Source organism: Okibacterium sp. HSC-33S16 (genome assembly GCF_024171565.1).
In the GTDB taxonomy this organism is placed as follows: domain Bacteria; phylum Actinomycetota; class Actinomycetes; order Actinomycetales; family Microbacteriaceae; genus Mycetocola_A.
Map to the genome: position 1 here is coordinate 230,078 of NZ_JALJZZ010000004.1, position 56,111 is coordinate 286,188.

Below are 56,111 nucleotides of genomic sequence, written 5' to 3' on the forward strand. Positions count from 1 at the left end.
TCACCGGCCGGCGTCGCCTTCGCGGGTAAGCACGCCGAAGTGCTCTTCACCGGCGGGCGAACGGTGGCCGATTTCCAGCGCAACGTCGCCAGTGTGCGTGACGCCGCCGAAGCCAATGGCCGCTCGCGCAATGATGTGCGCTTTATCGTGCAGGCGGCGGTCATCGTCGGTCGAACGGATGCTGAAGCGCACGCCAAACAGGATCTCTACCGTCAGAACACCAGCATTGATGGAATCCTCGCGCACTCGAGCCTGCCGTTTGACCCGACGGCGTACCCGCCCGAGACCACGATCCGACAGATTCTGGAGGCGGAGGGGCTGCTCGACGAGCCGTTCGTAAAGTTCCTCTCGCTCGACACGACTGCCGGTGACTTCCTCGCCGAGCGGCGCGAAAGCTGGAATGACCGGTTCTCGGTGGTCGGCACGCCCGCCGTCGTGGCCGACGAGATCGAGAAGTGGCTCGATGAGGACGGCATCGACGGCATCAACTTGCGCCAGTACCACTCCTACGACACCGCGCGCGATTTCATCGAGCTTGTCGTGCCCGAGCTGCGCAAGCGCGGGCGGCTGCGCGAGGAGTACACGCCTGGCGAGACGCTCCGCGAGCGGCTGTTCGGGGCGGGCCCGCGGCTGCCCGAGCAGCACTTCGCCACGCGGTACCGCGGGGGAGCGAACCTCGACGCCGAGCTGGAGCCGGTGCCCGTCGCCTGACCGACACCCGGCCCATGGTGCACGCGGCACCCGGTGACCGTCGCCTGACCGACACGCGGCCCAAGGTGCGCGCGGTACCCGGCGTGCCGCGCGAACGCGGGCTGAAGTACCAGTTGTGACGGGTGCGGGCACCGCCGACCGACGAGAACTGGCACTTTCGTGGAGCGTACTGGGACCATGCGGGTGCGAACACGGGCCGAAGTGCCAGTTGTGACGGGTGCGGGCACCGCCGACCCACGAGAACTGGCACTTTCTTGGAGTGTTGTGGGAACGCGACGGGCACTTCTGCGAGGCCGCGACGAGGGCAGGGAGCCCATCTTTCCACGGGTTTGGATCGGGCTCTATCCCTGTCGTCCCGCGCCTGTCAAGCGCCGCCTGCGCCACTGCCCGATATGGCTATGGTGAGGTCATGAGCACTCCTGCCCGTCGCGCTCTCACCGCCGTCGCCCTTGTTGTGACGCTCGGCCTCACCGGGTGCGCATCCAGCTTCCCCGCAGACCCTGACGGAACCCTCGACCGTGTTACCGGCGGCGCCCTGAGGGTGGGAATTTCGCCGAACGGCGACTGGACCGATATGACCGACGGTGGCGAAGCATCCGGAATCGAAGTCTCCCTCGTCGAAGACTTCGCCGAGGGCATCGACGCCGAGATCGAATGGATCGAGGGCGGCGAGGAGAAACTCTTCACCGACCTCGCAGCCGGGCGACTCGACATGGTCATCGGCGGGCTCACCGACACCACGCCGTGGACGGACAAGGCCGCGATCACCCAGCCGTTCGACCAGGTGATGACCGCCGACGGGAAGACGGTCAAGCACGTCATGGCCGCCGCGATGGGGGAGAACGCGTTCCTCGTCGAGTTGGAGCAGTTCCTGCTCACACAGGAGAGTGCACCGTGACGATCAGTTTTGGCCACACGCCGCTTCCCGAGAAGCAGAAGGACATCCTCAAGAAAGCCATCCGGCTCGAGTGGATCACGATCGGCTTCCTCGTCATCACCGTCACTCTCGTGTTTCTCGTGCTCGGCAACTCGCAGGCCATGAAGGCCGCGTGGATCGAGGACCTGCTCTCCTTCATTCCGCCGCTCGTCTTCCTCGTGGCCGTGCGCATTGCCCGGCGCACGCCCAACCCGAAGCACCCATACGGCTATCACCGCTCGGTCGGCGTCGGCCACCTCGTCGCCGCCGTTGCGCTCGTGACGATGGGCACGTTCCTCATCATCGACTCCAGTTCGGGGCTGCTCGCGGCCGAGCATCCCAGCATCGGCTCGGTGCACCTGTTCGGCCAAGTGTTCTGGCTCGGCTGGCTGATGATGGGAGTGATGGCGCTCATCGCGTTGCCGCCGGTCTTCATCGGGCGCGCCAAGATGAAGCTCGCCCGCGAGCTGCACGACAAGGTGCTCTATGCCGACGCCGACATGAATAAGGCCGACTGGATGACCGCGGTCGGCTCGATCGTCGGAGTCGGCGGCATCGGCCTTGGGCTCTGGTGGGCTGACGCCGCCGCAGCGCTTTTCATCGCCGGCAGCATTCTCTGGGACGGCATCAAGAACACCCGCGCGGCCATCGAAGACCTCATGGACATGCGCGCGATGACCTTCGACGACGCCAAGCCGCACCCGATTGTCCACCAGGTCGACGACTATCTCCGCTCGCTGGACTGGATAGCGGATGCTGGTTCACGCGTTCGTGACCAGGGTCACGTTTTTCACATCGAAGCGTTTGTCGTTCCCCGGCAGCCTCGAGAGATTTCAGTGGCTCAGCTGGATGAGGCACGCCAGGCCTGCGTCGACCTGGACTGGAAGGTGCAGGACATCGTGCTCGTCCCGGTGACGGAACTTCCCGACGTTGTGACCCAGCGGCGTACGCCGAGCTCTCGCTAGACCGCGGGTTCAGGCGCGGGTCGCGCGGCCGTTGCCGGCGGCTCCGGCACAATTTCGAGTCCGGCCACCGAGTTCGATGAGCGAACCAGGGCCTGGATCCAGGCCGAGTTGATCAGCGGGCTCTTGCCGCCGTAGTACTGGAAGGTCAGAGAGATCGCCGAGTGGATCCAAATGGTGGTGCGACCCAGTCCGTTGGACTTCTCGCTCCAGGTGAAAGCAAAGGACTCACCACGCCGCAGCTTCGCCATCATGACGATCTGGAGGTGGGCGAGGATTCGATCGTCGATCGATGCTGTCACTTTTGAGTCGTAAGTGAGCGTTCCCACTGAGTAAACCTCCGTCATACACATGAAAGCCCCTCCGGCAAACACCGAACGGACCTATCGATTCTAGGGGAGCGCCCCGCCGTCGGCGGTACGCGGCACGGGCTGAACGGCAGGTTGACAGCAACCGGTCAGACGAGAACGACCGTGACCCGGTCCTTGCCTGCATTCTTCGACTGGTACATCGCCGCGTCGGCAAGGCCGAGCATGCCGTCTGTCGTCACCGAGGGGTTCGCTTCTGGGACGAGGAGGGCGACGCCGATGGACGCCGACACCGGATACTCGTCGGGCACATCAACGAGCGGCTCCTTCACGGCCGCGAGGATTCTGTCGGCGACGTGACTGACGGCATCCGCATCGCTGTCTTCGCAAATGACGACGAACTCGTCCCCACCGTATCGACCGATCGTATCTGCGCTGCGTACCGAGGCCCGCAGACGGTCGGCCACCTGCTGGAGGACAGAGTCCCCGACCGCGTGGCCGCAGCTGTCGTTGACGACCTTGAAACCGTCGAGGTCGAGGAAGATCACAGCAAGCGGACGGCCGCTGCGTTCGGCAGCCGCAATTGCCTGGTCGAGTCGAGCCTGGAGCAACTGGCGGTTGGCGAGCCCGGTCAGCAGGTCGTGCAGCGCCATCCGTGCGAGCTGAGACTGCAGCCGAATGCGCGCGAGCACATGCGACGCCTGCTGGGTCAGGGTGGCCAAGAGCTCGAGCAGCGCGGGGTCGAAGTCGCGTTTGCGGCGGAAGAACGACGAGATAACGCCGACGGCCTTGCCCTTGTCGGTGAGCGGCGAGGCGATGCAGGCTTCGAGTTGGTTGGCCCGGTACACCGGTGCCAGCTTCGGGAACTCCTTCTCTGCCTCTTCCAGGCTGCCGACGATGACGACGTCGTTGCGGTCAACGGCCCGCGTGGATGGAGTGTCCCAGCCCGCCTGGATGTACTCGAGCAGCGGGTGAGTACCCGTCGCCAGTTGGAGAACACCGTGGTCGTCGTAGAGCAGGATGGCCGTGAAGCTTGCCGCAAAGGCCTCGCGAACGCTTTCGGCGAGGGCCGCGGTGAGCGCTGCTTCCGTGTCGGCCAGGGTGAAAGCGGTCGACGCGCGCTGGAGGATACCGACCTGTGCTTCGGAGATTTCGGCGGCGCGGCGGGCCGCGAGAAGCTCCTGCTCGTAATCCGTGCGCTCGGTGGAGTCAAAGAGTGCAATGCGCACTTCTCCCGACACACCCGACTGCACGCCATTGACGAGGGTCGGGAGCGTGCTGTCGTCGGCGCAGCGCAGCTTGAGTGCGATCTCATCAACACGTTTGCGCAGATGGAGCACGGGAAGAAACCGGGTCTCGTGGAACAACTGGCTGCCCACGGTAAGGAGCGACTGGAAATTCCGACCGATGAGGTCGGAACGGGAGTAGCCGACCATGCGTGTGAACGTTTCGTTGACCGACGTGATCGTGCCGTCGAACGAGGTCACGACGTACCCGCAGGGTGCGTTCTCGTAGAGGTCGACATAGTCTGACGGAGGATCCACCGGTACGGGGTCCGCGTGACCGTCGTCGGTCACCGCGGTCATCGGAGGAACGCCTGGATTTCAGCGGTCAGCTCATCGGGAGCCGACAGGTTGGGGCAGTGCCCCGTGGCGTCGAGCACGACGAGCGTGCTGTTCGGAATCGACTCGTGCACGTACTGCCCCACCGGGAGCGGGGCGATGACATCTTCCTTGCACTGCACAACCAACGTCGGAGTGGTGACGAGCGGAAGATCCCGGCGGTTGTCGGACAAGAACGTCACCCGCGCAAAGTGGCGAGCGATGGTCGGGTCTGTGCTGCAGAAACTCGCGGTGAGCGACTCCCCGAGCTGCGGCTGCGTGGGGTTGCCCATAATGACCGGCGCCATGGCTTCGGACCAGCCGAGGTAGTTCGCATCGAGCGCGTCGAGCAGGGAATCGATGTCGTCCTGCTCAAAGCCGCCGGTGTAGGCATCCGTGTTGACGTATCGAGGTGACGGGCCAACGAGCACGAGCGCTCCAAAGCGCCCCGGCTGCCGCGTGGCGGCCAGAACGCCCATCATGGCGCTCACCGAGTGTCCGACGAACACGACATCGGTGAGGTCGAGGTCGTCGAGGATCTCGAGGATGTCATCGGCGTAGCCGTGCAGGGAATCGTACTTGCCCCTGTCGTACGCGTCGAGGTCGCTGGCTCCGGCCCCGACATGGTCGAACGTGACGACGAGGTAGTCCTCCTCGAAACGGGGGGCAACAAGGTGCCACATTTCCGAGCTGCAGCCGAAACCGTGGGCGAAGACCAGGGGGCGTCCAGCGGGGTTTCCCGACACGGTGACGTTGTTCCTCTGGCGGACGGCGCTCAATTGGCCTGTACTCACTGCGACTCCTGCTGATAACGACCGAATGGCCGCGCAATGTCGGCTCTTGACAGAGTAGTGGAGTAGATGAAAGTGAGCAAAGCAGCATGTCGCCCCGTTGCTTCCGAAGTGCAGGAAACTGGGCCGTCGCACGGGTGCTTCAGGCGGTCGGCGGATTATACGCACAAACCACCCTCGGACGGGAGGATAGAATTTTTTCTTTCGCGCGATGCACCATGAACCATGCTCTTTTGCTCCGCATCGCCGACAGTTCACCGAATGTTCTCATCGGTGACACTAAGGAGATCGTCGTGAACATTGAGGCTGAGCTGGTTGGCGCTGTCGAGCGCCACGAGATCGAGGCCTACTTCCAGCCTCAAATCGATGTAGCCACCGGAACAATCATCGGTGTGGAAGCCCTCGCACGGTGGCGGCACCCGGTCGAAGGGCTCATTGCTCCCAACGACTTCATTCCCGTTGCCGAAAGCACCGGCCTGATCCACGAGATCGGTGCTTTCATGCTGGAAGAAGGATGCCGGAACGCGGCCCGGTGGCATCGAGACGGCCTGGCGGTTCACGTGTCGGTGAATGTGTCGGCGCTCCAGCTGGCGACGCCCGACGTGTTTGACACGCTTCACCGGCTCATGGCCGAGTATAAATTGCCCGCAGGAACGCTGACGATCGAGATCACGGAGTCCCAGGTCATTTCCGACCTGGCCGGTGTTGCTGAGCGACTCGAGCGGTTACGAGCCATCGGCCTCGGCGTGTCCCTCGACGACTTTGGCACCGGGCATTCTTCGCTGTCGCAACTGCGCGACCTACCGATCACCGAGCTCAAGATCGACAAGTCCCTCATTCAGCAGAACGAGACCAACGGAGCTCTCATCTCGGTTGCTGTCGCGCTGCTTCAGGAGCGCGGGGTGCGGGTCGTTGCTGAGGGCGTGGAAACACTCGAGCAGCTTGAGCTCGTGCAGAGGATCCGTGCGGATCGAGCCCAGGGCTACCTTTTCGGTAAGCCGTTGCCCGTCGACGAACTCGACGGGGTCCTGACGGGAACGAAGTGATGACGCTCCCGCCAGGATGCGGAAAGCCGTTACAGTCCGCTGAAGGAATCGTCCTCGATCGTCACCGGGTGTTCGCCAGCGTCGGCTCCCGAGTCGGTGTCGCCGCCGACGTCGATCTGGGTCCAGGAGACGGGCATGCCGGGCGAGAAGAGAATGTCGAGGCCGGGTCCGCCACGTAGCGGTGGGATGGTGACGTACCCTCCGCCGGCTTTGATCGCCTCGAGGATCTGTCCTCGAAGTTCGGTCACCGGGTCTGGGAGAAAGTAGTCGCGTCCGTCAACGGTCAGCCTGTGAACAATCACGTATGAATTCCTGTCTGTGCATGGCGGGCCGGGGCTCCCGCGTTCTCAATAACGTTAGCGTCTGCACGTTTGCCGACCGGACATCCGGGCGGGGCTTGCGCATTTTCTCTGCCGTGGTAGAGCGGGTGCTCAGCTGCGGACGAGTCCCGGCTGTGGAGCAGGTGGCGCACCTGGGATGAGACCGAGCGCTGCGAGCCGCTCGTCCGGGCCTTCCTGAACTTCGGCGTAGCAATACCATGAGGGACCTTCCGGTCCGACGAACTCGAATCGAGCCGTCGACCCGGTGGCGTACGGCGCGTCGCGAACGACGACGATCCTGCAGCTAACATCGGCGGTGTGGGTCGCCGTCGAGATCGTGACGAGGATGCCCGGCAGGATCAGGGCGATCACCCCGATGATGACGAGGAACCGCATCGGCTTGAGCATGCGCTGCGACGGCAACGGTCGGCCGTCGCTGGGCTCGTATCCGTCGAGTTCGGGGTAGTTACTCGTCACTCTGCCATTTTCGCATCGTCGGGCGTTCCCATCGTCACTGCCGGGCAGCTTGCCAGCCGATGGCCGGGCCGATGTGGGTGGCGATTGACTCGAGCAGCCGGGTGTTGTACTCGACGCCCAACTGGTTCGGCACTGTGACGAGGACCGTGTCGGCCGCCTGCACGGCCGCATCGTTCGCCAGGTCTGCCGCAATGGCATCCGGTTCACCGATATAGCTCTTACCGAAGCGTGCGAGTCCGCCGTCAAGGTAGCCGACCTGGTCTTCACGGTCGCGCGCTGAGCCGCCGAAGTAGGCGCGGTCGGCGTCACTGACGAGGGGCAGGATGCTTCGGCTGACCGACACGCGCGGCTCACGCTGCCAGCCCGCACGCTTCCACGCAGCGCGGTAGAGCTCGATCTGCTCAGCCTGCAGGTCACCGAATGGCACACCGGTGTCTTCGGTGAGCAGGGTCGAGCTCATGAGGTTCATGCCCTGCTCAGCGGTCCACTCGGCGGTCTTGCGGGTTCCGGAGCCCCACCAGATGCGGTCGCTGAGCCCGGGGGACTGCGGCTGGATGGCGAGGGCGCCCGTGGTTCCGGTCATCTGCGGGTTGGCCTCGGCAACGGCCGCTCCCTCGATGGCCGCGCGGAACAGTTCGGTGTGGGCGCGAGCGAGGTCGGCGTCAGTGGTGCCTTCCTCAGGCACGAACCCGAACGACTCGGACCCGCGAAGGGCGGTTTCGGGTGACCCGCGGCTCACGCCGAGCTGCAGCCGGCCGCCACTGATGAGGTCGGTGGCTGCGGCTTCCTCGGCCATGTACAACGGGTTTTCGTACCGCATGTCAATGACACCCGTGCCGATCTCGATTCGGCTGGTTCGGGCGGCGATGGCGGCAAGCAGAGGGAACGGTGACGCCAGCTGGCGGGCGAAGTGATGCACGCGGAAGTAGGCGCCGTCGATGCCGAGCTCCTCAGCGGCGACCGCGAGGTCGATCGACTGCAGCAGGGCGTCGCGGGCCGTGCGGGTCTCCGAACCGGGGATCGGTTGCCAGTGGCCGAAGGAGAGGAATCCGATGCGGGTCATGTCGAAGTCCAGCGCATCGGTGGCGGAAAGTATTCCGCCGCGCTCAGGCCAGCGGCTCGGCGATATCTGACCGGCGGCGGGCATGGGCGGCTGCCGAGCGCACGGCACCCGCGCTCGCCACCACGACAAGGGCGATGGCGATCCAGCCGACAAGGGTCAGCTGCTGGTGCAGCACGACGGCGCCGACGATCGCCGCCATCGCCGGGGCGAGGCTCATCAGGATGGAGAACGCCGACGCGGGTAGCCGCCGCAGCGCAAACAGCTCAAGGGCGTAGGGGATCGCCGACGACAGCACCGCGACCGCGGCGCCGAGCGCGAGAATGCCGGGGGAGAAGAGGGCGGGGCCGGCGCCGGCGATGCCGAACGGCAGGGTGACGATGGCACCGAGCGTCATGGCGATGGCGAGTCCGTCGAGCTTGGGAAACCGTGCCCCGGTACGCGCTGACAGCAGGATGTACGCCACCCAGCCGGCTCCGGCGCCAGCGGCGAACAGCACACCGATCGGGTCGAGTGACTCCACGCCGCCCCAGCCGAGCACCGCTACACCCACGAACGCGAGCAACGCCCAGAGCCAGCTCGACGCACGCCGGCTGACCATGACCGAGAGGATGAGCGGGCCGAGCACCTCGATGGTCACGGTGGGCCCCAGCGGCAGCCGAGCGAGCGCCTCGTAGAACAGGGCATTCATGCCGGCCAGCGCAGCGGCGAAACCGCCCACCGTGAGCCAGTCCGCGTGGCTGTAGCCCCGCAGCCGCGGTCGCGCGATCGCCATCAGCAGGATCGCCGAGAACGCCAGTCGCAGAGCGACCATGCCGAGCGCCCCCACCGTCGGGAACAGCAGCACCGCGAAGGATGCCCCGAACTCCTGGCAGAGCAACCCGACCAGAACGAGGCCGACCGCCGATATCGACGCGCCCGATGCAGGGCGGGGCGCGGCCAAGGTCATGATGTCGAGCGTACGGCTCGGCGGTCGCCGACCGTGAATTGAGGCGAGCGGATGCGTCCCCGCACCGCTCTCGCGCCCGCTATTTTTCCGGCGTTGTCCGTCGTGATCGTCGGTGAAGCACCAGGCCCAGAACGAGTGCGCCGACCACGAGCAGAACGAGCGGGCTCGACCACCAGCCGCGGTCCTCGGCGGACAGAACTCCGGCGAGGGGCAGGTGATACGCGACGCGGCCGATGACCTGGTCCGCTGAGATGCGGTACTCGGGCGTGACCTCGTCGCCCGTGATGACAATGTCGGTGGCGCTCGGCGCGGTGGGCTGCTCCACGGCAATCACCGTGCGGGTGAGTGACGGAGCGCCGCCCGGCGGCCGGAAGGTGATGATGTCGCCGGGCTGCAACTGGCTGACGTCCACGGGTTCGCTGACGACGAGGTCGCCTTGCGAGATCTCCGGCTCCAGGGCGTCGGTGCGCATGGGCTGGGTCGCTGCTCCGAGCAGGTATGGGGCAAGACCGGCCACGCCGATGAGCACCGTCAGAACGAAGAGAGTGGCCCAGGCAACGCTCTTGCCGAGCAGCGCGCCAAACGGCGGCCGGTCGTTTGCGTCGGAACTGTAGAGGGACGACATAACTCATTCCATGAAGTTGAATGGAAATTCTGACGCATGTGCCAGCATCCGTCGACTTTCCCGTGAATCCCCCAGCGAATTTCGTGCTTTCCCACCGTCGAGGTGGTGGGCTCCCACAAAAGATGACGCGTCGGATGCGGGGCATACGCCCGCCTCGGAACGTCACGGGATGCGCCCACGCACTAGACGACATCCGCCCGGGGGCATATCGTCGCGGTAACCGCGAAGGTCAGCTGGGATCGAACGGAGAAGTGATGACCGGGAAGAGTGTGCTCACCGACGCCGAGTTGGCCGAGATCGAACGCGCCAATGACTCGGGTCGCATGCCCGTCGTCTTTGTGCACGGGTTGTGGTTGTTGTCGTCGAGCTGGGATCGCTGGCGTGCGCTGTTCGAGGAGGCCGGCTACGCGACTCTCGCGCCGATTTGGCCCGACGACCCCGACACCGTCGAGGCGGCTCGGCAGGACCCCGGTGTGTTCGCGAACAAGATGGTGCGCCAGGTCACCGACCACTTCCTCGATGCCATCGGCAACCTGACCGCGAAGCCCGCGGTGATCGGGCACTCCTTCGGTGGGCTCATCGCCCAGGAGATCGCCGGCACCGGCGAGGCCGCGGTGACCGTTGCGGTCTCGCCCGCTCCCTTTCGCGGGGTCCTGCCGTTGCCGTTGTCATCGCTCAAGGCGGCGCTGCCGGTGCTCGGGAACCCCGCGAACGCGGGCCGGGCGGTCTCGCTCACCTACGAGCAGTTTCGATATGGCTGGGTCAATGCGCTCGACGAGGAGGAGGGCCGGGCGCTGTTCGAGGAGTTCCACGTTGCGGCGGCCGGGATCCCGATCTTCGAGGCCGCTACCGCCAACCTCAACCCGTTTAGCCAGGTCACCGTCGACACCGAGAATCCCGACCGCGGGCCGTTGCTCATCATCTCGGGGCAGAAGGACCACACGGTGCCGTGGGCCATCGCGCAGGCCGCGTTCAAGCTGCAGCAGGCGAACCCCGCGCTCACCGAGATTGTCGAGCTGCCGAACCGCGGGCACTCGTTGACCATCGACTCCGGCTGGCGGGAGGTCGCCGAGCTGTCACTCGACTTCGTGCGGCGACACGGCTGAGGTCCGCGGCTCAACGCTCGCCGCTCGGGCTAGGCTCGAGAGTTCGAGAACAGGAGTCGCCACATGGGGCACCGCACGACGCCCCGGGCGTCCACTCTGGGTGGAGCTATGCTCGCGCTCGCCGCTCTTCTCGCCCTGGCCGTGTCGATGCTGTGGCCGACCGACGGTGGCGCCACCGCCCCGTCCCCGCTACCGAGCGCCTCATCGTCCGCGGAGCCCGGGAGTGAGGCGACAACCGGCGCCGACGCATCCGCTCCCTCACTGGATCCCGCGATCGGCACCGCGACCGACCTGCTGGCAACCCTCGCGACGAAGGGGCGGGCGCCGAAGACGGGGTACGACCGCACCGGACACTTTGGCCGTGCCTGGATCGACATCGACGCCAACGGCTGTGACACCCGCAACGACATCCTGGCGCGTGACCTCACCGACATCACCCGCGACGACACCTGCCGGGTGCTCACCGGGCACCTCGACAACGTCTACGGCGGCATCGACGTCGCGTTCACCCGCGGCCAGGAGACCTCAACGGCCGTGCAGATCGACCACGTTGTCGCCCTGATGAACGCGTGGGAGACCGGTGCGCAGCAGCTGAGCCAGGCTGAGCGGGAGGCGTTGGCGAACGATCCGCTCAATCTTCAAGCAACGGATGCCTCCAGCAACGCCCGCAAACAGGCCGGCGATGCAGCCACGTGGCTGCCACCTGCGAAGGGGTATCGGTGTGAGTATGTCGCGCGGCAGGTGTCGGTGAAGGCGGCGTACGGGCTCTGGGTGACGGCGGCGGAGCGGTCGGCGATGGAGGGCGTTCTGGTCGGCTGCCCGGGCCAGCCCGCGTACGCGTCGGCGCTCGTGCCGTAGGGGCGGCCACGGTCTCAGCGTAACGAACTTGCGCCCACATCCTCGCGCTCGCACTCCGGCGCAAGGAACTCGCGCCCAGGCACGGACGCAGTTGCTCGGCGCTTCCGTGCCTGGGCGCGATTTCCTTACCCGGTGGTGAGGTCCGCGAGCCCGCCTACCCGGCGGTGAACGAGGGGGCGGGAGTGCGACGCACTCGCCGCGCGGCGCGGGCACGGCTGATCGCGAGGAGAACGCTGAGGAGCAGGGCGCCGATCAAGCCACCCGCCGTGTTCGCCACGAGGTCAGTGACGTCGCCGAGTCGCCCGGCGGCGAGGACCACTTGCCCGAACTCGATGCCGACCGAGACCAGGAAACACAGCACGGGGGAGAGCCAGCGCAGGCCGGGGCGCAGCAGCACCGCGAGCACGAAGCCCACAGGGACGAAAAGCGCGATGTTCGCGGCGAACTCGACCGCGCCGTAGCGGAGAAACTCTGGTCCGCCCGACGCCTGCGCCTGGGCCAGCCAGGCACGCAGGGTGTCGGCGATGCCCGCGTCGATCGGGGTGGGCCAGAATGCGATGACGAGTACGGCGAGCCCGCCGAGCGCAAGGAACCAGGCCGCGATGCGGCGATGGCGCTCTGTCACCATGCTGCGCCTCCCTGACTGGCCCCTGTTTGGGCGCGATGTGCACCCGACGAGTGCAGCCTATGCTGAAACTGAGCTTTCGTCATGTTGTTTCGTGCGCGGGAGCGTCACTCGTCTGAAGGAAGCCATGTCTGAACGCACGCCGCGCGCACCGATTCGCACGGTCCTGCTCTGGACCCTGCTCGCGGTCGGCGTGCTCACCGTGGCCGCGGTCGCGTGGATTGGGCTGCGCGGTGGTGCCGCAGCCGACGAGCTGCGCTCGGCTAAGGCCGTTGCCTACACGCTAAGAGACCAGTTGCTGGCCGGGGACACCGCCGGAGCAACCGCATCGAACGCCGAGTTGATCGCCACAACCGAGCGTGCTGCCGAGCTCACGTCGGATGTGATCTGGCGGGCGGCCGAACACGTGCCATTCATTGGTCCGAATCTCTCGGTTGTCGGGGAGAGTGCGGCCGTCGTCAACGCCCTGGCCGCAGACGTGGCGCGGCCTCTGCTGCCGCTCGCCGAGACCATCGACTTTGCCTCCGTGACCGGGTCAGCCGTCGACCTGGCGCCACTCGCCGCAGCGGCGCCTGCACTCTCTGAGGCCCGGGAGGTCGTCGAGCCGCTGCGCTCCCGGATGCGGTCACTCGACACCGGTGCCGTGCTCCCGTTTATCCGCGACGCCGTGAGCGAGTTGGACGGGCTCGTCGAGACGACGGCAGACACGGTGGCGTCGCTCGACCGTGCCGCAACCCTGCTCCCGGCCATGCTCGGCGGGAGTGAGCCCCGCAGCTACCTCATGCTTGTGCAGAACAGTGCCGAACTGCGTGCCTCAGGTGGTCTGGTGGGAGCGACGGCGGTGCTGACGGCATCCGCTGGGCAGATTAGTGTTTCAGATCAGAAATCGAGCGCAGATTACCCGGTGCTGGCCACGCCGGTGCTGCCGGTCACGCCGGCCGAGGCGAACCTCTACGGTGACAAGCTCGGTCGGTATGTGATGGATGTGAACCTGACGCCCGAGTTCGCGCGATCGGCCGAGCTTGCACTCGCCATGGCGGAGCCGGTGTATGGGCGCACCTTCGATGGTGTTGTGGCGATCGACCCGTACGTGCTCGGCCGGGTGCTCGCGGCGACCGGGCCGGTGTCGGTGACGCCGGATCTCGTGCTCACCGATGCCAACGTGGTGCAGGTGCTGCTCAGTGATGTGTACAGGGACGTTGCGGATCCGCTGGCGCAGGACGCGTTCTTTGCCGCAGCGACGGATGCTGTGTTCGCGGCCGTGACGGCAGACGGCGTCGACCCGCGCGCCCTGCTCGGGGCGCTGATTGACGGGGCTTCAGCTGGGCGGATCCTGCTCTGGAGTGCCCACGACGACGAGCAGGAGGCGCTCGCCGAAACGACGCTGGCCGGAAGCCTGCCGGCCGCGACAGAGAACGCCGTCGGGTTCTATCTCAATGATGCCACCGGCGGGAAGATGGGCGTCTATCTCGACGCGTCGGCCAACATGGGCTGCGCGCCCGCCGACACGGGCGCTACGCACCGCGCGGAGATCACCCTGACCAGCACGGCGCCGGCAGACGCTGGCGCCGCCCTTCCCGAATACGTCACGGGCAACGGCATCTTCGGGGTGCTCGCCGGGGAGATCCGTACGCAGGTGCTCGTGGTGCTTCCGCCCGGCGCGCAGGTGCTGACGGCGACACGTGGCGACGACAAACTCGCCACCATTGGTCGGGACGACGCCGGCCGCACCGTGGTCTCGATCTTTGTCCAGGTGGCGCCAGGGGAGTCGGTGACGGTCACCGTCGACGTCGTGGCAGACACGGTCGAGACGGTGGTGTCGACACCCGGTGTGGAGCTCTCCCACCCCGAACGGGGATATGTGCAATGCCCAACCAAGGAATAACCTGAGAATCACTCACATTTGGTTGGGGCGGGTCGATCCCGATTCAGCCGCCTCACCATTGTGTGCCGAGCGAAGGAGCGTGTGAGGTGTTTTCTCGAGCAATCGTCGTGGCCGCCGTGGCCGTGGCCGCAGCACTGTCCCTGCCAACGGCCGCGGCGGCAGAGCAGTATCCTCCGCGAGGCGGTGCCGCCGTTGCGATCGTCGGCTGCAAGGCACAGTTCGTCGCTGAGCCGGGCTACTTCGAACCCGGCGAAACCGTCACCTTCGTGATCACCGGCGCCAACGACCGGGAGATCACGGTGACCCCCGCTGCCCTGCGGGCAAAGACCTTCCCGGGCTTCACGGCAGCGAGCGACGGCAGCCTCGTGGTCAACGTGAACTCGCCGGCGCGCACGAGCGGCGAATACGAGCTCACCACCACCGGCACGCAAAGCCCGACCCGCGGTCCGATCGTGTTCACTCCGACGTCGAGCTGTAACCCGAGCGAGAACACCGCGCTGCCCAACACCGGCGCGAACCTCACCCCGGTGTGGCTCGGTGGCGGCATGCTCCTCGTCGGCGGCTTCGCCCTCGGCGGCGCCTGGGTCGTCCGTCGGAAGCGCGTGTGACGCACCCCCTGCCCGCCTCGCGAACCGCACATTCTGTGTGCGGGGAGCGGCAGCATCCGTTCGTGTCCTCCGCGCCCCGATTTATCGGCTATTCTTATTGAGGCCCTCGGGCCATCGGGGTGTGGCGCAGCTTGGTAGCGCGCTTCGTTCGGGACGAAGAGGTCGTGGGTTCGAATCCCGCCACCCCGACAGATCAGCCGTTCGGTTCTATGAACCGGGCGGTTTTTTTGTTTCCCTCGCGGCTGCGTCGGCAGAAGGATAAAGCGCCGAGGAACGGATGCCGGTGGCCCGGTTGATCCAGTTCTCGGCGCGATGTCCGTGTGCGGCGTCGCGGCCGACCTACGTGCGCGCCACCAGGGTGAGCAGTGTCGCTTCAGGGCGGCAGGCGAACCGCACAGGGGCGTAGATCGAGGTGCCGAGCCCGGCGCTGACGTGCAGGAACGCGGAGCGCAGGGCGTGGCGCCAGAGGCTCAGGCCCTTCACTTGCGCGCGCGGGATGTCGCAGTTGGTGACGAGCGCCCCGAACCCTGGCACGCAGACCTGGCCGCCGTGGGTGTGGCCGGCGAGGATGAGGTCGGCGCCGTGGTTGACGAACGAGTTGAGTACGCGCTGGTACGGCGCGTGAGCGACTCCGATGTGCACGACGTCACCAGGGGAGGTGGACGCGAGGCTGTCGTCGTCCTGCTGGGCGTCGAGCAGACCGGTGAGAAGGTCGAGGCGGTCAGCGCCGATGTGCGGGTCGTCGACCCCGAAGACCTTGAACGTCGTGCCGTGGAGAGTCACGGTGCCGACGGCGTTGTTGAGTGCCTGCCAGCCGAGCGCATCCTGGAAGAACGACTCGAGCCGAGCCGTGTCGAGGTTGCGAACCCGCTTCTTCGGCGCCGAGCCGCTCGACGATGGGCCGGCGAAGTAGCGCAACCAGTTCTTGCGCTGCGGCCCGTAGTAGTCGTTCGAGCCATTGACGTAGAGGCCAGGCACGCCGCCGAACTCGGCAAAGGCGCGTTCAATACCCGGGATGCCGTCTTCGTGTCCCAGGTTATCGCCGGTGTCAACGATGAGGTCGGGCTTCAACTCGGCGAGCTGCCGCACCCAGGCTTGTTTGTCACGCTGCCACGGCGCCATGTGCAGGTCGGAGAGGTGAAGAATGGTGACGGATGCTGCGCCTTTCGGCAACACAGGAACCGTCTCTTCTCGCAGTGTGAACTGCTTCCGCTCGACCAGCGAGCCCCACGCGAATGCGGCGCTACCGGCGAGGGCCAGGGCGCCAAAGGCTACCCCGACCCTCCCTGTCACGCGCGATGCGGATTCGCTCACTCGCAGGCTTGTCTCTTGACGGTGATCGTCACGGTCTGGCCGGCGGCGAGCTGGGTGTCCGCAGCGGGGTTCTGCTTGGACACCACACCCTTGCCTGGGCCAGCTTCCGGGTCGACCTCACATTCGCCGGCGACGCCGTAGCCAACCCCTTCAAGGGTCTTCTTGGCCGCTTCCGGGTCAGCGCCGACGACGTTCGGCACGGTCACCGGGGCGACGCCGCTCGACGGGCGCAGGGTGATTGTCGAACCTGTGGCGACTTCGCTGCCCGCACCCGGATCCGTGGCGGCCACGAGGCCAGCGCCGATGCTTGAGTCAACCGGAGCTCCGACCTGGACGCCGAAGCCGGACTTCTCGAGAATCGAGGTCGCCGCTTCAACGGACTGTCCGGCAACCTCAGGAACCGCGACGCGCTTCGCCTTGATCAGCGACTCGCTCGGGTCGGGGAACGCGTCTCCGCCGTACTTCGCGATCGACGACTTGAGGATCCCGCTGAACACGGCGAACTTCGCGCTGAAGCCCGTCACGCCCCTTTTCACGTTGACGTCGTACATGCTCGAGGATCCTGAGACGTTTCCGATCCAGAGCGAGGTGATGGCGTTGCTCGTACCACCGGTGATCCAGGAGTGCACCGCGTCATCCGCGGTTCCGGTCTTACCCATGAGGGGAGCGCCGGACACTGCGGCGCGAGACGCCGTGCCGCCGCCCTTGAAGACCGTCTCCATGGCAAACGTTGCGGCATGAGCGACCTCGGGGGTCACGGCTTGCGTGCAGGTGCTCTTCGGCGCGGCGATCTCGGCCCCGTCCGGGCCGATCACCTTGTCGATGGCGATCGGCGTGCAGGTGAGGCCGCTGTGTGCGATACCGGCAATAGCGGTTGCGAGCGACAGCGGAGCGATTTCGTTGGCACCAAGCAGGGTTGCCGGGAAGCGCTCGAGTGGCTTTCCGTCAGCGCGGTGAACTCCCATGTCTTCTGCACCCTGGAAGATCGAGCACATGTCGAGCTTCTGCGCCATGGCGATGAACGCGGTGTTCACCGAGCGGCGGGTGGCGTCGATCGGGGTGATCGAGCCGGGGCTCGTGCCGTCGTAGTTCTTCGGGGTGTACGACTGGGTGTAATTCCCTGAACAGCTGTCTGTCCACTTGGAGAAGGTGCGCTTGGCCCCGTTCACCGACTCGTTGAGCGAGTGCCCCTCTTTGAGCCAGTCAAGGAGGATGAATGCCTTGAACGTTGAGCCGACCTGGAAGCCGGACGATCCGCCGTAGCCCTTGTCAGTGTTGTAGTTCACCGAGGTGTACTCGTTGCTCGTCGCAGTGACCGCGGGGTCATTGCTGAAGATCTTGTTCTGCGCCATCGCGAGCACGCGGCCGGTTCCGGGCTGGACGGTCGAGGCCGCCGCACCGATATTGGTTCGCGCCATCGAGTGAGGGATCTGTGCATCGAGCGAGGCCTGGCTGGCGGCCTGCAGGTCGAGGTCCAGAGTGGTGTAGATCTGGAGTCCACCGCGTCGAAGCGCGGCAGCGCGTTCTTCCTTCGTTGCGCCGAACGCCGGGTCCTGCTTGACGATCCAGGTCACATAGTCACAGAAGAATGCGGCGTTTCCGGCGGTCTGGCATCCGCTGCTCGGCGGCTGGATCGCCGGAGTAATCGGCGCAGCGATGGCCCAAGCGTGCTGCTCTGCCGTGATCTTGCCGTGCTCGAGCATGTCGTCGAGCACGTAGTCGCGACGGATCTTGGTCTTGGAATAACCGTCCGCCGCACCGTTGACCTCGTTGGCCGGCTTGTCGATGCGGAGGTTGCTCGGGTTGTTCACCATGGCGACGAGGGTCGCTGCCTGCTCGACGTTGAGGTCGATGGCGTTGACGTTGAAGTAGTACTTGGCGGCAGCCTGAATGCCGTAGGTACGGGCACCGAAGTTGGCGATGTTCAGGTAGCCGAGAAGGATGTCGTCCTTCGAGTAGTCCTTTTCAACACCGATGGCGAGACGCATTTCCTTGAGCTTGCGCGCAGCACCCTCGGCGCCGCTCGCCGTCGTAGCGTCTTCCGCACACGCGTTGAGCTCCTCGTTGGTTGCCGACTCGGTCTCACACTGCTGGATGAGCACGTTCTTCACGTACTGCTGCGTGATCGACGATCCACCCTGGGTCTGGCCACCGACCACATAGGTCTTGAAGATGGCTCGAGCGGTACCGATGATGTCGACGCCACCGTGCTCGAAGAAGCGCGGGTCCTCAGCGGCAACCGCGGCGTCCTTCGCGAACTGCGACACCTGGTCGCTCGTGACTTCTTCACGGTTCTGGTCGTAGAACGACGCGAGCAACGGCGTGCTGCCGTCGGACGCGGTCGCGTAAATATTGGTCTTTTCCATCGACTGACCCACTTTGAGGTAGTCGGGAAGTCCGTCGAACACACCGATGGTGTTGTTCGCGGTCATGCCGGTAACGGCAAGTGCGGGGGTCACGGCAGCGGTCACGAGGATTCCGGCTGCGACACTCAGGCCGACGAAGCCGAGGAAGCCCCCGAGCACACCTCTAGCCGTGCGTTTTTGTTCAGGCATAGGATCACTTTAAGCGACAAATCTGTAAAAGCGCCTTAATGGGCGTAGCGGAGGGTCAGCGCCCGCGCTGTGTCGCCGGACTTCGCGGCCCCCTGATGTCGTTCTCATCACCGATACCGAAGGACCACCATGACCCGCTGGGAGTACCTCACGACCCCCCTCATGATTCACAACACCGCCGCAATCCTCAATAACTGGGGATCCGACGGCTGGGAGCTGGTGCAGGTTGTCAACGGCCCCGAGGGTGGGCTCGTTGCGTACCTCAAGCGCCCGATTGCCGAGGCTAACTAGTGGCCCGCATCACCGACCGGCTCGCTGAGCTGGGGCTCGAGCTTCCTGCTGTCGCCGCGCCCGTCGCCGCCTACGTTCCCGCCGTCGTGCAGGGCAACCTCGTCTACACCTCCGGCCAGTTGCCGTTCGTGTACGGTTCCCTCCCGGCGACCGGCAAGGTCGGCGCAGACGTTTCCGCTGAAGACGCGCAAGCGTATGCGAAGACCTGCGCACTCAACGCGCTGGCCGCGGCGGAGAGCGTGATCGGCTCGCTCGACCGCGTGACGCAGGTGGTGAAGGTGACCGGCTTCGTGGCATCCGACCCCACCTTCACCGGACAACCGGCTGTCATCAACGGCGCATCGACTGTACTGGGCGAGATCTTCGGTGACGCCGGTATTCACGCCCGGTCAGCCGTTGGCGTTGCGGTGTTGCCGATGGACGCGCCTGTCGAGGTGGAGCTGGTGCTCGCGTTTGCCTAGCTGACGCCCGCGTTGGCCGAGCTGACGGTCGCGTTGGCCGAGCTAGCCCGCACGTTCGCCGAGTTGACGGTCGCATTGGCCGAGCTGACGCCCGCGTTGGCCGAGTAACCGACGCCGGGCACGGAGAAAGCGCTGATACACGGATGCCTATGGGCACGAACTCCGTGCATCGGCGCTTTTTCCTTATGCGCCGTCTCCAGCTCGCCCTTCACCCGGGCACGTCAGCGTCCAACTTCGCACAGCGACTTCGCGTTCCACGGCACCGACCGCTGGGTCATGCACCATGGGCCGATGAACGTACAAGCGTGGCTCAATTTGCGCGACGGCATTGCTCATCGCGGTGACGCCTTTGACGCGGGGTTCACCGGGTATGCCATCAGGAAGGCGATCGGCGAAGACCGGGTGCGGGTGGTCCGCCGTCAGTGGCTGTACACCCGGCGTTGCCCGGCGCCTCTCGTCACCGCGGCGTCACTCGGGGCTCGGCTCACCTGCCTCACCGCGGCCAAGCAACTCGACCTGTGGACGATCGACGATGATCGAACTCATCTCGCGGTGGCGCGACACGCTGTCGTGCGTCCGAGTGCCGGGCTTCGTCTGCACTGGGGCGAGCCGCTCGTGCCCGTCGGTCCCTTCGAGCTCGTCGATCCTGTCGAGAACCTGCTCGCTCACCTCGCAGACTGTCAGCCTTTCGAGAACGCCATCGTCGTTTTCGACTCTGCTGTGCGAAAGGAGATGGTGAATCACGTTCAGCTCAGCAAATGGCAACTGCGATCACGCGCCTTTCGGCGATTAGCGCAGGCGACAAGCCAGTTCAGCGACTCAGGCATTGAGAGCCTCCCCGTCATTCGGTTGCGACGTCGTGGTATCGAGATGCGGCAACAAGTGTTCATTGATGGGCATCCCGTAGACGGTCTCATCGGCGAGCGACTGATCCTGCAGATCGATGGCTACGGACCCCACTCGGATCCCAAACAGCGTCGGCGGGACCTTGCCCAGGACGCCCGCCTCGTGTTGCGTGGCTACACCGTGCTGAGATTCGACTACTACCAGATCATGTACGGCTGGGACAGCGTGGAGGCGACAGTTCTCGCGGCAATGGCGCAAGGGCTGCACCTCAAGACACGGATCCAGCGCTAGTTCGCGTAGTTAACGTTTCGCACGCCACGCGCACTGGCTCGAGATACGGAAAACGGCCCGGTACATGGAGAGGAGCGTCATCCTCCTCCGTGTCTCGGGCCGTTTTCCGTCCTGGAGTGCGACGGGCTACTTCGCGGTGACCTGACCGGTGATGATCTGCATCACCGTGGTGTCAGCGAGCGTCGTCGTGTCGCCGACGTCCCTGCCCTCGGCAACATCGCGCAGCAGTCGCCGCATGATCTTGCCCGAGCGCGTCTTGGGCAGTTCGTTCACGACGAAGACGTCCCGCGGCCGGGCGATGGGGCCGATCTGCTCGCCGACGTGCCCGCGCAGTACGGCAGCGATGTCCTCCACCGCGGCGGACTCCTCGAGCATGCTCTCCTTAATGATGACGAATGCGACGACGGCCTGCCCGGTGGTGTCATCGGCAGCGCCGACAACAGCGGCCTCCGCTGTGAACGGGTGAGCGACGAGCGCCGACTCGATCTCTGCGGTCGAGAGACGGTGTCCCGACACGTTCATCACGTCATCGACGCGTCCGAGCAGCCAGATGTCGCCATCGTGGTCTAGTCGCGCGCCGTCGCCAGCGAAGTACTTGTCGCCGAACTTGTCCCAGTAGGTTTCCTTGTACCGTTCCGGGTCACCCCAGATGCCACGAAGCATCGACGGCCATGGCTCGGTGACGACGAGCAGTCCACCGTTGCCGGTGCCCACGTGCGTGCCGTCATCGTCAACCACGTCGATCGAGATGCCCGGGATGGGCACCTGCGCGGAACCCGGCTTCGTTTCCGTGACGCCCGGCAGCGCCGAGATCATGATCGCGCCGGTCTCGGTCTGCCACCAGGTGTCCACAATCGGAGCCGCCTTCGCGCCGATGACCTTCCGGTACCACATCCATGCTTCGGGGTTGATCGGCTCACCGACCGAGCCGAGCAGGCGAATCGACGACAGGTCGAACTGCTTCGGGATCTTCCGCCCCAACTTCATAAACGAACGGATGGCTGTTGGCGCCGTGTAGAACGTCGTCACCTTGTACTTCTCGATGATTTCCCACCACCGGCCCGGGTGTGGCGTGTCCGGCGTGCCCTCGTAGAGCACCTGCGTTGCGCCGTTAGCGAGTGGTCCGTAGACAACGTAGCTGTGGCCGGTGATCCAGCCAACGTCCGCGGTGCACCAGTACACGTCTGACTCCGGCTTGAGGTCGAACACCACTTTGTGGGTGAACGCGCACTGGGTGAGGTACCCGCCAGACGTGTGCAGGATACCCTTCGGCTTCCCCGTCGTCCCCGAGGTGTACAGGATAAACAGCGGGTTCTCCGCCTCAAACGCCTCGGCCTCGTGCTCGGGCTCGGCCTTCGCCATCTCCTCGTGCCACCACAGGTCGCGGTCGGTCCACTCGACCTCGTTCTCGCCGCGCTTCACGACGAGCACATGCGTTACCGAGTCCTGCGGACCCAAATCGCCACGCGCCTCAAGTGCCGCGTCGACCGCAGGCTTGAGCGCACTGACCTTGCCCTTGCGCCAGCCACCATCCGCGGTGATCACGAGCTTCGCGCTCGCGTCATCGACACGCGACCGGATACTGTCGGCACTGAACCCGCCAAAGATGACCGAGTGCACCGCGCCGAGCCGGGCAACGGCGAGCATGGAGATGACGGCCTCGGGAATCATCGGCAGGTAGATGGCGACTCGGTCGCCCTGCCCGATACCCAGGCCAGCGAGAACGTTCGCGGCCTTCTTGACCTCGGCGGTCAGTTCGGCATAGGTGAGCGTCCGGCTGTCGCCCTGCTCGCCCTCCCAGTGGAACGCCACACGGTCACCGTTGCCGGCGTCGACGTGGCGGTCGAGGCAGTTGTAGGCGACGTTGAGCTTGCCGTCATCGAACCACTTCGCAAAGGGAGGGTTCGACCAGTCCAAGGTCCGGGTGAACGGAGTCTCCCAGTGCAGCAGCTCGCGAGCCTGTCGGGCCCAAAACTCCAGACGGTCGGCCTTCGCTTCCTCGTAGAGCGCGGTGGTTGCGACCGCATTCGAAGAAAATTCCTCGCTCGGGGCAAACTTGCGGGATTCGTGCAGGAGGTTGTCGATCTGAGGGTTCATGTTGTGGGTACTCGCTCCTTTGCGACGCGGGGTGCCGGTCACTTCTGTGTGACTCATACAGACTGTACCCCGAAAGCGACCCACCCAAACGGGAGCCAAAATGAGCCGTCTGAAACCGGTCCACTGTTTGGGGGACTCGAAGCGCGATTTCCGCTTGCATAAGCATGCATTCCGCGTATGCTTGGCAACGGCCGAATTCTTATATTCGAGCATGCGGCGTGATGATTCCCCCCAATCTAACGCCGCTTGTGGCGGCATCCATTTCCCCCAATGGATGTCGCCATCTAACTTTCTACGGGACCGTATCCGCCCGGCCCTCCACAGCCGGCCCTCCACAGCCGGTACCCGCTGATTTTTATCCACGGATGCCTGCGGCCAGCTCCCCACACATCGCGGCGTTCATAACGTTGTGACATGGGCTCCCGCTTCGTTGCCTCTCCCTCGATAGGGCCACCGGCTGGTGTACCGCCGTCGGTGGTGGTTTCCGTCGTTCGCTCGGCGGTATCCGCGTCATCGGCGGCACCGGCCGAGCCGAGGAGTCCGGCTCGCTTCGTCGCCGTCCGTGCCCCGGTTGACGACCCTGAGAAGCCTGCAGACCCCGACCAGTCCACCGGCTCGCCACCCCAGACCCCAGCCGGACCGCCCGATGTTTCCCCCGACGTCGGCGGCCCGGCTGGCCCCTCGGCCCCAGCCACACGAGCGCGCCTGTCGCTGGCCGCCGAGTGCGGCCCGCTCGGGCCCTACCTCGTCTCATCCGATGTGACCGACCTCTTCTTCAACGGCGAACAGGGCGGATTCTGGGTCGACCGCGGCGACGGGCTCCTGCGGGATGACTCCCTCGCGCTTTCCGAGAAAGACATCCGCACCCTGGCCGTGCGCCTCATCGCGCTCGGCGGTCGCCACATTGACGAGGCAACGCCGTGCGTCGACGTTCGGCTGCAGGGCGGTGTCCGTGTGCACGCGGTGCTGTCTCCGATCTCGGTGACCGGCACCCTCCTCAGCATTCGGGTGCCGCAGGTTCGGCGGCTCAGCCTGGCCGAGCTCGGCGACGCCGGCATGTTCGACGCCCAGCACGCCAGCGTCCTTGCCCGCGCCGTCACCGACCGTACGAATCTCCTCATCACCGGGGCGGCCGGCTCCGGCAAGACCACCCTGCTCGGCGCACTTCTCGCTACCGCTCCGGCCACCGAGCGGATCGTCGCCATCGAAGACGTTGCGGAGCTTGGCGTGGACCACCCGCACTTCATTTCCCTTGAGTCTCGACAAGCCAACCTTGAGGGCGCTGGTGCCATCGGCATGGATCGCCTGGTGCGGGAAGCACTTCGGATGCGTCCCGACCGACTGGTCGTGGGGGAGTGCCGTGGCGCTGAGGTGCGCGAATTGCTCGCCGCTCTCAACACAGGCCATGACGGAGGAGCCGGCACCCTGCACGCCAACTCGCTCGTCGATGTGCCCGCGCGAGTGGAGGCACTCGGTGCACTCGCCGGGATGACCCCGGACGCGGTTGCCCGTCAGACCGTCAGCGCGATCGGCCTGGTGCTCCACCTCGAACGCGTCGGTGGAGTCCGCCGACTCGCTCGATTGGGCAGGTTCGAACTCGATGGGCAGGGGCGACTGGCCATTGCTGAGGTGGCGGCATGAGAAAAACCGACGCGCCATTGGCGGTCGAGGCGGTTGCGGCCCTCACCGAACGCCTCGCCGTCCTCCTCGGCGCCGGGGTTCCGCCGGCGTCAGCCTGGCAATACCTTGCCGATGCTCCGGCTTCGAGTGAACAGGCGAGTGGCGAAACCGGGTTGGTCGTGACGGCAGCTGCGCTCGCCGCCCGAGACGGCATTGACGTGCCCGCCGCAATGGTGTCGGCCGCACCTGACGGCCCGGCAGGCGAAGCCTGGCGTTCCGTCGCGGCCGCCTGGTCCGTCGCGATCGGTACCGGTGCCCGGCTCGGTCCCTGCCTCTCTCAACTCGCGCGCTCACAGCGTGCACTCGGCCAGACCCAGCGCGACATCGATGCCGCGCTCGCTGGCCCCCGATCAACGTCACGGCTTGTTTTGGCCTTGCCAGCGGTCGGGCTGCTTTTCGGGTCGGTCCTCGGCTTCGACACGCTCGGCACACTCTTCGGTACCGTTCCCGGACTCGTGTGCCTCGTCTCGGGTGGAATGCTCGCCATCATCGCGTGGCGCTGGTCCAACCGGATGGTACGCAGAGCAGTGCCGCGTACCAGTGCGCCCGGGCTGGAAATCGACCTGCTGGCCATCGCCCTGTCCTCCGGCGCCTCCATCGATCGCGCCCGAGCCACAGTCGAAACGGCGCTGGCCGAATCCGGCCTCACCCGAGGCGACAGTCGTCGCTCATTGCAGACGAAACGGGCCGTCGCTGAGCGACGGGGCGGCATGATGGCCGGGGCTCCGCTCGAACGCTCAACGGTGGCGATCGACGGAGTACTTGCCCTGTCGCGGGCAGCCGGCATCCCCGCCGCCGAGTTACTCGTCAGCGAAGCTGACGCTGTTCGTCGCGACGCCCGCTCGCGCGCTCAGCGGTCGGCCGCCGCTCTCGGCACGCGACTCATGCTTCCGCTCGGCGTGTGCATTCTTCCCGCATTCATGCTTGTCGGGCTCGCTCCGCTCATGCTCAGCGTCCTGTCCTCCACAGTCGCGGGTTTCGGCTGAGGTCCGCCCATCTTTCCTCCCAGCTCGTCGGCGGTGTTGCAGCCGTTCGACACTGGAAGTCCTCGAGCCGCCAGCAACGAATGCGAAGGGAAACAGCATGAGCGCGAGGGCAACGGTGGACGGAAGCGGGGAAGAACCTGTCAGTCGGATTCGGCGGCAGGCGCGGGCCGTCGGACGGCGCCTGCGAGATGACGATGGCGCAGCGACGGCGGAGTACGCGATTGCGACGATGGCGGCAGTCGGGTTCGCGGGATTGCTGGTTGTCATCATGAGAAGCGACGAGGTGAGGACCATACTCACGGACCTGGTGCGTCGCGCACTCACCTTCAACGGATAGCCATGGCTGTCGGACGGGCGGGAAGGCATCGTCGGCCCGACGGCAGTGATGGTGCGACTCGGGCGGACCGTCGCTGGAGCGAGTCGGCCGGCAGTGTCACGGCGGAGTTTGCTGTGGCGCTGCCGGCCGTCGTCGTTGTGCTCGCCTGTTGCCTGGGCGCGGTACAGATTGCGTCTCACCAGGTTCGGCTGTCAGACGCTGCCGCCGATGCTGCGCGGACGCTCGCCCGCGGGGACCCGGTTTCCGTCGCCGTGGCACGAGTACAGCGGGTTGCGGGCCCGGCGGAGCTGACCACGTCGCGGTCGGGGGACTTTGTCTGCGTGGAGCTGAGCGCAGTGGCCGGTCCCGCCGTGCTTGCAGGGATACGGATCCGCGCGTCGGGGTGTGCTCTTGCCGGCGGGCTCTGATCGTTGGGGGAGGACATGAACGCATCACTGGTCAGCACTCGTGACCGTGGACCGGAGGCGCATTCGGAAGCGAAGAAGGAGGAGGGGTCGGGGTCCGTTCTCGCCGTCGCCCTCGCCGCGTCGATCCTCGCCCTCACCGGACTGGCGCTTCCTCTTAACCAGGCGCTCACCGTTCGCCAGCTCGTCGCAAACGCGGCCGACGCGGCGGCGCTCGCCGCAGCGGATACCGCGTCGGGTGTGGCGGTCGGCTACCCATGCGCCAATGCGGCGGTGGCCGCCCGACTCAACGGTGCCGAACTCGGCGAATGTGTGGTTGACGGACTCAAGGTTCGCGTGACCGCAGTGCGCCGGGTACTCGGTGTTCCGGTAACCGTGGTCGCGGTGGCCGGGCCTCCCGCAACGGAGCCTCTCGCAGGGTGAGCCGCCGGAGGCAAGGGGGTGGCGTGTTCATTCTGCCCGGACGATACTCGGGGCAACACTCCGCACTCTCGGAAAGGGGGCCGTCGATGACCGAACTCGTTTCGCAGGTGGATCCGCCCGGAATCTCGGCAAATTCGGCGTTCGCGCAAGGGATGATCGCCCCCGCCGGGCGCATGGTCTACGTGGGCGGGCAGAACGGAACCGACCGCTCGGGCGAACTGCTGAAGGGAATCGGCGCCCAAACCGAGCAGGCCCTTCGCAACGTGTTGGCCGTGTTAGCTGAAGCGGGGACCGGGCCGGAGAACGTGGTCAAACTGACGGTCTATCTCGACCCAAGTGTTGATCCGCGCGACGGTTACGCGGCAACGGCAACGGTATGGGGAAACCGGCGCACCGCCGTGACGGTGCTCGCGGTTGCCCCCGCCCGAAGCGGCGCACTCGTAGAGATCGATGCGATCGCCGCGATACCGTGACCGCCGGTGGCTGACCTCGTCGCGGCGACCCTATTCGTCGTCGAAGTTCGTGGTCAGATACCGGTAGTTCACGGCACTCGGACGGTCAGAGTCCTCCGACTCGAACTCTTGCCCGGCCGTTCGTGCATAGACATAGGTCTTGCCGCTTGCGGCGGCGATGTCTACGGTCGGGCGAGGATCTCCTGAGGAAAGGAAATCCGCTGACAGCGTCTTTCCCTCCAACGGGCCGTCGGTCAGTTTGGCGGTGTAGCTGCTCGTCATTGATGCGCTCATAGCCCCATTCTGCTCTTTCCCCGCACCTTTTCAAGAGGGCCCAACGCTCAAGCACCGGCCGGACGACGCTCCCGGAGGCACGCCGAGGATTAGGTGCTCCCCAGCAAAGGGTGTGTATGGTGTGCACGACGAAAGGAGTCGGGTGCCAGGCACAAAGAAGCTGGTCATTGTTGAGTCACCGACCAAAATGAAGTCCATCGCCGGGTACCTCGGCGATGGGTATGAAGTTCTGAGTTCAGTGGGTCACATTCGAGACCTCGCAGAGCCCAAGAACCTCCCGGCTGAACTCAAAAAGGGCGCGTTCGGCAAGTTTGCCGTCGACGTCGACAATGACTTCGAGCCCTACTACGTGGTTTCCGACAACAAGAAAAAGACGGTGGCCGAGCTCAAGCGAGCTCTGAAGAACGCCGACGAACTCCTGCTCGCGACTGATGAGGACCGCGAAGGTGAAGCCATCGCGTGGCACCTGCTCCAGGTGCTGCAGCCGAAGGTTCCCGTCAAGCGCATGGTGTTCCACGAGATCACCAAGGACGCGATCCTCGCTGCGAAGGACAACACCCGCGACCTCGACGTCGCGCTCGTCGACGCCCAGGAAACTCGTCGAATTCTCGACCGTATATATGGGTATGAAATCTCACCCGTTCTCTGGCGCAAAGTCGGCCCCAGTCTCTCGGCCGGCCGCGTGCAGTCCGCAGCAACCCGCCTGATCGTCGACCGCGAGCGTGAGCGCCTTGCGTTCACCGCTGCCAAGTACTGGGACCTCACGGCCCAGGCCGCTCCCGACACAGACGCCACCCACTTTGAAGCGCGACTCGTTCGACTCGACGGCCAACGCGTGGCCACCGGCCGCGACTTCGACGACACCGGCAAGCTCACGACCAAGGCCGTGCCGTTGGATGAGCAGGCGGCACACAGGCTCGCCGCTGCGCTGGCCGGACCCGCGGCATCCGCTGTGGTCTCCAAGGTGGAATCGAAGCCGTATTCTCGCCGTCCGGCCGCACCGTTCACGACGTCGACCCTGCAGCAGGAAGCCGCGCGCAAGCTGCGCTTCTCGGCCCGCCAGACGATGAGCGTCGCCCAGTCTCTGTACGAGAACGGGTACATCACCTACATGCGAACCGACTCGCCGTCGCTCTCGAGCCAGGCGATCAAGGCGGCGCGCGACCAGGCGACCGCGCTCTACGGTGCCGAAACGGTCCCAGACAAGCCACGTGTCTACGCCGGCAAAAACAAGAATGCGCAGGAAGCCCACGAGGCCATCCGCCCGTCGGGAGACACCTTCCGCACGCCGTCGTCACTGTCGTCGAGCCTTCGCGGCCAGGACTTCAAGCTGTACGAACTGATCTGGAAGCGCACCGTCGCCAGCCAGATGGCGGACGCCAAGGGTTCAACCGCAACCGTGACCATCGAGGCGCAGGCGGACGGTCAGACCGCCGAGCTGACGGCATCCGGAACCGTCATTACATTCCGCGGATTCCTGCACGCCTACGAAGAGGGCCAGGACGAAGAGCGCAACGCGAGCGACAACGCTGCCCGTGAGGCGAAACTGCCGCCGCTGACCGAAGGCCAGTCGCTTGCGCTGAGCGAGGTTGAGGCGAAGGGGCACGAGACCTCACCGCCCCCGCGCTACACCGAAGCGAGCCTCGTCAAGACGCTCGAAGAGCTGGGTATCGGGCGCCCGTCGACCTACGCGCAGACCATCGCGACCATCACCGACCGTGGCTATGTCACGGCGCGTGGCCAGGCGCTGATTCCGTCGTGGATCGCGTTCAGCGTTGTTCGGTTGCTCGAGGAGCATTTCAACGACCTCGTGCAGTACGACTTCACCGCGGAAATGGAAGAGGACCTCGACCGCATCGCCGGTGGCGAGCAGGACCGCACCGAGTGGCTCAAGTCCTTCTATTACGGTGGTGACGACCACCGCGGCCTGCGCAAGGTTGTCGACAACCTCGGTGAGATCGACGCGCGCGAGATCAACTCGATTCGACTGAGCGACACGGTCACGATTCGCATCGGCAAGTACGGTCCATACCTTGAAGTGACGGATGCGTCGGCGCCCGTCCAGGAGGACGGCTCACCTGCCGTTCCGCGCCGGATCAATATTCCCGAAGAGCTCGCTCCCGATGAACTCACCCTGGCTAAGGCGCAGGAACTCATCGACGCTCCCGTGCTCACCGACCGCGTGATTGGTGTGAACCCGGAGAACGGCAAGGAGATCCTCGCGAAGGACGGCCGGTTCGGTCCGTACGTCACCGAGGTCGACCCTGAGCCCGAGGACGAAGCCGCCGTCGACCTCACCACCGGTGAGGTGACCGACGCGCCGAAGAAGAAGGCACCCGCGAAGAAGAAGGCCGCAGCGCCCAAGCCGCGCACCGCGTCGCTCTTCAAGTCGATGTCGCTCGACACCATTGACCTCGACACGGCGCTCAAGCTGCTCGACCTGCCGCGTGTGGTTGGCGCAGACCCGGAGAGTGGCGAGGAGATCACGGCGCAGAACGGCCGGTTCGGGCCGTACCTCAAGAAGGGCACCGACTCGCGCTCGCTCGAGAACGAAGACCAGATCTTCGAGATCGAACTGCCCGCAGCGCTCGAGATCTTTGCGCAGCCGAAGTACGGCAACCGCCGTGCCTCGAGTGCGCTCAAGGAGTTCGACGCTGACCCGGAGAGCGGCAAGCCGATCAAGGTGAAGGACGGCCGGTTCGGTCCGTACGTCACCGATGGTGTGACGAACGCGACGATCCCGAAGGCCGAGTCGGTCGAGGACATCGACTTCGACCGCGCCGTTCAGCTGCTCGCCGACAAGCGGGCCAAGGGCCCGGCGGCTCCGCGCAAGAAGGCGGCGGCCAAGAAGCCTGCCGCGAAGAAGCCAGCTACAAAGAAGCCTGCCGCCAAGAAGACGACGACCACTGCGAAGAAGCCGACCGCGGCGGCCAAAGCGAAGGCAGCGGCCACGGCTAAGACCGGCGTGTCGACGAAAACGGCTGCGGCCAAGAAACCGGCAGCGACGAAGACCGCAACTCCGGCGACCGCCGAGTAATGGCGGCATCCGACGGGTATCCCGGGCTGTTCATCACCCTCGAGGGTGGTGACGGCTCGGGCAAGTCCACCCAGGCTGCTGAGCTCGAGAAGTGGTTGCTCGGCCGGGGCCGCGTCGTCGTGCGCACGCGCGAACCGGGCGGCACCGACTTCGGTATCGAGGTGCGCGAGATCGTGCTGCACCACCGCGGTGACATCACCCCACGTGCCGAGGCGCTGCTCTACGCGGCGGACCGGGCCCACCACATCATGACCAAGGTGCGCCCGGCGCTTGAGCGCGGAGAGGTGGTCCTGCAGGACCGCTACATTGACTCGTCGCTGGCCTACCAGGGCGCGGGTCGTGACCTCGGCATCGACGAAGTGCGGCAGTTGTCGACCTGGGCGACCGGCGGCCTGTTGCCCGACCTCACCATCCTGCTCGACCTCAACGAGGACGCGGCTCGGCTTCGGCTCGATGCGTCGCGCACCCGGTTCGACCGGCTCGAGGCGGAAAAGTCCGCCTTCCATCGACGGGTTCGTGAGGTGTACCTCGACCTGGCCCGAGCGGAACCTGACCGATTTTTGGTGCTGGATGCCACGGCATCCGTTTCCGATCTGGCTGAAAGCATCCGTTCGAAAGTGGCCACGCTCCTCTAGGGATACCGCAAGGTTGCTGCGAGGGAGCTCGCCGCGGAATGTGGTGTCGGAACCCACAGGTAGGGTTGAAACATGGCCACCTGGGATGACGTCATCGGGCAGAGCGACGCTGTGTCGCTGTTGCGCGACGCCGCATCCGACCGCGGCGATGACGCGCACGGTTCGATGACGCACGCGTGGTTGATCACCGGTCCGCCCGGCTCAGGCCGCTCGAACCTGGCCTATGCCTTCGCGTCTGCGTTGCTGAGCTCCGACCCCGACGGTGACCCGGCAACGGCGAAACAGGTCGACGCCCGCACACATCCCGACTTGACGGTGCTCTCCACCTCGAACGTCATCATCAAGATCGACGAGGTGCGTGAGCTGGTGCGGAGTTCGCAGTTCTCACCGGCGGTCGGTCGCTATCGGGTGATGGTCATCGAAGACGCCGACCGCATGGCCGAGCGCACCTCCAACGTTCTGCTCAAGGCTCTCGAAGAGCCGCCAGAGCGCACCGTCTGGGTGCTCTGCGCGCCGAGCGAAGCTGACCTCATTCCGACCATTCGATCGCGGGTTCGCCCGATTCGATTGCGTGTGCCGAGCGTGGAAGAGGTCGCCGGGCTGATCCAGCGCCGCGACCAGGTTGACGCAGAGACTGCCGAACGCGCCGCACGGCTCGCGCAAAGCCACGTCGGCATGGCCCACCGGTTGGCGACGGATGCCGGTGCTCGCGACAGGCGCGACGAAACGCTCAAGGCGGCCCTGGGCATCCGCAGTGTGTCCGATGCGGTGCGTGCGGCCGCTCGCATGATGGAGATCGCCGGCGATGACGCCAAGGCGTACACCGAGGCCCGCGACGCTGAAGAGCGTGAGCACGCGTTGCGTTCGCTCGGTGTCGAGCCGGGGGAGAACCTGCCGCCCGGGTTGCGGTCGCAGATCCGGTCGCTCGAAGACGACCAGAAGCGCCGGGCAACTCGCAGCCTGCGCGACGGACTCGACCGTATCCTCGTCGATCTGCTCTCGCTCTACCGCGACATCATCATGCTGCAGCTGGGTCGACCCGAGACGGTGATCAACAAGGAGCTCCTCGACCTTCTCGAGCAGGCCGGTGAAGCGGGGAGCCCCGCCGAGACCATGGCGACCATGGACGCGATCCAGCAAACCCGGCGGCGTATCGAAGGCAACGTCGCGCCGGCGCTGGCCCTCGAAGCCCTGCTCGTGACGGCGATTCGATGAGCGCCCGCCCCCGCGAGACACCGACAGAAGCCACACCGACCCAGCGGAGATTTCCCGAGTGACAGTTCGACAGCGACCGAGCGGCATCCGTTCGGCACACACCGGTAAAAAAGTCGCCGGAATCCTGGCCCTCAGCGTTGCACTCGTGATGACGTTGAGCGGATGCGTGACGGCATTCTTCCCCGAGAAGGAACCGGCGGTGGTCGCGACCTCAACGCCCAGCGATGAAGACGTTGCCGAGAACCTGCGCGAGTTTTACGGGCAGAGCGTCAGCTGGTCGAGCTGCGAGCGCACGTTCGAGTGCGCGACGGTTGTCGCGCCGATGGATTGGGAGAACCCCGAGGACGGCGACATTGAGCTCGCGCTGATCCGCCAGCGGGCGAAGGGCGACGCCATCGGCTCGCTCCTGGTGAACCCGGGTGGACCGGGAGCCTCTGGCTATGAGTTCGTCCGGGATTCAGTGAGCTTCGCCACCGACAGCAAGCTGCAGCAGAACTTCGACATCGTCGGTTTCGACCCGCGTGGGGTCGGGCGTTCAACTCCGGTGACGTGCCTCGACGATGAGGGCATGGACGAATACCTCTACGGTCTGTCCGCCGAGGAGCGCGGCAGCGAAGCATGGATGGCCGAACTGGCGGACAGTGCGAAACAGTACGGCGATGCCTGCGCCGAGAACACCGGAGCGTCGCTCGAGTTCACCGATACCGTGAGTGCCGCGCGCGACCTCGACCTGATGCGGGCCGTTCTCGGTGATTCCGAGCTGTACTACCTCGGCTACTCGTACGGCACCTTCCTCGGCGCCACCTACGCCGAGCTCTACCCCACGAAGGCTGGCCGCCTCGTCCTCGACGGCGCGATCGATCCGTCGACGAGCAACTTCGAGGTGAACATCACCCAGGCCAAGGGCTTCGAGAGCGCGCTGCGTGCGTACCTCGACGACTGCATCGGTACGGCGAAGTGCCCGTTCAAGGGGTCTGTCAATGACGCGATGGTGACCATTGGTGGGCTGCTCACATCCGTCGACGCCTCGCCGATCCAGAATGCTGACGGGCGCGAGCTCGGTGCGAACACCTTGCTCACCGCGATCATTTACCCGCTGTATTCGCCCGAATCCGGGTGGCCGCTGCTCAGCGAAATGTTCGTCGACGTGATGAGCGGAAGTGCGGAGTACGCCTTCTCCTTCGCGGATGCCTACAACGGCCGAAACGCAGACGGTACCTACCGCGACAACTCGACCGAAGCGTTCACGGCATACAACTGCCGCGACTACACCTACGACGATGACCCGGCACGGATGGAGGCGGAAGCCGCTGAACTCGCGGCTGCAGCGCCCACCATCGGACCCTTCTTCGGCTACGGTGACATCGGCTGCGCGAACTGGCCGTACCCGGATGGAGCCGAACGCACGGAGATCGCGGCAGCAGGTGCTCCGCCGATCGTTGTCGTCGGAACCACGAACGACCCGGCCACTCCGTACGTCTGGGCCGAGGCTCTGGCCGAGCAGTTGGCGAGCGGCGTACTCGTTACCTATCAGGGTGAAGGGCACACCGGATACAACAAGGGCAGCGAGTGCGTGAATGCGGCGGTGGACGACTATTTGATCTCGGGCACTGTGCCGACCAAAGATCCGCGGTGCTCCTGATGTGGTCGTAAGCGGTCCGGGAACCCTGTACGATTGATAGCTGTGTGCGTCGTATCGACCGTTTTCGGTCGGAGCGAAACACGCCGCCTTAGCTCAGTCGGCAGAGCGTTTCACTCGTAATGAAAAGGTCGTGGGTTCGATTCCCACAGGCGGCTCCACAAATTGAACGACGAAAACCCCGGCTTCGGCTGGGGTTTTTGTCATCGCGGGGCGTCATCGAGGGCCGGCCGCCCCGATCAGATTTCCTTCGGGATCGAAGAACTGACCGACCACGAGCTTGCCATTTGGATTGTGGGATGGTGCCAGGGCCGTCGTGGCACCGAGGGATTTCGCCAACTCGAGTGCATCTTCGACGTCGTCTACCCCGACGTAGAACAATGCGCGAGGTTGGAAAGCAGCGCCACCGCCGATACCGCCCGCAACGGGGTGTCCATTCACGGGCGGGCTGATGAAGCCATAGTCGCCGGTGTCAGAAATCTGCGGGGCTACTGCTGAGTCAGTGTCCGCATCCCATCCGAACAAGGCTTTGTAGAAGCGGCGGAGCTCCGCCGGATTCCGCCCGATGATTTCGAAGTGCACGACCGGGTTCGCCATTGTTCCTCCAGCGTTGGTTGAGGATGTGGACAGCGTACACATGAGCTCGCGCGCCGGGGTGAGTGTCGACTCATCGGCGGTTTGCAAAGACGGTTGCGGACCGCAGAAGCGCCGGGGTCGCTGCGACTATCTCGTTCGCATGGACTGCAAAGCAGATTGCTTGGCAGCGGAGAGGCTGCCAGCATGTGGTCATGGTCGCTCTCATTTCGCACACGACTTTCGATTGCCGCGACGCCTACACGCTTTCAGTGTTCTGGAGCAAGGTTCTCGGATTCGCTCCCGATGCCGACAATCCTGACGGTCCCGGAGATGAAGAGTGCATGATCTTCTCAGCTGACGGTACCCAGCGGTTACTGTTCGTCGAGGTTCCCGAAGCGAAACAGGTCAAAAACCGACTGCACCTTGACCTTGTTCCTGACGAGGGCACGCGCGATCAGGAGTTGAAGCGCCTGCTGGAGTTGGGTGCTCGAGCGATCGATGACCGACGAATGCTGGATGGGTCGGGTTGGGTCGTGCTTGCCGATCCCGAGGGAAACGAGTTCTGCATCCTGCGAAGCGAAGCCGAACGCTCACGTTGAGTGCTCTGAACGGCAACGCTCTCGAAACGTCGATTGCCCCGAGTCGGGGTCGAACCCGCTGAGGTCCCATGAAAGGTCAGCTCAAAGCGGGCAGATATCGCCGCTGAGCGATGCGGCCGGACCCCTCGTGTGCGCTCTGCTTAAGTGCTTCACTGAGCACAAATGAGCAACTCTCAGAGGAGACGCATAATGGACAATCCAACGTACCTTGGGACCGATATCTCGGGAATGATCCATGCTGCTCGCGCGGAGGCGCGACGAATAATGGAGGCCAATAAGGGCGACGTGATCGGCGATCACCAAGCCATTCTGGATCGGCTGGAGACGGGTGGTTTGATCACCGGTGAGGAATCACGGACGCTCTTGGATTTGTACAAACTCGGTTATGAGGCGGGTGAACCGAAGGGCGAGCCCCAGCGGGCGTACTTCCAGTCCCGAGAGATCTACAACAAGCTGGCCGCAAGCGGTAAGGCCAGCCCTGTCGCACTCGTTGTGGCGTCGGCTTCAATCGGCTCGTTTGAAATTTCGGAGGATCCCGGAGGGTCAACGACGGTCACGATCGCCCGGGTGAGTTACGGCTCAAGCCTCGCTGGCATCGGAGCCGGGATCGGGTCCCTCTTCGGCGGACCCGCTGGTGGTGTGCTCGGTGGAGCGATTGGCGGGCTCATCGGTGGAATCGTGGACGACAAGAAGGGGAAGAAGTAGGCGGCCTGCTCGTGCGCGTCGCTTTCGCCAGCCGCCTCGCCGGGCTGCGCGGAAAAGTCCCGCACAGCACGGCGAAGTCAGGTCGACCGAGGCTTAGTCGTCGGTGACGATGATGTTCACGTCGATGTTGCCCCGGGTTGCGTTCGAGTAGGGGCAGAGCTTGTGCGCTTCATCCGCGATCTCCTGAGCGAGAGCAGCGTCGAGTTCGGGAATGACAACCTCGAGGTCCACGGCCAAGCCGAAACCACCGTCATCGTTCGAGAGCACGTGCACGCGCCCGCCAACGGACGAATCACCGAGGTTAACCTTCTTCGCGCGGGCCGCGGCCTGCAGCGCAGAGTGGAAGCAGGTGGCATAGCCGGCGGCAAACAGTTCTTCGGGGTTTGAGCCGTTCCCTGAGCCGCCCATTTCCTTGGGTACGGCCATTTCCATATTCACTCGACCGGATGGTGTGGTGACGCGGCCGTTGCGGCCTCCGCCGGTGGCGAGCGCTTCGGCGGTGTAGATCGGTGTCATTGTTGTCCTTCCCAACTGAAACTGCCTCGGGCAAGAACTCGAGGCGTCTTTCACGTTACGCGGCTGTGGCTGGGAGCTCGGACTTCTCCCCAACCTGAGCTGGCTCTGCTACCCTCGCGTCACACGACGAGTGGATCGAGGCCAAGGTGCGGAGAACGTTGACGACGACAGTCATTGTGATGGCGGCGCTCTCGCTCGCGGGGTGCTCCGTTGATCCCGCCAGCTCGGTGTACGACGGCGAGCAGACCGACGCTGACCGCATCCCTGACTTCGTCATGAGCGACGGGAACGCCGAGAACTACGACCTCGACAGTTCGCGCTTTCTCGGAACGGCCAAAGGCCGCGAGTTCTATGCTGTCCGCAGTGTGGAGATGGGACATTGCATCGCGACGGTGGTGGCGGAGCCCGTCGACTGGCACATCGTCTGTTCGCCCTCTGGAGAGATGAGGTTCAGTGGTTCCGGCGTCCAGGGGCGCTACTTTCCCGGCGGGTACCCGGAAGACAGTGCAGAAGACGGGTGGATCAGCGTTCACCCCTCGCTGCGCATTCAGGAATAAGCCGGCTCGCGGACAAAGCAGCGTAGTGGCCGAGGCTCGCGGAACGAGGCATTGCCGCGCCCCCCGAACTGTGGGGTACCCCGCCGTTACGCACGGCTGATACCGTCAAGTCAAGCGCTTGAGCCCGCTCGGGTAACGGCGTGACCCCCGACTGTGCCCCCAGACGGGAAAGTCCCCTCTAGCCGCCAATCGGGGTGGCGGGAGGGGACCTTTTTGTTGCCATCCTGGGCAATGCCCCTTGTCCAGGATGCCAGCATACGGGTGCCGGGTTTTCCTGCCCAGTCCCCTAAGCAGGGGACCGGTGGACACTGAGCGGGTCGCCGTCGCTCAGTCCGCGACCGCGAGGTCAAACACCAACTCGAGCCCGTCAATCTCGTCCATCTGGTCGCCGACATGCACGAACGGAAACTTCGCGAGGGTCGCGAGTGACGCTGTGTTGTCGGGGTTGATTGAGGCACGCAGCACTCGGACATCGGGGCTCTCCCGAGCAGCCGCGACGATATGCGTGAGCATTGCGGTGGCGTAGCCACGCCGCTGATACTCGGGAATCACGCTGTAGCTCAACTCGACCATTCCGTCGGCGTCCGGACGGCCATGGAACCCTGACCGGCCAATCACCGTTCCGTCGTCGGCGCGAGCAACAATCCACGCCACCCACTCTTCGTCAGCGGGCTCCCGCTCAACCTGGGCGAGGCGGAGTTCCCACAGCCAGGTGTGCTCGAGGTACTCCTCAGGCAGATCGAACCCGGTAACCCGGCTGGCCTCGGCCAGGTCGCCGGCCGTGAGTGCCCGCAAACCGGCGGCGCCAAGCGGAACGAAAGTGACAGCATCCGTCATTATGAAATTTCGCTCCCCGTCGTGCCGATTGTCGCCGATAGTCTAGACCGGTGACTAACACTGGGCTCCGCTGGGGCATTCTCGGGCCGGGAGGCATCGCCCAGGCGTTTGCGTCTGATCTCGTTCTGCACAATTTCACGGTGCAAGCCGTCGGTTCGAGGCGAGCGGATGCCGCCGCCTCCTTCGCGGAGAAATTCGGCATTGCGAATGTGCACGGCAGCTACGAAGAGCTGGTCGCTGACCCCGAGGTCGATGCGATCTACATTGCGACCCCGCACCCGTTCCACGCCGAGCAGGCGCTGCTCGCACTCAACGCCGGCAAGCACGTGCTCGTGGAGAAGCCCTTCACGCTCAATGCACGTGAGGCCGAAGCCGTCGTTGCCCGCGCGGAGGAACTCGGACTCGTCGTGCTCGAGGCGATGTGGACGCGATTCCTGCCGCACATGGCTCGCATCCGCGAGATTCTCGACTCCGGAGCGATCGGTGAGGTCCGTTCGCTCATCGCCGACCACACCCAGGACCTCCCGGACGACCCGGCGCACCGCATCAACGACCTCGCACTCGGCGGTGGCGCCCTGCTCGATCTCGGCATCTACCCGATCTCGTTCGCCAGCGCCCTGTTCGGTGCGCCAGCCAGCGTGCAGGCCACCGCGACGTTCAAGGACACCGGGGCAGACGCGAGCATCGCAACTCTCTTCAGCTACGGGAACGGCCGGATCGCCACGACCCTGTCGGCAAGCGACACCCGCGGGCCGAACCGCGCCACCATCCTCGGCACCGAGGGACGCATTGAGATCGACGCTGTCTGGTACACGCCGACCTCGTTCACCGTCTACGACGCGGCCGGTGAGGTGACCGAGACCTACCAGTCAGAGGTTGCCGGGCGAGGAATGCAGTTTCAGGCCGCGGAACTCGAGCGACTGGTCGAAAAAGGGCAACTGGAGTCTCCGTTGCTGCCGCACGCGGAGATGGTCTCGATCATGGGCACCCTCGACGACGTGCGCAGCCAGATTGGGCTGGTTTACCCCACCGATTAGTCCACGAAACCGGATGCAGCGCGACGCCAGTCTTGCCCGCTAAAATGCCCGGGTGCGCGAAAATCCACCCGGGGACGCCCCGACGCCCGATGACGAGGGTCTGACGGAGCCGATCGGTGCTGCCGCGGGGTCGTCTGACGAGGGCTGGACGCTGAGCGCTTCGGGGAACGACGAGGACTGGACGCTTAGTGAGTCGGAGCCCTTTGACCTTGAACCGCAGGATGAGTGGGCGAGCGCGGATGACGCGCGGCTCAACGAACCGCCCCTGACCGCTGAGACCGCCACGGTGGTCTCGATTCCTCCGGTGGCGGCGTCCGCGTCGGTGGGGTCGTCGTTCCTGCCCGCCGGAGCGACGGCGCCTGCCCGTTCCGGTGGTGACGAGCCGCCGCACCCGCCGAGCCACCGCTCGGGTGGAATCGGCGCGGTGTTCGCCCGCAACCCGAAAACCTGGTTGATCGCCGCGTCGGTGGCCGTGTTCGCCGTCTTCGGATCGGGCGCGGTCGCCCTCGGCGCCGCCGTTGCGTCCCCTGACGCCGGGACGCCGATCGCTGCGCTCAGCGAGAGCTCGACCCCGTCGCCCACGGTGACCACGCCGCCGCCGCGCCCCGTCCCCGCCGCTGAACTGCCGGCATCCGCTCTGCGAACCTGTTCGGTGGCCGGACTGCTCAACGACTCGCGCTTCGGCACTCTGCAGGCTCAAGTGCTCAACGCTGCGACCGGCGAGCTGCTGTTCGAGCGCGACCCCGCGACTGCCTCGCAGACCGCCAGCTCGATGAAGGTGCTCACGGCGGCGGCGGCATTGAGTGTGTTGGGCCCAGACTTCCGGGCGTCGACGAGGGTCGTCACCGGATCGGAGCCGGGAACTATCGTGCTCGTCGGCGGGGGAGACCTCACCCTCACCCGGCTGCCGACGGGCCAGGAGCCGGTCTACACCGGTGCCGCTCACCTCGACGACCTGGCCAGCCAGGCGAAGGCGGCATACGAGGCCGCGAACCCAGGCACCCCAATCACTCGGATCGTGCTCGATTCGAGCTACTTCAGCGGCAAGACCTGGGGCGACACCTGGCCGGCGACTGAGCGGGGAACCGGGTGGTTGTCGCACATCACCGCACTGCAGGTGGACGCCGACCGCGCAAACCCACAGGTGTTTTTGTCGCCGCGTGGCGAAGACCCGATCGGCCGCGCCGGGAGCGCATTCGCGTCATACTTCGGGAACGTGGCGACCGAGCAAGGCACCGCGCCCGCGGGGGCGGCGGAGTTGGCATCCGTTTCGTCGCAACCGCTCTCGACGCTCATTCCACAAGCGCTGATTCCGTCAGACAACTCGCTCGCCGAGATGATCGGTCGACACGTCGCTATCAAGCTCGGGCTCGGCAACTCGATTGATGCCATTGCCGCCGCGATTCCGCAGGGGCTCGAGGCCTACGGCATCGACACGTCGGGACTCCGGACCGCCGACGCCTCCGGGATGAGCCGCAACAACGCTGTGCCGCCGTCGTACTTCACGCAGCTCTTTCTCAAGATCAACGCCCGTGAGGGCAACCTGGGCATCATCCGGGACGGGTTGCCGGTCGCCGGTGAATCCGGAACCCTCAACTACTCGAACCGATTCTTCGGCGCGAACGCTGTTTCACGCGGACACATCCGCGCAAAGTCTGGTTCGATTTCGTCGGCGTATACGCTGACCGGCATCATCGACGCGGTGGACGGCTCGACGCTCATCTTCGCGATTTACGCGACCGGGAACGTCGGCTCGGGCGCCCGCACAGCCATCGATACGCTCGCGACGGGCTTCTACAAGTGCGGCGCGAACCTGTCGAATACGTAGTTTCGGAACGGAGAATATATGTCTCGCGCGTTGTTCATCATCGATGTGCAGAACGACTTCACCGAGGGCGGAGCGCTCGGAGTGGACGGCGGGGCTGCCGTCGCTGCTGACACCACCCGCTACCTGGAACGAGCGTTTGGCGACTATGACGTCGTCATGGCAAGTCGTGACTGGCACGACCCCGAGGGCGACAACGGCGGACACTTCGCCCAAGCTGGCACCGACCCCGACTACGTCGTCACCTGGCCACCGCACTGTGTCGCCGGTACGGCGGGCGCGGAGTACCACCCGGGACTCGATCTCTCCCACGTCACCATGCACGTGAAGAAGGGGCAGGGCGAGCCCGCCTACTCGATCTACGACGGCGAAGTGGAGGGTGGCGCGTCCGATGGCGCCACGGTCTCGGCGGTCCTCGAAGAGCGAGGGATCACCGAGGTCGACGTTGTGGGCATTGCCACCGACTACTGCGTGCGTGCCTCCGTGCTCGACGCCATCGAGCACGGTCGCCACGTGCGCGTCTTCACCGACCTGGTCGCGGGCGTCGCCCGCGAGTCCAGCGACGCAGCGTTGCTCGAGATGGGCCACGCCGGTGCCGTTCTGGTGGCGAGCGACGCGGACTGACGCTCAGGCGCCCCCGCGCGACCTGAGACGCCACGCGCCGCCGATCCCGCAGGGGACCGACGGCGCGTTGCATCGGGGAAGCGGCTAGAGCGTGTCGCCGAGTTTGAAGCCCTTCGCGACGTCACCCTCACGTGTGTAGGAGAAGCCGTCGGCACCGACCGTGACCGTCATCTCGCTCGGCTCCTCGCGCTCGACCAGCGGCTGCGGGTTGCCGTCAAGGTCGAGAACGAGCGACGCTTCGGTGTACCAGCTCGGCACCACCGGGTTGCCCCACCAGTCGCGGCGCTGGTTGTCGTGCACGTCCCAGGTGACGACCGGGTTGTCAGGGTCTCCGGTGTAGTAGTCCTGCGTGTAGATCTCCACACGGTGCCCGTCCGGGTCGAGGAGGTAGAGGTAGAAGGCGTTCGAGACGCCGTGGCGGCCCGGGCCGCGCTCGATCAGGTCGCTCTTGCGCAGCGCACCGAGCTTGTCACAGATGTAGAGAATGTTGTGCTTCTCGTGCGTCGAGAATGCGACGTGGTGCATCCGCGGGCCGGTGCCGCCGGTCATCGCCGTGTCGTGCACGGTCGATTTGCGGCGCATCCAGGCGGCGTAGGTGACGCCGTCGTCATCCTGAATATCTTCGGTGACGCGGAAGCCGAGGTCTTCCATGTACCCCCGCGCCCGCGGCACGTCGGGGGTCACCTGGTTGAAGTGGTCCAATCGCACCAGGGCACCCGGTCCGTACAGGTCGTACCGCCAGGCCAGTCGCTCGACGTGTTCGACGTCGTGGAAGAACTCGTACGGGAACCCGAGTGGGTCCTCCACCCGCACCGAGTCGCCGATGCCCTTGGTGAAACCCTCCGGCCGGCGTTCTACCCGGCAACCGAGCTCGGTGTAGAACTCGACGGCGCGATCGAGGTCTTCAGGAGCACGCACCCGGTACGAGAACGCGGCGACCGCGGCAACGGGACCCTTCCGCAGCACGAGGTTGTGGTGAATGAACTCCTCGAACGAGCGCAGGTAGATCTCGTTCTCATTTTCCTCGGTGACGACGAGTCCGAGGATGTCGACGTAAAACTCGCGCGATTTGGCCAGGTCGGTGACGACAATGTCCATGTATGCACAGCGGAGAATGTCCGGCGGAGTGGCCGTCGGCGTCGCGATCGGGTGAGGATTCGGGTTCGGCCTATGACGCGGTTCAGGGATGGGAGAGGGGTTGTGGTCCATATTCTGCTTCCTTGCGTGAATGGTTTACGGATTGGGCGTGACGATCGGTGCGATGTCCTCGCGCGCTTCGGCGCCGAATCGCGCCGTGTGCACGTCGCCAAGCGTGATGTGCACGGCCTGCTGGTCGGTGTAAAAGTCAATCGACCGGTAGCCGCCTTCATGGCCCAGGCCCGACGCCTTCACCCCGCCAAACGGTGTGCGCAAGTCACGCACATTGTGCGAGTTGAGCCACACCATGCCCGCTTCGACCGACTGCGCAAAGTTGTGCGCGCGGGTCAGGTCCGTCGTCCAGATATATGCGGCAAGTCCATAACGGATGCCGTTGGCCAACGCCAACGCCTCCTCATCGGTCTCGAAAGGTGTGATCGCCACCACGGGTCCGAAAATCTCCTCCTGGAAGATGCGAGCGTCGGGCGCGACGTCGGCGAAGACCGTGGGGGAGACGTAGTTGCCGTCCGGCAGGTTTTCCGGGCGACCGCCACCAGCGAGCAGCCTGCCCTCGGTTTTGCCGATCTCGACGTAGCTCATCACCTTGTCGTAGTGCTCGGGGTGGACGAGCGCGCCCACCTCGGTTTTCGGATCGTGCGGGTCGCCGACGACGATGTTTTTCGCGCGGGCGGCGTACCGCTCAAGGAACTCGTCGTAGATCGGTCGCTCGACCAGGATGCGGCTGCCCGCTGTGCAGCGCTCTCCGTTGAGCGAGAAGACGCCGAACAGCGTCGAGTCGATCGCCGCGTCGAGGTCGGCATCCGCGAAGACCACGGCGGGCGACTTGCCGCCGAGTTCCATCGACATGCCCTTGAGGTTCACCGCACAGTTGGCGAAGATCGTCTGCCCCGTGCTGCTTTCACCGGTGAAGGAGATCAGCGGAACGTCGGGGTGCTTCACGAGGGCGTCACCGGCGGATTCGCCGAGGCCGTTGACGAGGTTGAACACACCCTTCGGCAGTCCGGCATCCTCGAAGATCGTCGCCCAGAGGCTCGCGGACAGCGGCGTGAACTCAGCGGGCTTGAGCACAACGGTGCATCCGGAGGCGAGCGCGGGGGCAAGCTTCCAGCTCTCCAGCATGAACGGTGTGTTCCACGGGGTGATCAGTCCCGCGACACCCTTCGGCTTGCGATTCACGTAGTTGACCTGTCGACCGGGGACTTTGTACAGATCGTCGGACTGCGCCACGATGAGGTCAGCGAAGAACCGGAAGTTTTCGGCAGCGCGCTGGGCCTGGCCGAGCGCCTGGGTGATCGGCAGGCCGGTGTCGAAAGTTTCAAGTTCCGCGAGCCGTGCGTCCTGCGCTTCGACAGCGTCGGCGATTTTGTGCAGGATGCGTGCGCGGGCGCGGGGAAGCATTTTCGGCCACGGGCCGGAGTCGAATGCACGCTTGGCGGCGGCCACGGCACGGTCGATGTCTTCGCTCTGGCCCGATGCCGCGGTGGCGTAGTTCTGATTCGACACCGGGTCGAGCACGTCGAAGGTCTCGCCTGAGATGCTCTCGACGAACTCGCCGTCGATGTAGTGCAGGATGCGGGTCGGAAGGTCTTCCGGAATGTAGTGGGCCATGGTGTGTGCTCCGATGCAGTTATGGCTGGACAGGGGATGGCCGCTTGTGGCGAGCCTGGTACTCGGTGAAAGCGTCGAGGGTGCGTGTGCGGTGGGCGCGAGCAGCAAGTTCGATCTCGAGGCTGTCTGCCCCGCTTTCGATCAGGGCGAGGATGCCCTCGTGTTCGGCCACCGACTGGTGGGCGCGGCCGGGAACAAAGCTGAAGGTGGAATCCCGCAGCATGTTGAGCGAGTTCCAGCCGCGGTGTACGAGGTCGAGAAGGTTGTCGTTGGGGCACTGTTCGAACAGGATCGAGTGGAACTCCCGGTTGAGTTCGGTGAACCGGTGCGGATCGAAGTGCTCGAGGCAGTCCGCCATTTCGGCGTTGACCGCGCGGGCGGCGGCGATGGCGGTCTCGGTGATGAACGGAGCGGACAGCATGGTTGCCGCTCCCTCCAGAATGCTCAGCGTCTGCATGGTGGTGACGTACCCGGTCTCATTCAGCATGGCGACCTGGGCGCCGACGTTGCGTTCGAACGTGACAAGGCCCTCCGCCTCAAGGCGCCGAATGGCTTCGCGGACCGGGACAACGCTGATGTCGAGTTCTTTGGCGATGGCGCCGAGCACCAGACGGTAACCCGGAACAAAGATGCCCTCCTCGATGCGCGAACGAATCCAGGAGTACGCCTGCTCGGATTTGCTGCGGGAGCTTGTTCCCGGGAGGGACGTCATGAGCGCGTCTCCTTCCACGTGGCGTAGCGGGACTTCCACTCCGCGTTCATCGGGTAAAGTCCATCGACACCTTCGCCGGCCGCGACCTGCTCGGCGATGAACGTCTCTTCCTGCTCCTGCGCGATCGCGTCGGTCACGATCTCCTCAACCAGGGCGGGTGGAATGACGAGGACACCGTCGGCGTCGCCAACGATGATGTCTCCCGGTTGAACCGCCGTGCCGCCGCAGGCGATGGTGATGTCCGCATCCCACGGCACGTGCCGGCGGCCGAGCACTGCCGGATGGGCGCCGGCCGAGTAGGTAGGCATGTCGAGTGCGGCAACGGCGTCGTAGTCACGGACGCCGCCGTCCGTGACGATGCCGGCCGCTCCGCGAACCTGCGCACGGAGCGCCAGGATATCGCCGACCGTTCCGGTGCCGCGTTCTCCCCTGGCCTCCATGACGAGCACGTCGTCGGGGCCGAGAGCATCGAACGCGCGCTTTTGAGCGTTGTACCCGCCGCCGTGTGAGGCGAAGAGGTCCTCGCGGTTGGGGATGTAACGGAGGGTTCGCGCTCGACCAACGAGCCGGACGTCGGGACGTGTCGACTGCAGTCCGTCGATGGAGACGTTGTTGAGGCCGCGCTTCCGTAACTGAGAACTCAGTGTCGCGGTGCCGACCGAGGTGATTCGGGTCTTGAGCTCGTCGGTCAGTTCGAAGACGGCTGGCGTCTCCAGTCCGGCCAACTCGCGGGTGCCCCACGCTTCTTCGCGCTGGGTGTCGTCGACGCTGGGCTTGTTCCCGAAATTCCCGAACGGCACGGTGCCCTCGGTGATGGTTGTTACCAGTCGACCGGTCGTCGGTATGCCGGCGGCGGTCGGGGAGTCGACCTCGACTTCGACGACGTCTCCCGGTTGCGCCACGGACGACCCTGCCGGAGTGCCGGTGAGGATGACGTCGCCCTCCTCGAGTGTCATGAGCTGCGAGAGGTCGGCGACCAGCTGTCCGAAGGGGAACAGCAGGCCCGTCGTCGTGTCGTCCTGGACGAGTGTGCCGTTGAGCCAGGTGCGCACCCTCAGCGCGCCAGGATCAACAGACTCGGCGGGGATCATGAGAGGGCCGAGCGGGGTGAATCCGTCGCCACCCTTTGACCGCACGTTGGATCCTTTGTCCGCGGTGCGGAGGTCATAGATGCCGAAGTCGTTGGCCGCCGTGACTCCGCCGACAGCGGCCCAGCCGTCCTCGGGGGAGACCCGCCGAACGGTACGACCGAGGATGAGTGCGATTTCACCCTCGAATGCGAGGAGTTCGGCACCGGCTGGTCGTTCCAGTGTTCCGCCAGAGGAGGCAATCGAGGACGATGGTTTGAAGAAGTAGGACGGCGTCGCTGGGGTGCGGCCGCGCTGGTCGGCGCGCGAACGATAGTTGAGGTGTACAGCGATGATCTTGCCGGGGCGAGAGCTGCCTGGATCAGTCATAGACGTCCTTGTCTGAGGGATTCGAGCGCGGTATAACAAATCATATACAATCCAAAGGCGATTGCAAGAGTGGAAAAGTGGCTGTCGCGAAGATATACGATATGGTCTACCATCCGTGGGGAGGCCGTTTTTCGGCCGTTCCCCACCGCGCTAGTTATGACGAAGGAGTCATTAGTGATGTCAACCTCATCGAGGCAAGTCGACCCTCGGACGGCGGCTGAACGGCGCAAGGTCGCGTTCGCCACCGTCATCGGAACCACCATCGAGTGGTACGACTTCTTCCTCTACGCGAGCGCAGCAGGCCTCGTGTTCGCACAGCTCTTTTTTGAACCGGCCGGGGCACAGATTGCCATCCTGCTCTCGTTCGGCTCCGTCGGAGTGAGCTTCCTCTTCCGTCCGCTCGGCGCCTTCCTGGCCGGGCACTTCGGTGACCGGCTTGGCCGCAAGGCGATGCTCGTCATTACCCTCGTCCTCATGGGCGCTTCCACGACCCTGATCGGTTTGCTCCCCACCTACCAGCAGATCGGTATCGCCGCTCCGGTCATCCTTGTCCTGCTGCGTATCCTGCAGGGCCTGTCGACCGGTGGCGAGTGGGGTGGCGCCGTCCTCATGGCGGTTGAAACCGCACCGAACGACCGTCGCGGTCGCGCCGGTGCCTTCCCGCAGATCGGTGTTCCGATCGGACTCCTTCTCGCTTCCGGTGTACTCGCCCTGATGACCGGTGTCATCTCACCGGGTGAGGCGTTCCTCGAGTGGGGTTGGCGTGTGCCGTTCCTGCTCAGCGTCGTCCTCGTTGTTGTCGGCATGATCGTGCGCCGCACGGTCGAGGAAAGCCCGGTCTTCAAGGAGATTGCGAAGCGTAAGGAGCGGTCTCGGATGCCTGCGGTCCAGTTGTTCCGCAAGCACTGGTTGCTCGTGATCCTGGCCGCGCTCACCTTCGCAGGCAACAACGCTGCAGGATATATGACCACCGGTGGTTACATCCAGAACTACGCCACCAACCCGGATGGCTTCGTTGGCCTTGAGCGGACACCCGTTCTCCTCGCCGTCACCGGCTCCGCGGTGGTGTGGCTGGCCATGACCTGGATCGCGGGCAATGTCTCGGACCGGATCGGCAGGCGCAACACCTACATCATCGGCTGGATCGTGCAGCTGATCACCGTGTTCATGCTCTTCCCCCTCGTCAATACCGGGAACATCTGGTTGTTGTTCCTCGGTCTGTCGCTCTTCACGATCGGAAACGGGTTCACCTACGGACAGCAGGCCGCGTACTTCGCTGAACTGTTCCCAGCGTCGATCCGGTACTCCGGCGTCTCGATCACCTACGCGATCGGAGCCATCCTCGGTGGAGCGTTCGCACCGACCATTGCGACCTGGCTTGTGCAGACGACCGGTGAGTCGATCTCCGTCGCGTTCTACATCGCCGGGGTCACGGTTGTGGCGTTCGCGGCGACACTCATCCTGCGTGACCGCACCGGCATTCCGCTCGGTGTCGAAAACGAGGTCGCGCAGACCACCGGCCAGATCTACGGAATCAAAGAGCCGGTTTAAGCGGACTCGCGAAGGTCGGTACGACGTGCCGGCGCCCATGAGCGCCCGACCACACCCTCAACACGTCGTACCGACCTTCGCTGTGTGTCTGGCGCGCGCTGTGTGTCTGGCGCGAGAGCTAAAATGCGAGCGCTAGTAGCTGGCTCGGGGTGCCCCAGCGGCATCGCCAGTGGGGATGTACTTCGCTGCGAGGGCTTCCGAGCCGCGGGCGAGCAGTGCGACGTCCGCTCCGACGAGGACGAAGTCGGCTCCTGCCGCCAGGTAGCGCTCGGCTACCGTCGGATCGAAGGCGTTCACTCCGACCGGCTTGCCGAGCTCCGAGATGGTCCGGATGGCGTGTTCGACGGAGGCGACGACATCGGGGTGTTCCTGCTGGCCGAGCAGCCCCATTGATGCTGCGAGGTCCGATGGTCCGACGAACGCACCGTCAACGCCGTCAACGCTGGCGATGTCGCGAACGTTCGCGACAGCATCCGCTGTTTCGATCTGGACAAAGAGGGATACGTATTCGTCCGCACGGGCGAGGTAGTTGTCGACGCGGTTCCAGCGTGCACCGCGCGCGAGGGCACTGCCGACACCGCGAACTCCGCGTGGCGGGTAGCGAACGGCGGAGACAACCGCGCGGGCTTCATCACCGGTGTTCACCATTGGCACGAGCAGGTTTTGCACACCCAGGTCGAGGTATTGCTTGATCACGACAGTGTCGCCGGCGGGGGCGCGAACGAGCGGGGTGATCGGGTAGCCGGCGACGGCCTGCAACTGGGCGAGGATCGACTCGAGTCCGTTCGGGCCGTGCTCGGCGTCGATCAGCAACCAGTCGAGGCCGGAGCCCGCGCAGATCTCGGCAACGAGCGGACTGCCGGAGCAGACCCACATGCCGATCAGCGGGCGCTCGGCTTCGGCCAGGTCGTCGCGGAAGGTGGGGGCTAGCTGAAGCGGCATGTGATGGATCCCAATTGTCCGTAGTCTGCGTGGACGGTGTCGCCCTTTTCGACCCACATCGGGCGGGTGAACGAGCCGGCGAGGATGATTTCACCGGCTTCGAGACGGGTGCCGTGCTGCGCGAGTTTGTTGGCGAGCCAGTGGACGCCGGCGGCGGGGTGGTTGAGCACGGCGGCGGCAACGCCGGACTCCTCGATGGTCTCGTTGCGGTAGAGCAGTGCGGAGATCCAGCGGAGGTCGACGTCCCCGATCTTCACGGGCGTTCCGCCCATCACCATCCCGCCCATGGCGGCGTTGTCGGAGATGGTGTCGACGATGGTGCGTCCCTGCATCTCGATACGGGAGTCGAGGATCTCGAGCGCGGGGATCACGTACTCGGTGGCGTCGAGCACGTCGAAGATGGTGCAGTTCGGGCCTTCGAGTGGCTTGCCGAGCACGAACGCGAGCTCAACTTCGATGCGCACATTGGAGAAGGTGTCATGCGGAATGACGGACCCGTTCTCGTAGACCATGTCGTCGAAGATGATGCCGTAGTCCGGTTCGGTAATGCCCGTCGCGACCTGCATCACCTTGGAGGTCAGTCCGATCTTGCGGCCAACGAGCCGGCGGCCGGAGGCGAGGCCGCGTTCCTTCCACACGTTCTGGACGGCGTAGGAGTCCTCGACCGTCATGTCCGGGTATCGGGCGGTGAGCCGCGGGATCGTTGTTCGCGACTGCTCTGCCTCATAGAGTTCGTTGGCGATACCGTCGATGACGGACTTTTCGAGCATGCGCCAGGCCTTTCGGGTGAGGATCCCGCCGGGGTCAGGCCCCGTGAGATCGCCGATGATCGTATACGAACCATATCGGACCCGGGAAGCGCGACACTAACCGGCCACCATGCAACGCTCGACTCAGGGCGTCCACCACGGGCGGAGCGGGAGATCGCCGGTTTCTGGCGGCTCGGTGGGCCGTACGGCGAGCACCTGGTGCAGTTGAATTCCACCGGTCTCGAAGGCGAGCCGGGAGCCCGCCATGTACAAGCCCCAGATCTTCGCCGTGGCGAGACCCACCTCGGCGACCGCGTCATCCCAGTTCTCGACGAGGTTGGCGCACCAGTCACGCAGCGTCATCGCATAGTGCGGTCGCAGGTTCTCCTCGTGCAACACTTCGAGGCCGACGTTCTGCGCTTCGCTGATGATGCGGCCTGACCCGGTGAGTTCACCATCGGGGAAGACATAACGGTCGATGAACCCACGGGCGGATGCTTCGGAGTGATTGTCCGGTCGGGTGATGCAGTGATTGAGCAGAAGGCCGCCGGGGCGGAGGCGGGACTGGAGGAAGGCGAAATAGCCGGGGTAGTTGCGCACTCCGATGTGTTCCAGTAGCCCGATCGAGGACACGGCGTCGAAGCCGTTCTCGGTGATGTCGCGGTAGTCGCCGTAGCGAACGTCGGCCAGACCCTCGAGGGATTCCGCCGCGATTGCGTGCTGCGCCCACGACGCTTGTTCCGTTGACAACGTCACGCCGGTGGCTTTCACTCCCCGTCGGGCGGCATAGCGCACCATCCCGCCCCAGCCGCACCCGACGTCGAGTAACCGGTCGCCCGACTTGAGGTGGAGCTTCTCGAACACCAGCCGGTACTTATTCTCCTGCGCCTCGTCGAGCGTGGCGTCTGTGTGCGGATAGCAGGCGCAGGTGTAGGTCATGGACGGTCCGAGCACCCACTCGTAGAACCGGTTCGAGACGTCGTAGTGGTGATGGATGGCCTCGGCGTCCCGGCCTTTGCTGTGTCTCATGCCGCCGGTGACCCGGCGCCAGCGCGGTGCCGCTTCCTGGGGCGGTGGTGCGATCGGTCGCAGGTGCTCGATACCGATGGAACGAATCACTCGGGCGAGCACCGGCGGCGGCGGAAAGGTGAAAACCAGCGCGTTCGACAGCGACTTGAGAAGTTCGTACGGGTCGCCTGGGTGCACTCCGTGAGCGTCGAGGTCGCCGGCCACATACGCACGGGCGAGGCCCAGATCGCCGCGACCGGTGGCGAGGTAGGTCAAGCCGCGTGGCGTCTTCAGTTCAAGGCCGAATGGGGCGTCCGCCGGTCCGGCCGAGCTCCCGTCGTAGGCGGTGAACCGGAGCGGCAGTCGTCCGCCCGTGAAAATTTCCAGCACCTCCGCGATGCTGAGTGTGGTCGGAGTACTTGTTGTGGCCGAGGCCCGGTCCTTGAACGTCGTCATTGTCGTTGCACCGCCTTTGCGTAGAGGTCGAGGAGTCGACCGTTGGGGTCGTAGCGCTGCTTCACGGCGCGCCAAGTCTCACCGCCGTAGAGACGGTCGAATTCGTCCGCTGAGTAGTACGAGTCTGAGTAGAGCGATTTGTGTCCGTCGAGCTCAGCCACCCTCCGCTCGATGCGCCGGTTCGTCTCTCCCTCGCTCGTCCCGACCGGCACCGTCGACCAGAAACCGACGTTGACGTAGGACTTCCCGGGCTGAAGCGGGTAGAGCGGCCACCGGTCGGTCGAGCGCAACTGAAGCGGACACAGCCAGATCGGCCTGATGGGCACGGTATCCAGAAACCAGTCCAAAAACTCGACGGTCCGCTCGATCGGTAGCTCGACATCCTGGACCACGCGTTCCCGTGGTGGGCGTCCCTTGAGCGCCTCGAGGCGGTCGCCGATCTGGAATCGCTGCTCGTAGGTCATCAACGTCGAATAGGTCCTGCTGCGCCGATAGCGTCGCGGCCAGAGCGCTCGAACCAACGGATGCTGCGCACCGAACGCCTCGGAACACCAGAACCAGTCGGTGTCCCAGCGCCACAGGTAGTCGGAGATGGTGAGCCGGTCACCCGTGACCCCCGCCTCGTGCTGGAGTGAGCGGTAGTAGATCTTTCGACCGGTGTAATCGCTGACCGGCCCTGCTGCCGCCGTTCGAAATCCCAGGCACAGGTAACCTTCGCTGGGGCTGAACACCACCCCATCCAGGTAGTCGACGGTGACCCCGTCGAGCGCACCGGTCTGGCAGATCCCCTCCATCACCGCGACGAGCTCGGGCATCGAATGAAATCGGCGGTGAGTGAGCGCGACGAAAGGCAGGACGGGTTCCAGCTCAACTGTCAGGCGCACCGCGTAGCCGAGGGTCCCGTAGGAGTTGGGAAAGGCGTGAAAGAGATCGGCGTTCTCGGTGCGCGAGACCGTGAGCACCTCGCCTGCGCCCGTGAGCACGTCCATCTCGAGCACTGACTCGTGCGGCAATCCGTTGCGGAACGACGTCGACTCGATCCCCAGGCCCGTGACAGCTCCACCAACCGTGATCGTCTTCAGCTGCGGCACAACCAGCGGCGCCAGCCCGAGCGGGAGCGTCGCGGCGACGAGATCCTCATAAGTACACATCCCCGAGACGTCAGCCGTGCGAGAGACGGGGTCAATCGTGAGAACGCCGGTCAGCCCCGAGGTGTCGAGCCCCCGAACATGCGTCCGCGTCCGCGCTCGAAAGAGGTTCGATGTCGGTTTGGCCAGCCGCACCGGCGCACCGTCCGGCACCCCGTGATAGCTCGACAGAAGGCGCTCGACGCCGGTGGCGTGGGCGGTTCGTGCATCGGTGCGAGCCACAAACACGGCCTCACGCTACTCCTGAGCCGCCGAGGAGGCGACCCCTACGATCGCGCCGAGACCGTCACCGCTCGCTCGTAGATTTCCTCCTGGTAGGGCGCTACGACGCTTGCCGAGATGCGGCAGTCAAGCAGGTAGACCCCGTCGGCTCCCGATTCCACCCACTTATCGAAGTCAGCAAAATCATCCAGCGAGCGGATGACGTCACCCCGGCCGCCCAGGGATCGTGCGATTCCCGCGAAGTCGGCCTCATCAATGAGCATGGGCGTCGTGCCCAGCCCCATCCGGCCATACATGTGAATTTCCGCGCCGTAGGCGGCGTCATTCCAGACCACGATGACGCCGCGTTTGGCCGTTCGGATCACGGAGTCGAGGTCGGCCAGCGCCATGAGTCCACCGCCGTCACCGGTCGAGACGACCAGCGTGGCATCGGGCAGCGCCGCTGCGGCGCCGACCGCGCTGCCGAAACCTAAACCGATCGTCTGGAAGGCGGTGCCCACCATGAGGACACGGTTGGGTGATGACGCCGACCAGTAGGTGTTCGACCAGCCGAGGAAGTGTCCACCGTCGGTGACCGTGACCCGGTTGTCGGGCAGCGAGCTTGCGAGTCGGATGGCGACGCTGCGCGGGTCAAGCCTGCCGTCGTCGCACAGGCCAACGCCGGCTTCCCGAATGCGGAACCGGGCGGCATCCGTGACCAGCTGGTCACGCCACCCAGCCGTGGTTCCCTGGACCGGGCGGATCGCGGCGAGCAGGCCGTCGGTGGCAAGGGCCACGTCACCGTGCACCGGGATCGTGACGGCCGGGTGGGCGGCCGGGTCGCGGTCGTCAATGCGGATGACCGTCGCGTCGGGGGAGAACAGCGTGCCGAACCGGGTGCTGAACTGGTTGAGGCTGGCACCGGCGACGAGGATCACGTCGGCGTCGCCGACCAGCTCCATCGCGGCCTCCTGGCCGAAGCCGCCGACAGTGCCGAGGTCATACTCGGGGCGCTCGAACAGCGAGCGGCCGAGTGCCGTTGTGGCGGTGAGGGCGCCGAGCCGGTCGGCCAACTGGCTCAGCGGGGTGCCGGCGTGGGCAAGCCAGGCGCCTCGGCCGGCAAGGATCACCGGGCGACGCGCAGCGGACAGTGCGTCGGCGGCCGCGGCGATCTGCTCCGGCTGCGGCTGCACCGGAGCGGGCAGCTCGACACTCGGGAGCAGCTCGTCGTTGAGCGAGTCTGCGGTGGTGAGGTCGTAGGGCAGAGCCAGGACAACGGGTGTCCGGTGAGCGAGCGCAAAGTTGACCGCCGCGATCGCGACCTGACCGGCATCCGTCTCACTCATGGAAAAGGTGCGAGCACCCACGGAAGCTGCCAGCATTCGCTGGTCGATGTCCCACGGCCGTGCGCCGGAGGTGGGCGCGTCTCCGACAAAGAGCACGAGCGGAATGCCGGCCTGCACCGACTCGGCGAGGGCCGTGATCGTGTTCGTGAACCCGGCGCCGTAGGTGGTGGTGGCGAGGGCAAGCCTGGCGCTCGCGCGATAGAAGGCGTCGGCCGCGGCGACAGCGGCGACCTCGTGACGGACGGCGGTATAGGGCACAGACGTCTCGCTCAGGGCGTCGATGAAGTGAGCGTTTCCATTGCCCATCAGCCCGAAAGCGTGAGCGATAGAGGGGGCGAGAGCGTCGGCAATGCGAGCGACAACGGGAATCATCGTGATCCTTCGAGTTCATATAGCGGTGTGCGAATTCCGTATATGTCTCGCGACTCGTTCAGTGAGTCGTTCAACGCCCCTTTTCCGAGCGCACCGGCGCGAAGCCGTTGACACCGGAAGTCTAAGCCCTCAGGCGTGAATCGGGCGAGTGGTCGCTCGGTAAACTCACCCCGTGCCCGTTCTCGAGATTTCCGACCTGAGTGATCCCCGCCTGTCCGACTACGCACACCTCACCGATGTGGCACTGAAGAAGGCCCAGGGCACCGAGCACGGGCTGTACCTGGCCGAGTCGCTGCTCGTCTTTCAGCGCGCGCTTCGGGCCGGGCACCGGCCCCGGTCGGTGCTTGCGCTGGGAACTTCCGCCGACGACGCACTCGAGGCGCTCGGTGGTGATGCCGCCGACATTCCGGTATTCGTTGGACCGGGAGAACTGCTCGCCGGACTCACCGGATACGTGCTTCACCGCGGGTTGATCGCCTCAATGCACCGGCCCGCCTTGCCCGAGCCGGGCGAGCTGCTCGCCGGCGCTCGCCGCGTCGTGATTCTCGAGGACGTCGCTGACCCCACCAATGTCGGCGCAATCTTCCGCTCAGCGGGGGCCATCGGGGCCGACGCCATCCTCGTCACCCCACGCTGCTCGGACCCGTTCTACCGGCGAGCCATCCGTGTGTCGATGGGCACGGCGCTGCAGGTGCCGTGGACTCGAGTGGGTGACTGGCCGTCCACCCGGGCGCTCCTGGACGAGCATGGCTTCCACGTGGCGGCGCTCGCGCTCAGCGACAATGCCGTGAGTCTTCGTGACTTCGACGGTTCCGAGCACGAGCGGCTTGCTCTCGTGCTCGGCGCCGAAGGAACGGGACTCACCGACGATGCGCTTGCTGCGGCGGACACCGTCGTGCAGATCCCGATGAAGCACGGAATCGACTCGCTCAACGTCGCGGCCGCCAGCGCGGTCGCCATGTGGGCACTCAGTTGAGCAGAACTCAGCGGTTATAGGCCGGCATCGGCCCACGCAGTTCATCGCCGACCGCATCTGCCGCTGCCGAGACGTCCTCGGGAAGCGGGCCGCGACCTGCCGCCGCGATGTTGTCGTGAAGGTGGCTGACGCGGGTGCCGCCGAGCAGAACCGACTGCACGGCTGGCCGCCCAAGTGTCCAGCGGAGGGCGAATTCCGAGAGCGGGATTCCCGCTCCGTCAGCGAGAGCCGTCAGTGCCTCAACCGCCGCAAACATGCGGTCGTTCCAGTATCGGGCCCGGTACTCCCGAGCGTTGCGGGCATCGCCGAAGCGACCGGAGCCCGCCTCAGCGTTCCGCGAGTAACGCCCGGTCAGTAACCCGCCAGCGAGTGGGTTGTAAATGACGGTCGGCAGCCCAGTCGTGACCGCGTATTCCTCATACTCGTCTTCCAGCCGGCGGGCGAGCAGGCTGTACATCTGCTGGCTGAGCAGAACCGGAGGAGCGCCCACCTCAGCGGCAACACGCACAATGTCCGAGATCTGCCAGGCCGCATAGTTGGACACGCCAAAGGCGCCGATCTTGCCCTCCGCGTGCAACCGGGCGATCTCCGTCAGCGTTTCTTCGATCGGTGTCGAGCGGTCCGGCTTGTGCAGGTACAGCACTTCAACGTGCTCCCGGCCCAGTCGCGTGAGGCTCGCCTCGACCGAGGTGCGGATCTTGTCGGCGGAGAGGAGTTTCTCCGTGCCGACGAGTGACTGCGGTTGGCCGACCTTCGTGGCGATCGTCACGTCGTCGCGGCCGGCCAGGATGCGACCGAGGATTTCCTCGGAGGCGCCGTCGCTATAGCTGTTGGCAGTGTCGAACCAGGCAATGTCAGCGTCGAGCGCGGTCTGAACCAGCGCGGTCGCAGCTGCCTCGTCTGCTGTGTCGCCGAAGGTCATGGTTCCGAGAATGAGGGGCGGGATCGCGGTGCGCATATCCCTATTCTGCCGTCTCGGAACCGGGACGCCCAGGGTTAGCCGTCGCTGTGACGCTCGAGGAAGTCGTAGACCTCGCTGTCGTCGACGCCCGGGAAGGTGCCGCTGGGTAACGGCGAGAGAATGTGGGCGTGTAGTCGGGCGCTCGGCCAGGCCTGGTCGCGCCACCGCTCCGTGAGGGTGCTCGCCGGGCGACGGCAGCACGACGGATCGGGGCACGTGGAGACGGCGCGCGTCGTGGTCTCGCGGCCGCGGAACCACTTGGCCTGGTTGAAGGGAACGCCGACCGAGATGGAGAATTCACCCGCGCTTGTCGTGCCGGTCTGGGTGGCATTCCAGTAAGTTCCGACCGGAGTGTCGGTGTACTGGTAGAGCTCGGTGGTGCGGT

Annotated in this window: 56 protein-coding genes and 2 tRNA genes (2 of these 58 running past the window's edge); 31 read left to right on the plus strand and 27 right to left on the minus strand. The window is 65.4% G+C overall.

Annotated features, from left to right (window positions below; translation table 11 throughout):
- The 3 genes from L1277_RS11360 to L1277_RS11370 form a co-directional block, all read left to right on the plus strand.
- Positions 1–711 carry the 3' portion of an LLM class flavin-dependent oxidoreductase gene (locus tag L1277_RS11360; protein WP_253376498.1) on the plus strand. Its footprint begins 693 nt before the window's first position, so 711 of the gene's 1,404 nt are visible here — the last part of the coding sequence; its start codon lies off the left edge, out of view; its stop codon occupies positions 709–711.
- Positions 712–1,120: 409 nt separating this feature from the next.
- Entirely contained in the window at positions 1,121–1,609 is a 489-nt protein-coding gene (locus L1277_RS11365; protein ID WP_253376499.1) for a transporter substrate-binding domain-containing protein, read from the plus strand.
- Entirely contained in the window at positions 1,606–2,592 is a 987-nt protein-coding gene (locus L1277_RS11370; protein ID WP_253376500.1) for a cation transporter, read from the plus strand. The genes L1277_RS11365 and L1277_RS11370 overlap by 4 nt, the downstream gene beginning before the upstream one ends.
- On the opposite strand, the gene L1277_RS11375 is transcribed toward L1277_RS11370, so the two are convergent.
- From L1277_RS11375 to L1277_RS11385, 3 genes are all read right to left on the minus strand, one after another.
- Positions 2,589–2,918 carry an ATP-dependent DNA ligase gene (locus L1277_RS11375; RefSeq protein WP_253376501.1) on the minus strand — a complete coding sequence of 110 codons (330 nt, stop codon included), beginning with the start codon at positions 2,916–2,918 and terminating at the stop codon, positions 2,589–2,591. The genes L1277_RS11370 and L1277_RS11375 overlap by 4 nt on opposite strands.
- A 128-nt stretch (positions 2,919–3,046) precedes the next feature.
- A complete protein-coding gene (locus L1277_RS11380; RefSeq protein ID WP_253376502.1) occupies positions 3,047–4,483 on the minus strand; it encodes a diguanylate cyclase in 1,437 nt (478 codons plus the stop codon).
- Positions 4,480–5,292 carry an alpha/beta fold hydrolase gene (locus L1277_RS11385; protein ID WP_253376503.1) on the minus strand — a complete coding sequence of 271 codons (813 nt, stop codon included), beginning with the start codon at positions 5,290–5,292 and terminating at the stop codon, positions 4,480–4,482. Before L1277_RS11385 ends, L1277_RS11380 begins: the two co-directional genes overlap by 4 nt.
- 215 nt (positions 5,293–5,507) lie before the next feature.
- On the opposite strand from L1277_RS11385, the gene L1277_RS11390 reads away from it, so the two are divergent.
- Positions 5,508–6,335 carry an EAL domain-containing protein gene (locus tag L1277_RS11390; RefSeq protein ID WP_253376504.1) on the plus strand — a complete coding sequence of 276 codons (828 nt, stop codon included), beginning with the start codon at positions 5,508–5,510 and terminating at the stop codon, positions 6,333–6,335.
- 29 nt (positions 6,336–6,364) lie between these two features.
- On the opposite strand, the gene L1277_RS11395 is transcribed toward L1277_RS11390, so the two are convergent.
- The 5 genes from L1277_RS11395 to L1277_RS11415 all read right to left on the minus strand — a co-directional run bounded on the left by L1277_RS11395 (position 6,365) and on the right by L1277_RS11415 (position 9,766).
- Positions 6,365–6,637: a hypothetical protein gene (locus L1277_RS11395; protein ID WP_253376505.1), complete on the minus strand. Its 273-nt coding sequence runs from the start codon at positions 6,635–6,637 to the stop codon at positions 6,365–6,367.
- 129 nt (positions 6,638–6,766) lie between these two features.
- Positions 6,767–7,132 carry a hypothetical protein gene (locus L1277_RS11400; RefSeq protein ID WP_253376506.1) on the minus strand — a complete coding sequence of 122 codons (366 nt, stop codon included), beginning with the start codon at positions 7,130–7,132 and terminating at the stop codon, positions 6,767–6,769.
- A 34-nt stretch (positions 7,133–7,166) separates the two neighbouring features.
- Positions 7,167–8,195 (minus strand): LLM class flavin-dependent oxidoreductase, encoded by a 1,029-nt coding sequence (locus tag L1277_RS11405; RefSeq protein ID WP_253376507.1) that lies wholly within the window; start codon positions 8,193–8,195, stop codon positions 7,167–7,169.
- A 43-nt stretch (positions 8,196–8,238) separates the two neighbouring features.
- Positions 8,239–9,141: a DMT family transporter gene (locus L1277_RS11410; protein ID WP_253376508.1), complete on the minus strand. Its 903-nt coding sequence runs from the start codon at positions 9,139–9,141 to the stop codon at positions 8,239–8,241.
- A gap of 79 nt (positions 9,142–9,220) precedes the next feature.
- Positions 9,221–9,766: a hypothetical protein gene (locus L1277_RS11415; protein ID WP_253376509.1), complete on the minus strand. Its 546-nt coding sequence runs from the start codon at positions 9,764–9,766 to the stop codon at positions 9,221–9,223.
- Between the two features lie 254 nt (positions 9,767–10,020).
- Between L1277_RS11415 and L1277_RS11420 the strand changes: the two genes are divergently transcribed.
- Together L1277_RS11420 and L1277_RS11425 are read left to right on the plus strand one after the other, a co-directional pair.
- On the plus strand, positions 10,021–10,872 hold the full coding sequence (locus L1277_RS11420) for a carboxylesterase (protein ID WP_253376510.1): 852 nt from the start codon (positions 10,021–10,023) through the stop codon (positions 10,870–10,872).
- Between the two features lie 63 nt (positions 10,873–10,935).
- On the plus strand, positions 10,936–11,730 hold the full coding sequence (locus tag L1277_RS11425) for an HNH endonuclease family protein (RefSeq protein ID WP_253376511.1): 795 nt from the start codon (positions 10,936–10,938) through the stop codon (positions 11,728–11,730).
- 154 nt (positions 11,731–11,884) lie between these two features.
- On the opposite strand, the gene L1277_RS11430 is transcribed toward L1277_RS11425, so the two are convergent.
- Positions 11,885–12,358 carry a VanZ family protein gene (locus tag L1277_RS11430; RefSeq protein ID WP_253376512.1) on the minus strand — a complete coding sequence of 158 codons (474 nt, stop codon included), beginning with the start codon at positions 12,356–12,358 and terminating at the stop codon, positions 11,885–11,887.
- Positions 12,359–12,482: 124 nt separating this feature from the next.
- Here L1277_RS11430 and L1277_RS11435 point away from each other — a divergent pair, with 124 nt between their 5' ends.
- The 3 genes from L1277_RS11435 (at position 12,483) to L1277_RS11445 (ending at position 15,037) form a co-directional block, all read left to right on the plus strand.
- Complete coding sequence (locus tag L1277_RS11435) at positions 12,483–14,240, plus strand: DUF4012 domain-containing protein (protein WP_253376513.1); 1,758 nt, start codon at positions 12,483–12,485, stop codon at positions 14,238–14,240.
- Positions 14,241–14,326: 86 nt separating this feature from the next.
- The gene (locus L1277_RS11440) at positions 14,327–14,848 is read left to right on the plus strand and encodes a hypothetical protein (RefSeq protein ID WP_253376514.1); all 522 of its coding nucleotides are present in this window, start codon (positions 14,327–14,329) and stop codon (positions 14,846–14,848) included.
- A gap of 115 nt (positions 14,849–14,963) precedes the next feature.
- A tRNA-Pro gene (locus L1277_RS11445) sits at positions 14,964–15,037 on the plus strand.
- A 150-nt stretch (positions 15,038–15,187) separates the two neighbouring features.
- Here L1277_RS11445 and L1277_RS11450 read toward each other — a convergent pair.
- Both L1277_RS11450 and L1277_RS11455 read right to left on the minus strand, forming a co-directional pair.
- Positions 15,188–16,162, minus strand: coding sequence for a metallophosphoesterase (locus L1277_RS11450; RefSeq protein ID WP_253376515.1), 975 nt, complete (start codon positions 16,160–16,162; stop codon positions 15,188–15,190).
- Positions 16,159–18,717 (minus strand): transglycosylase domain-containing protein, encoded by a 2,559-nt coding sequence (locus tag L1277_RS11455; protein WP_253376516.1) that lies wholly within the window; start codon positions 18,715–18,717, stop codon positions 16,159–16,161. Before L1277_RS11455 ends, L1277_RS11450 begins: the two co-directional genes overlap by 4 nt.
- A 129-nt stretch (positions 18,718–18,846) precedes the next feature.
- Between L1277_RS11455 and L1277_RS11460 the strand changes: the two genes are divergently transcribed.
- From L1277_RS11460 to L1277_RS11470, 3 genes are all read left to right on the plus strand, one after another.
- On the plus strand, positions 18,847–19,008 hold the full coding sequence (locus L1277_RS11460; RefSeq protein WP_253376517.1) for a DUF4177 domain-containing protein: 162 nt from the start codon (positions 18,847–18,849) through the stop codon (positions 19,006–19,008).
- Positions 19,008–19,469: a RidA family protein gene (locus L1277_RS11465; protein WP_253376518.1), complete on the plus strand. Its 462-nt coding sequence runs from the start codon at positions 19,008–19,010 to the stop codon at positions 19,467–19,469. Before L1277_RS11460 ends, L1277_RS11465 begins: the two co-directional genes overlap by 1 nt.
- Before the next feature lie 291 nt (positions 19,470–19,760).
- Complete coding sequence (locus tag L1277_RS11470; protein WP_253376519.1) at positions 19,761–20,606, plus strand: endonuclease domain-containing protein; 846 nt, start codon at positions 19,761–19,763, stop codon at positions 20,604–20,606.
- Between the two features lie 126 nt (positions 20,607–20,732).
- Here the strand turns inward: L1277_RS11470 and acs are convergent, their stop codons facing one another.
- Entirely contained in the window at positions 20,733–22,703 is a 1,971-nt protein-coding gene (acs, locus tag L1277_RS11475) for an acetate--CoA ligase (protein ID WP_253376574.1), read from the minus strand.
- 477 nt (positions 22,704–23,180) lie between these two features.
- On the opposite strand from acs, the gene L1277_RS11480 reads away from it, so the two are divergent.
- The 6 genes from L1277_RS11480 (at position 23,181) to L1277_RS11505 (ending at position 27,006) form a co-directional block, all read left to right on the plus strand.
- A complete protein-coding gene (locus L1277_RS11480) occupies positions 23,181–24,344 on the plus strand; it encodes a TadA family conjugal transfer-associated ATPase (protein WP_308215098.1) in 1,164 nt (387 codons plus the stop codon).
- Positions 24,341–25,369, plus strand: coding sequence for a type II secretion system F family protein (locus L1277_RS11485; RefSeq protein ID WP_253376520.1), 1,029 nt, complete (start codon positions 24,341–24,343; stop codon positions 25,367–25,369). Before L1277_RS11480 ends, L1277_RS11485 begins: the two co-directional genes overlap by 4 nt.
- 97 nt (positions 25,370–25,466) lie before the next feature.
- Positions 25,467–25,706, plus strand: coding sequence for a DUF4244 domain-containing protein (locus tag L1277_RS11490; RefSeq protein WP_253376521.1), 240 nt, complete (start codon positions 25,467–25,469; stop codon positions 25,704–25,706).
- 2 nt (positions 25,707–25,708) lie between these two features.
- Positions 25,709–26,113 carry a TadE family type IV pilus minor pilin gene (locus L1277_RS11495; protein WP_253376522.1) on the plus strand — a complete coding sequence of 135 codons (405 nt, stop codon included), beginning with the start codon at positions 25,709–25,711 and terminating at the stop codon, positions 26,111–26,113.
- Positions 26,114–26,128: 15 nt separating this feature from the next.
- Positions 26,129–26,533 carry an Rv3654c family TadE-like protein gene (locus tag L1277_RS11500; RefSeq protein ID WP_253376523.1) on the plus strand — a complete coding sequence of 135 codons (405 nt, stop codon included), beginning with the start codon at positions 26,129–26,131 and terminating at the stop codon, positions 26,531–26,533.
- An 86-nt stretch (positions 26,534–26,619) separates the two neighbouring features.
- The gene (locus L1277_RS11505; protein WP_253376524.1) at positions 26,620–27,006 is read left to right on the plus strand and encodes a RidA family protein; all 387 of its coding nucleotides are present in this window, start codon (positions 26,620–26,622) and stop codon (positions 27,004–27,006) included.
- 30 nt (positions 27,007–27,036) lie between these two features.
- Here L1277_RS11505 and L1277_RS11510 read toward each other — a convergent pair whose 3' ends face one another.
- Positions 27,037–27,279: a hypothetical protein gene (locus tag L1277_RS11510; protein ID WP_253376525.1), complete on the minus strand. Its 243-nt coding sequence runs from the start codon at positions 27,277–27,279 to the stop codon at positions 27,037–27,039.
- Between the two features lie 142 nt (positions 27,280–27,421).
- Between L1277_RS11510 and topA the strand changes: the two genes are divergently transcribed.
- From topA to L1277_RS11535, 5 genes are all read left to right on the plus strand, one after another.
- Entirely contained in the window at positions 27,422–30,316 is a 2,895-nt protein-coding gene (gene topA, locus L1277_RS11515) for a type I DNA topoisomerase (protein WP_253376526.1), read from the plus strand.
- On the plus strand, positions 30,316–30,951 hold the full coding sequence (tmk, locus tag L1277_RS11520) for a dTMP kinase (RefSeq protein WP_253376527.1): 636 nt from the start codon (positions 30,316–30,318) through the stop codon (positions 30,949–30,951). Before topA ends, tmk begins: the two co-directional genes overlap by 1 nt.
- A gap of 72 nt (positions 30,952–31,023) precedes the next feature.
- Positions 31,024–32,166 carry a DNA polymerase III subunit delta' gene (locus L1277_RS11525; protein WP_253376528.1) on the plus strand — a complete coding sequence of 381 codons (1,143 nt, stop codon included), beginning with the start codon at positions 31,024–31,026 and terminating at the stop codon, positions 32,164–32,166.
- 58 nt (positions 32,167–32,224) lie between these two features.
- A complete protein-coding gene (locus tag L1277_RS11530; protein WP_253376529.1) occupies positions 32,225–33,808 on the plus strand; it encodes an alpha/beta hydrolase in 1,584 nt (527 codons plus the stop codon).
- Positions 33,809–33,890: 82 nt separating this feature from the next.
- Positions 33,891–33,966 (plus strand) — tRNA-Thr (locus L1277_RS11535).
- A 55-nt stretch (positions 33,967–34,021) separates the two neighbouring features.
- Here L1277_RS11535 and L1277_RS11540 read toward each other — a convergent pair.
- Positions 34,022–34,402, minus strand: coding sequence for a VOC family protein (locus tag L1277_RS11540; protein WP_253376530.1), 381 nt, complete (start codon positions 34,400–34,402; stop codon positions 34,022–34,024).
- A gap of 191 nt (positions 34,403–34,593) precedes the next feature.
- Here L1277_RS11540 and L1277_RS11545 point away from each other — a divergent pair, with 191 nt between their 5' ends.
- Positions 34,594–34,980 carry a VOC family protein gene (locus tag L1277_RS11545; protein ID WP_253376531.1) on the plus strand — a complete coding sequence of 129 codons (387 nt, stop codon included), beginning with the start codon at positions 34,594–34,596 and terminating at the stop codon, positions 34,978–34,980.
- Between the two features lie 189 nt (positions 34,981–35,169).
- Entirely contained in the window at positions 35,170–35,685 is a 516-nt protein-coding gene (locus L1277_RS11550; protein WP_253376532.1) for a hypothetical protein, read from the plus strand.
- Between the two features lie 93 nt (positions 35,686–35,778).
- Here the strand turns inward: L1277_RS11550 and L1277_RS11555 are convergent, their stop codons facing one another.
- Entirely contained in the window at positions 35,779–36,201 is a 423-nt protein-coding gene (locus L1277_RS11555; protein ID WP_253376533.1) for an organic hydroperoxide resistance protein, read from the minus strand.
- A gap of 158 nt (positions 36,202–36,359) precedes the next feature.
- Between L1277_RS11555 and L1277_RS11560 the strand changes: the two genes are divergently transcribed.
- Positions 36,360–36,758: a hypothetical protein gene (locus L1277_RS11560; protein ID WP_253376534.1), complete on the plus strand. Its 399-nt coding sequence runs from the start codon at positions 36,360–36,362 to the stop codon at positions 36,756–36,758.
- A gap of 327 nt (positions 36,759–37,085) precedes the next feature.
- Here L1277_RS11560 and L1277_RS11565 read toward each other — a convergent pair whose 3' ends face one another.
- Complete coding sequence (locus tag L1277_RS11565) at positions 37,086–37,595, minus strand: GNAT family N-acetyltransferase (protein WP_253376535.1); 510 nt, start codon at positions 37,593–37,595, stop codon at positions 37,086–37,088.
- A 50-nt stretch (positions 37,596–37,645) separates the two neighbouring features.
- Between L1277_RS11565 and L1277_RS11570 the strand changes: the two genes are divergently transcribed.
- From L1277_RS11570 to L1277_RS11580, 3 genes are read left to right on the plus strand one after another with little or no spacing between them, the layout of a single operon-like run.
- Positions 37,646–38,632 (plus strand): Gfo/Idh/MocA family protein, encoded by a 987-nt coding sequence (locus L1277_RS11570; protein ID WP_253376536.1) that lies wholly within the window; start codon positions 37,646–37,648, stop codon positions 38,630–38,632.
- A gap of 52 nt (positions 38,633–38,684) precedes the next feature.
- Positions 38,685–40,460, plus strand: coding sequence for a D-alanyl-D-alanine carboxypeptidase (locus L1277_RS11575; protein ID WP_253376537.1), 1,776 nt, complete (start codon positions 38,685–38,687; stop codon positions 40,458–40,460).
- Between the two features lie 18 nt (positions 40,461–40,478).
- The gene (locus tag L1277_RS11580) at positions 40,479–41,081 is read left to right on the plus strand and encodes an isochorismatase family protein (protein WP_253376538.1); all 603 of its coding nucleotides are present in this window, start codon (positions 40,479–40,481) and stop codon (positions 41,079–41,081) included.
- Positions 41,082–41,165: 84 nt separating this feature from the next.
- On the opposite strand, the gene hpaD is transcribed toward L1277_RS11580, so the two are convergent.
- Genes hpaD through L1277_RS11600 form a run of 4 tightly spaced genes read right to left on the minus strand, consistent with a single transcriptional unit; the run spans position 41,166 to position 46,016 of the window.
- Positions 41,166–42,290: a 3,4-dihydroxyphenylacetate 2,3-dioxygenase gene (gene hpaD, locus L1277_RS11585; RefSeq protein WP_253376539.1), complete on the minus strand. Its 1,125-nt coding sequence runs from the start codon at positions 42,288–42,290 to the stop codon at positions 41,166–41,168.
- A gap of 24 nt (positions 42,291–42,314) precedes the next feature.
- Positions 42,315–43,847, minus strand: coding sequence for a 5-carboxymethyl-2-hydroxymuconate semialdehyde dehydrogenase (gene hpaE, locus L1277_RS11590; RefSeq protein ID WP_253376540.1), 1,533 nt, complete (start codon positions 43,845–43,847; stop codon positions 42,315–42,317).
- A 19-nt stretch (positions 43,848–43,866) separates the two neighbouring features.
- Positions 43,867–44,559, minus strand: coding sequence for a GntR family transcriptional regulator (locus tag L1277_RS11595; protein WP_253376541.1), 693 nt, complete (start codon positions 44,557–44,559; stop codon positions 43,867–43,869).
- Complete coding sequence (locus tag L1277_RS11600) at positions 44,556–46,016, minus strand: fumarylacetoacetate hydrolase family protein (RefSeq protein ID WP_253376542.1); 1,461 nt, start codon at positions 46,014–46,016, stop codon at positions 44,556–44,558. The genes L1277_RS11595 and L1277_RS11600 overlap by 4 nt, the downstream gene beginning before the upstream one ends.
- A 177-nt stretch (positions 46,017–46,193) precedes the next feature.
- On the opposite strand from L1277_RS11600, the gene L1277_RS11605 reads away from it, so the two are divergent.
- Positions 46,194–47,567, plus strand: a complete 1,374-nt coding sequence (locus L1277_RS11605; protein ID WP_253376543.1) for an MFS transporter — start codon at positions 46,194–46,196, stop codon at positions 47,565–47,567.
- Positions 47,568–47,699: 132 nt separating this feature from the next.
- On the opposite strand, the gene L1277_RS11610 is transcribed toward L1277_RS11605, so the two are convergent.
- The 5 genes from L1277_RS11610 to L1277_RS11630 all read right to left on the minus strand — a co-directional run bounded on the left by L1277_RS11610 (position 47,700) and on the right by L1277_RS11630 (position 53,789).
- Complete coding sequence (locus L1277_RS11610; protein WP_253376544.1) at positions 47,700–48,509, minus strand: HpcH/HpaI aldolase/citrate lyase family protein; 810 nt, start codon at positions 48,507–48,509, stop codon at positions 47,700–47,702.
- The gene (gene hpaH / locus L1277_RS11615) at positions 48,494–49,279 is read right to left on the minus strand and encodes a 2-oxo-hept-4-ene-1,7-dioate hydratase (protein ID WP_253376545.1); all 786 of its coding nucleotides are present in this window, start codon (positions 49,277–49,279) and stop codon (positions 48,494–48,496) included. The genes L1277_RS11610 and hpaH overlap by 16 nt, the downstream gene beginning before the upstream one ends.
- 123 nt (positions 49,280–49,402) lie before the next feature.
- A complete protein-coding gene (locus tag L1277_RS11620) occupies positions 49,403–50,722 on the minus strand; it encodes a class I SAM-dependent methyltransferase (protein WP_253376546.1) in 1,320 nt (439 codons plus the stop codon).
- Complete coding sequence (locus tag L1277_RS11625) at positions 50,719–52,098, minus strand: FAD-binding oxidoreductase (RefSeq protein WP_253376547.1); 1,380 nt, start codon at positions 52,096–52,098, stop codon at positions 50,719–50,721. Before L1277_RS11625 ends, L1277_RS11620 begins: the two co-directional genes overlap by 4 nt.
- Positions 52,099–52,136: 38 nt before the next feature.
- On the minus strand, positions 52,137–53,789 hold the full coding sequence (locus L1277_RS11630) for a thiamine pyrophosphate-binding protein (RefSeq protein WP_253376548.1): 1,653 nt from the start codon (positions 53,787–53,789) through the stop codon (positions 52,137–52,139).
- 172 nt (positions 53,790–53,961) lie between these two features.
- Here L1277_RS11630 and L1277_RS11635 point away from each other — a divergent pair, with 172 nt between their 5' ends.
- Positions 53,962–54,765, plus strand: coding sequence for an RNA methyltransferase (locus L1277_RS11635; protein ID WP_253376549.1), 804 nt, complete (start codon positions 53,962–53,964; stop codon positions 54,763–54,765).
- Between the two features lie 7 nt (positions 54,766–54,772).
- On the opposite strand, the gene L1277_RS11640 is transcribed toward L1277_RS11635, so the two are convergent.
- Together L1277_RS11640 and L1277_RS11645 are read right to left on the minus strand one after the other, a co-directional pair.
- The gene (locus L1277_RS11640; RefSeq protein ID WP_253376550.1) at positions 54,773–55,723 is read right to left on the minus strand and encodes an aldo/keto reductase; all 951 of its coding nucleotides are present in this window, start codon (positions 55,721–55,723) and stop codon (positions 54,773–54,775) included.
- A gap of 38 nt (positions 55,724–55,761) precedes the next feature.
- Positions 55,762–56,111: the final stretch of a helix-turn-helix transcriptional regulator gene (locus L1277_RS11645; RefSeq protein WP_253376551.1), read on the minus strand. The gene runs 1,093 nt beyond the window's last position; 350 of the gene's 1,443 nt are visible here — the last part of the coding sequence; the start codon falls outside the window, past its right edge; its stop codon occupies positions 55,762–55,764.

Bases quoted from the DNA above. Each gene is read 5' to 3' on its own strand.
- hpaH (WP_253376545.1), bottom strand. From the start codon at position 49,279: ATGCTCGAAAAGTCCGTCATCGACGGTATCGCCAACGAACTCTATGAG.
- L1277_RS11495 (WP_253376522.1), top strand. From the start codon at position 25,709: ATGGCTGTCGGACGGGCGGGAAGGCATCGTCGGCCCGACGGCAGTGAT.
- L1277_RS11595 (WP_253376541.1), bottom strand. From the start codon at position 44,559: ATGACGTCCCTCCCGGGAACAAGCTCCCGCAGCAAATCCGAGCAGGCG.
- L1277_RS11600 (WP_253376542.1), bottom strand. From the start codon at position 46,016: ATGACTGATCCAGGCAGCTCTCGCCCCGGCAAGATCATCGCTGTACAC.
- L1277_RS11605 (WP_253376543.1), top strand. From the start codon at position 46,194: ATGTCAACCTCATCGAGGCAAGTCGACCCTCGGACGGCGGCTGAACGG.
- L1277_RS11430 (WP_253376512.1), bottom strand. From the start codon at position 12,358: ATGGTGACAGAGCGCCATCGCCGCATCGCGGCCTGGTTCCTTGCGCTC.
- acs (WP_253376574.1), bottom strand. From the start codon at position 22,703: ATGAACCCTCAGATCGACAACCTCCTGCACGAATCCCGCAAGTTTGCC.
- L1277_RS11565 (WP_253376535.1), bottom strand. From the start codon at position 37,595: ATGACGGATGCTGTCACTTTCGTTCCGCTTGGCGCCGCCGGTTTGCGG.
- L1277_RS11390 (WP_253376504.1), top strand. From the start codon at position 5,508: ATGAACCATGCTCTTTTGCTCCGCATCGCCGACAGTTCACCGAATGTT.
- hpaD (WP_253376539.1), bottom strand. From the start codon at position 42,290: ATGGACCACAACCCCTCTCCCATCCCTGAACCGCGTCATAGGCCGAAC.
- L1277_RS11505 (WP_253376524.1), top strand. From the start codon at position 26,620: ATGACCGAACTCGTTTCGCAGGTGGATCCGCCCGGAATCTCGGCAAAT.
- L1277_RS11410 (WP_253376508.1), bottom strand. From the start codon at position 9,141: ATGACCTTGGCCGCGCCCCGCCCTGCATCGGGCGCGTCGATATCGGCG.
- hpaE (WP_253376540.1), bottom strand. From the start codon at position 43,847: ATGGCCCACTACATTCCGGAAGACCTTCCGACCCGCATCCTGCACTAC.
- L1277_RS11640 (WP_253376550.1), bottom strand. From the start codon at position 55,723: ATGCGCACCGCGATCCCGCCCCTCATTCTCGGAACCATGACCTTCGGC.
- L1277_RS11365 (WP_253376499.1), top strand. From the start codon at position 1,121: ATGAGCACTCCTGCCCGTCGCGCTCTCACCGCCGTCGCCCTTGTTGTG.
- L1277_RS11435 (WP_253376513.1), top strand. From the start codon at position 12,483: ATGTCTGAACGCACGCCGCGCGCACCGATTCGCACGGTCCTGCTCTGG.
- L1277_RS11425 (WP_253376511.1), top strand. From the start codon at position 10,936: ATGGGGCACCGCACGACGCCCCGGGCGTCCACTCTGGGTGGAGCTATG.
- L1277_RS11545 (WP_253376531.1), top strand. From the start codon at position 34,594: ATGGTCGCTCTCATTTCGCACACGACTTTCGATTGCCGCGACGCCTAC.
- L1277_RS11490 (WP_253376521.1), top strand. From the start codon at position 25,467: ATGAGCGCGAGGGCAACGGTGGACGGAAGCGGGGAAGAACCTGTCAGT.
- L1277_RS11580 (WP_253376538.1), top strand. From the start codon at position 40,479: ATGTCTCGCGCGTTGTTCATCATCGATGTGCAGAACGACTTCACCGAG.
- L1277_RS11610 (WP_253376544.1), bottom strand. From the start codon at position 48,509: ATGCCGCTTCAGCTAGCCCCCACCTTCCGCGACGACCTGGCCGAAGCC.
- L1277_RS11405 (WP_253376507.1), bottom strand. From the start codon at position 8,195: ATGACCCGCATCGGATTCCTCTCCTTCGGCCACTGGCAACCGATCCCC.
- L1277_RS11540 (WP_253376530.1), bottom strand. From the start codon at position 34,402: ATGGCGAACCCGGTCGTGCACTTCGAAATCATCGGGCGGAATCCGGCG.
- L1277_RS11510 (WP_253376525.1), bottom strand. From the start codon at position 27,279: ATGAGCGCATCAATGACGAGCAGCTACACCGCCAAACTGACCGACGGC.
- L1277_RS11485 (WP_253376520.1), top strand. From the start codon at position 24,341: ATGAGAAAAACCGACGCGCCATTGGCGGTCGAGGCGGTTGCGGCCCTC.
- L1277_RS11455 (WP_253376516.1), bottom strand. From the start codon at position 18,717: ATGCCTGAACAAAAACGCACGGCTAGAGGTGTGCTCGGGGGCTTCCTC.
- L1277_RS11525 (WP_253376528.1), top strand. From the start codon at position 31,024: ATGGCCACCTGGGATGACGTCATCGGGCAGAGCGACGCTGTGTCGCTG.
- L1277_RS11380 (WP_253376502.1), bottom strand. From the start codon at position 4,483: ATGACCGCGGTGACCGACGACGGTCACGCGGACCCCGTACCGGTGGAT.
- L1277_RS11470 (WP_253376519.1), top strand. From the start codon at position 19,761: ATGAACGTACAAGCGTGGCTCAATTTGCGCGACGGCATTGCTCATCGC.
- L1277_RS11500 (WP_253376523.1), top strand. From the start codon at position 26,129: ATGAACGCATCACTGGTCAGCACTCGTGACCGTGGACCGGAGGCGCAT.
- L1277_RS11550 (WP_253376532.1), top strand. From the start codon at position 35,170: ATGGACAATCCAACGTACCTTGGGACCGATATCTCGGGAATGATCCAT.
- L1277_RS11630 (WP_253376548.1), bottom strand. From the start codon at position 53,789: ATGATTCCCGTTGTCGCTCGCATTGCCGACGCTCTCGCCCCCTCTATC.
- tmk (WP_253376527.1), top strand. From the start codon at position 30,316: ATGGCGGCATCCGACGGGTATCCCGGGCTGTTCATCACCCTCGAGGGT.
- L1277_RS11415 (WP_253376509.1), bottom strand. From the start codon at position 9,766: ATGTCGTCCCTCTACAGTTCCGACGCAAACGACCGGCCGCCGTTTGGC.
- L1277_RS11420 (WP_253376510.1), top strand. From the start codon at position 10,021: ATGACCGGGAAGAGTGTGCTCACCGACGCCGAGTTGGCCGAGATCGAA.
- L1277_RS11555 (WP_253376533.1), bottom strand. From the start codon at position 36,201: ATGACACCGATCTACACCGCCGAAGCGCTCGCCACCGGCGGAGGCCGC.
- L1277_RS11460 (WP_253376517.1), top strand. From the start codon at position 18,847: ATGACCCGCTGGGAGTACCTCACGACCCCCCTCATGATTCACAACACC.
- L1277_RS11620 (WP_253376546.1), bottom strand. From the start codon at position 50,722: ATGACGACGTTCAAGGACCGGGCCTCGGCCACAACAAGTACTCCGACC.